The organism is Priestia sp. TRM10 (assembly GCF_057808375.1).
This window is the reverse complement of record NZ_JBJZOT010000011.1, coordinates 288,358-346,028: the sequence shown is the minus strand read 5'-3', so window position 1 is coordinate 346,028 and position 57,671 is coordinate 288,358. Positions and strand designations below refer to the sequence as shown.

General features: G+C 37.8%; 58 protein-coding genes, 1 tRNA gene and 1 other RNA gene (2 of these 60 only partly in view). 8 read left to right on the top strand and 52 right to left on the bottom strand.

Annotation, left to right across the window (positions count from 1 at the left end):
• Together ACK3CR_RS10065 and ACK3CR_RS10060 are read left to right on the top strand one after the other, a co-directional pair.
• On the top strand, positions 1 to 118 hold the 3' portion of the coding sequence (locus ACK3CR_RS10065) for an ABC transporter permease (protein WP_488975321.1). Its footprint begins 617 nt before the window's first position; the window shows 118 of its 735 coding nt (coding positions 618-735); its start codon lies off the left edge, out of view; it ends in the stop codon at positions 116 to 118.
• A 73-nt stretch (positions 119 to 191) separates the two neighbouring features.
• Positions 192 to 665: a hypothetical protein gene (locus ACK3CR_RS10060; RefSeq protein WP_243516654.1), complete on the top strand. Its 474-nt coding sequence runs from the start codon at positions 192 to 194 to the stop codon at positions 663 to 665.
• Between the two features lie 34 nt (positions 666 to 699).
• Here the strand turns inward: ACK3CR_RS10060 and ACK3CR_RS10055 are convergent, their stop codons facing one another.
• The 3 genes from ACK3CR_RS10055 to desA all read right to left on the bottom strand — a co-directional run bounded on the left by ACK3CR_RS10055 (position 700) and on the right by desA (position 3,576).
• Positions 700 to 1,299, bottom strand: a complete 600-nt coding sequence (locus ACK3CR_RS10055; protein WP_243516652.1) for a response regulator transcription factor — start codon at positions 1,297 to 1,299, stop codon at positions 700 to 702.
• Positions 1,296 to 2,444, bottom strand: a complete 1,149-nt coding sequence (locus tag ACK3CR_RS10050; protein WP_243516651.1) for a sensor histidine kinase — start codon at positions 2,442 to 2,444, stop codon at positions 1,296 to 1,298. Before ACK3CR_RS10050 ends, ACK3CR_RS10055 begins: the two co-directional genes overlap by 4 nt.
• A 94-nt stretch (positions 2,445 to 2,538) precedes the next feature.
• A complete protein-coding gene (gene desA / locus ACK3CR_RS10045) occupies positions 2,539 to 3,576 on the bottom strand; it encodes a Delta(5) desaturase DesA (RefSeq protein ID WP_328122148.1) in 1,038 nt (345 codons plus the stop codon).
• A gap of 177 nt (positions 3,577 to 3,753) precedes the next feature.
• Between desA and ACK3CR_RS10040 the strand changes: the two genes are divergently transcribed.
• The 3 genes from ACK3CR_RS10040 (at position 3,754) to ACK3CR_RS10030 (ending at position 7,111) form a co-directional block, all read left to right on the top strand.
• Positions 3,754 to 5,262 (top strand): UDP-N-acetylmuramoyl-L-alanyl-D-glutamate--2,6-diaminopimelate ligase, encoded by a 1,509-nt coding sequence (locus ACK3CR_RS10040; RefSeq protein WP_488975320.1) that lies wholly within the window; start codon positions 3,754 to 3,756, stop codon positions 5,260 to 5,262.
• 85 nt (positions 5,263 to 5,347) lie between these two features.
• The gene (locus tag ACK3CR_RS10035; RefSeq protein WP_488975319.1) at positions 5,348 to 6,142 is read left to right on the top strand and encodes an SDR family oxidoreductase; all 795 of its coding nucleotides are present in this window, start codon (positions 5,348 to 5,350) and stop codon (positions 6,140 to 6,142) included.
• A gap of 36 nt (positions 6,143 to 6,178) precedes the next feature.
• Positions 6,179 to 7,111 carry an aldo/keto reductase gene (locus ACK3CR_RS10030; RefSeq protein WP_488975318.1) on the top strand — a complete coding sequence of 311 codons (933 nt, stop codon included), beginning with the start codon at positions 6,179 to 6,181 and terminating at the stop codon, positions 7,109 to 7,111.
• Between the two features lie 42 nt (positions 7,112 to 7,153).
• On the opposite strand, the gene ACK3CR_RS10025 is transcribed toward ACK3CR_RS10030, so the two are convergent.
• The 11 genes from ACK3CR_RS10025 to ACK3CR_RS09975 all read right to left on the bottom strand — a co-directional run bounded on the left by ACK3CR_RS10025 (position 7,154) and on the right by ACK3CR_RS09975 (position 18,376).
• On the bottom strand, positions 7,154 to 7,858 hold the full coding sequence (locus ACK3CR_RS10025; RefSeq protein ID WP_243516641.1) for an ABC transporter permease: 705 nt from the start codon (positions 7,856 to 7,858) through the stop codon (positions 7,154 to 7,156).
• Positions 7,858 to 8,703 (bottom strand): ABC transporter ATP-binding protein, encoded by an 846-nt coding sequence (locus tag ACK3CR_RS10020; protein ID WP_410914032.1) that lies wholly within the window; start codon positions 8,701 to 8,703, stop codon positions 7,858 to 7,860. Before ACK3CR_RS10020 ends, ACK3CR_RS10025 begins: the two co-directional genes overlap by 1 nt.
• Positions 8,704 to 8,893: 190 nt before the next feature.
• On the bottom strand, positions 8,894 to 9,946 hold the full coding sequence (locus ACK3CR_RS10015) for a LytTR family transcriptional regulator DNA-binding domain-containing protein (RefSeq protein WP_243516630.1): 1,053 nt from the start codon (positions 9,944 to 9,946) through the stop codon (positions 8,894 to 8,896).
• Positions 9,947 to 10,062: 116 nt separating this feature from the next.
• Complete coding sequence (locus ACK3CR_RS10010) at positions 10,063 to 10,677, bottom strand: PH domain-containing protein (protein WP_061804660.1); 615 nt, start codon at positions 10,675 to 10,677, stop codon at positions 10,063 to 10,065.
• 131 nt (positions 10,678 to 10,808) lie between these two features.
• Positions 10,809 to 11,228 carry an arsenate reductase (thioredoxin) gene (arsC, locus tag ACK3CR_RS10005; RefSeq protein WP_488975317.1) on the bottom strand — a complete coding sequence of 140 codons (420 nt, stop codon included), beginning with the start codon at positions 11,226 to 11,228 and terminating at the stop codon, positions 10,809 to 10,811.
• A gap of 15 nt (positions 11,229 to 11,243) precedes the next feature.
• Entirely contained in the window at positions 11,244 to 12,542 is a 1,299-nt protein-coding gene (locus tag ACK3CR_RS10000) for an arsenic transporter (protein ID WP_488975316.1), read from the bottom strand.
• Between the two features lie 15 nt (positions 12,543 to 12,557).
• Positions 12,558 to 12,902: an ArsR/SmtB family transcription factor gene (locus tag ACK3CR_RS09995; protein ID WP_113750049.1), complete on the bottom strand. Its 345-nt coding sequence runs from the start codon at positions 12,900 to 12,902 to the stop codon at positions 12,558 to 12,560.
• 127 nt (positions 12,903 to 13,029) lie between these two features.
• Entirely contained in the window at positions 13,030 to 14,355 is a 1,326-nt protein-coding gene (locus tag ACK3CR_RS09990) for an NAD-dependent malic enzyme (RefSeq protein ID WP_488975315.1), read from the bottom strand.
• On the bottom strand, positions 14,345 to 15,778 hold the full coding sequence (nhaC, locus tag ACK3CR_RS09985) for a Na+/H+ antiporter NhaC (protein WP_243516622.1): 1,434 nt from the start codon (positions 15,776 to 15,778) through the stop codon (positions 14,345 to 14,347). The genes ACK3CR_RS09990 and nhaC overlap by 11 nt, the downstream gene beginning before the upstream one ends.
• A 141-nt stretch (positions 15,779 to 15,919) precedes the next feature.
• Entirely contained in the window at positions 15,920 to 17,350 is a 1,431-nt protein-coding gene (gene aspA / locus ACK3CR_RS09980; protein ID WP_328122139.1) for an aspartate ammonia-lyase, read from the bottom strand.
• Between the two features lie 39 nt (positions 17,351 to 17,389).
• A complete protein-coding gene (locus ACK3CR_RS09975; protein WP_488975314.1) occupies positions 17,390 to 18,376 on the bottom strand; it encodes a type I asparaginase in 987 nt (328 codons plus the stop codon).
• Between the two features lie 190 nt (positions 18,377 to 18,566).
• Here ACK3CR_RS09975 and ACK3CR_RS09970 point away from each other — a divergent pair, with 190 nt between their 5' ends.
• Positions 18,567 to 18,896 (top strand): helix-turn-helix domain-containing protein, encoded by a 330-nt coding sequence (locus tag ACK3CR_RS09970; RefSeq protein WP_243516618.1) that lies wholly within the window; start codon positions 18,567 to 18,569, stop codon positions 18,894 to 18,896.
• Between the two features lie 262 nt (positions 18,897 to 19,158).
• Positions 19,159 to 20,727, top strand: a complete 1,569-nt coding sequence (locus ACK3CR_RS09965) for a catalase (protein ID WP_243520687.1) — start codon at positions 19,159 to 19,161, stop codon at positions 20,725 to 20,727.
• A gap of 75 nt (positions 20,728 to 20,802) precedes the next feature.
• Here the strand turns inward: ACK3CR_RS09965 and ACK3CR_RS09960 are convergent, their stop codons facing one another.
• From ACK3CR_RS09960 to ACK3CR_RS09885, 16 genes are all read right to left on the bottom strand, one after another.
• Positions 20,803 to 21,801: an inorganic phosphate transporter gene (locus ACK3CR_RS09960; protein ID WP_268583342.1), complete on the bottom strand. Its 999-nt coding sequence runs from the start codon at positions 21,799 to 21,801 to the stop codon at positions 20,803 to 20,805.
• Positions 21,802 to 22,548: 747 nt separating this feature from the next.
• Positions 22,549 to 22,905: a transfer-messenger RNA gene (gene ssrA, locus ACK3CR_RS09955) on the bottom strand.
• Between the two features lie 124 nt (positions 22,906 to 23,029).
• On the bottom strand, positions 23,030 to 23,497 hold the full coding sequence (gene smpB / locus ACK3CR_RS09950) for an SsrA-binding protein SmpB (protein WP_019394950.1): 468 nt from the start codon (positions 23,495 to 23,497) through the stop codon (positions 23,030 to 23,032).
• Positions 23,498 to 23,604: 107 nt separating this feature from the next.
• Entirely contained in the window at positions 23,605 to 25,941 is a 2,337-nt protein-coding gene (rnr, locus tag ACK3CR_RS09945; RefSeq protein WP_488975313.1) for a ribonuclease R, read from the bottom strand.
• Between the two features lie 29 nt (positions 25,942 to 25,970).
• Positions 25,971 to 26,711 carry an alpha/beta hydrolase gene (locus ACK3CR_RS09940; protein ID WP_019394948.1) on the bottom strand — a complete coding sequence of 247 codons (741 nt, stop codon included), beginning with the start codon at positions 26,709 to 26,711 and terminating at the stop codon, positions 25,971 to 25,973.
• Between the two features lie 142 nt (positions 26,712 to 26,853).
• Positions 26,854 to 27,090 (bottom strand): preprotein translocase subunit SecG, encoded by a 237-nt coding sequence (secG, locus tag ACK3CR_RS09935; RefSeq protein WP_019394947.1) that lies wholly within the window; start codon positions 27,088 to 27,090, stop codon positions 26,854 to 26,856.
• Positions 27,091 to 27,259: 169 nt separating this feature from the next.
• Entirely contained in the window at positions 27,260 to 28,552 is a 1,293-nt protein-coding gene (gene eno, locus ACK3CR_RS09930; protein WP_019394946.1) for a phosphopyruvate hydratase, read from the bottom strand.
• Positions 28,553 to 28,568: 16 nt separating this feature from the next.
• A complete protein-coding gene (gpmI, locus tag ACK3CR_RS09925) occupies positions 28,569 to 30,101 on the bottom strand; it encodes a 2,3-bisphosphoglycerate-independent phosphoglycerate mutase (protein WP_488975312.1) in 1,533 nt (510 codons plus the stop codon).
• 2 nt (positions 30,102 to 30,103) lie between these two features.
• Positions 30,104 to 30,856, bottom strand: coding sequence for a triose-phosphate isomerase (gene tpiA, locus ACK3CR_RS09920; RefSeq protein WP_019394944.1), 753 nt, complete (start codon positions 30,854 to 30,856; stop codon positions 30,104 to 30,106).
• 73 nt (positions 30,857 to 30,929) lie between these two features.
• Entirely contained in the window at positions 30,930 to 32,114 is a 1,185-nt protein-coding gene (locus ACK3CR_RS09915) for a phosphoglycerate kinase (protein ID WP_243516614.1), read from the bottom strand.
• Positions 32,115 to 32,302: 188 nt separating this feature from the next.
• Entirely contained in the window at positions 32,303 to 33,310 is a 1,008-nt protein-coding gene (gap, locus tag ACK3CR_RS09910) for a type I glyceraldehyde-3-phosphate dehydrogenase (RefSeq protein WP_019394942.1), read from the bottom strand.
• A 50-nt stretch (positions 33,311 to 33,360) separates the two neighbouring features.
• Positions 33,361 to 34,392, bottom strand: coding sequence for a sugar-binding transcriptional regulator (locus ACK3CR_RS09905; protein WP_488975310.1), 1,032 nt, complete (start codon positions 34,390 to 34,392; stop codon positions 33,361 to 33,363).
• A gap of 208 nt (positions 34,393 to 34,600) precedes the next feature.
• The gene (locus ACK3CR_RS09900) at positions 34,601 to 34,834 is read right to left on the bottom strand and encodes a glutaredoxin family protein (protein WP_243516612.1); all 234 of its coding nucleotides are present in this window, start codon (positions 34,832 to 34,834) and stop codon (positions 34,601 to 34,603) included.
• 10 nt (positions 34,835 to 34,844) lie between these two features.
• On the bottom strand, positions 34,845 to 36,134 hold the full coding sequence (gene rpoN / locus ACK3CR_RS09895) for an RNA polymerase factor sigma-54 (protein WP_243516610.1): 1,290 nt from the start codon (positions 36,132 to 36,134) through the stop codon (positions 34,845 to 34,847).
• Between the two features lie 144 nt (positions 36,135 to 36,278).
• Positions 36,279 to 37,163 carry a hypothetical protein gene (locus tag ACK3CR_RS09890; RefSeq protein ID WP_328122134.1) on the bottom strand — a complete coding sequence of 295 codons (885 nt, stop codon included), beginning with the start codon at positions 37,161 to 37,163 and terminating at the stop codon, positions 36,279 to 36,281.
• Positions 37,164 to 37,310: 147 nt separating this feature from the next.
• Positions 37,311 to 37,382, bottom strand: a tRNA-Arg gene (locus ACK3CR_RS09885).
• 383 nt (positions 37,383 to 37,765) lie between these two features.
• Between ACK3CR_RS09885 and clpP the strand changes: the two genes are divergently transcribed.
• A complete protein-coding gene (gene clpP, locus ACK3CR_RS09880; RefSeq protein WP_019394937.1) occupies positions 37,766 to 38,359 on the top strand; it encodes an ATP-dependent Clp endopeptidase proteolytic subunit ClpP in 594 nt (197 codons plus the stop codon).
• A 52-nt stretch (positions 38,360 to 38,411) separates the two neighbouring features.
• Here clpP and ACK3CR_RS09875 read toward each other — a convergent pair whose 3' ends face one another.
• From ACK3CR_RS09875 to ACK3CR_RS09770, 22 genes are all read right to left on the bottom strand, one after another.
• Entirely contained in the window at positions 38,412 to 38,669 is a 258-nt protein-coding gene (locus tag ACK3CR_RS09875; RefSeq protein WP_019394936.1) for an HPr family phosphocarrier protein, read from the bottom strand.
• Between the two features lie 18 nt (positions 38,670 to 38,687).
• Positions 38,688 to 39,644, bottom strand: coding sequence for a DNA-binding protein WhiA (whiA, locus tag ACK3CR_RS09870; protein ID WP_040060227.1), 957 nt, complete (start codon positions 39,642 to 39,644; stop codon positions 38,688 to 38,690).
• A gap of 44 nt (positions 39,645 to 39,688) precedes the next feature.
• Positions 39,689 to 40,648 carry a gluconeogenesis factor YvcK family protein gene (locus ACK3CR_RS09865; protein WP_019394934.1) on the bottom strand — a complete coding sequence of 320 codons (960 nt, stop codon included), beginning with the start codon at positions 40,646 to 40,648 and terminating at the stop codon, positions 39,689 to 39,691.
• Entirely contained in the window at positions 40,649 to 41,536 is an 888-nt protein-coding gene (gene rapZ, locus ACK3CR_RS09860; protein WP_019394933.1) for an RNase adapter RapZ, read from the bottom strand. It lies immediately after the preceding gene.
• A 46-nt stretch (positions 41,537 to 41,582) separates the two neighbouring features.
• On the bottom strand, positions 41,583 to 42,041 hold the full coding sequence (locus tag ACK3CR_RS09855) for an NUDIX domain-containing protein (protein ID WP_019394932.1): 459 nt from the start codon (positions 42,039 to 42,041) through the stop codon (positions 41,583 to 41,585).
• 287 nt (positions 42,042 to 42,328) lie between these two features.
• Complete coding sequence (trxB, locus tag ACK3CR_RS09850) at positions 42,329 to 43,342, bottom strand: thioredoxin-disulfide reductase (RefSeq protein WP_328122133.1); 1,014 nt, start codon at positions 43,340 to 43,342, stop codon at positions 42,329 to 42,331.
• Between the two features lie 47 nt (positions 43,343 to 43,389).
• Positions 43,390 to 44,862 carry a tetratricopeptide repeat protein gene (locus ACK3CR_RS09845; RefSeq protein WP_328122132.1) on the bottom strand — a complete coding sequence of 491 codons (1,473 nt, stop codon included), beginning with the start codon at positions 44,860 to 44,862 and terminating at the stop codon, positions 43,390 to 43,392.
• A 269-nt stretch (positions 44,863 to 45,131) separates the two neighbouring features.
• Positions 45,132 to 45,758: a bifunctional phosphoribosyl-AMP cyclohydrolase/phosphoribosyl-ATP diphosphatase HisIE gene (gene hisIE / locus ACK3CR_RS09840; protein ID WP_243516601.1), complete on the bottom strand. Its 627-nt coding sequence runs from the start codon at positions 45,756 to 45,758 to the stop codon at positions 45,132 to 45,134.
• The gene (gene hisF / locus ACK3CR_RS09835) at positions 45,755 to 46,513 is read right to left on the bottom strand and encodes an imidazole glycerol phosphate synthase subunit HisF (RefSeq protein ID WP_243516600.1); all 759 of its coding nucleotides are present in this window, start codon (positions 46,511 to 46,513) and stop codon (positions 45,755 to 45,757) included. The genes hisIE and hisF overlap by 4 nt, the downstream gene beginning before the upstream one ends.
• Complete coding sequence (gene hisA / locus ACK3CR_RS09830; protein WP_243516597.1) at positions 46,510 to 47,244, bottom strand: 1-(5-phosphoribosyl)-5-[(5-phosphoribosylamino)methylideneamino]imidazole-4-carboxamide isomerase; 735 nt, start codon at positions 47,242 to 47,244, stop codon at positions 46,510 to 46,512. The genes hisF and hisA overlap by 4 nt, the downstream gene beginning before the upstream one ends.
• Positions 47,237 to 47,878, bottom strand: a complete 642-nt coding sequence (gene hisH, locus ACK3CR_RS09825; RefSeq protein ID WP_243516595.1) for an imidazole glycerol phosphate synthase subunit HisH — start codon at positions 47,876 to 47,878, stop codon at positions 47,237 to 47,239. The genes hisA and hisH overlap by 8 nt, the downstream gene beginning before the upstream one ends.
• Position 47,879: 1 nt before the next feature.
• Positions 47,880 to 48,512: an imidazoleglycerol-phosphate dehydratase HisB gene (hisB, locus tag ACK3CR_RS09820; RefSeq protein ID WP_243516593.1), complete on the bottom strand. Its 633-nt coding sequence runs from the start codon at positions 48,510 to 48,512 to the stop codon at positions 47,880 to 47,882.
• Entirely contained in the window at positions 48,466 to 49,746 is a 1,281-nt protein-coding gene (gene hisD, locus ACK3CR_RS09815) for a histidinol dehydrogenase (protein WP_243516591.1), read from the bottom strand. The genes hisB and hisD overlap by 47 nt, the downstream gene beginning before the upstream one ends.
• A gap of 6 nt (positions 49,747 to 49,752) precedes the next feature.
• Positions 49,753 to 50,382, bottom strand: a complete 630-nt coding sequence (gene hisG / locus ACK3CR_RS09810; RefSeq protein ID WP_488975309.1) for an ATP phosphoribosyltransferase — start codon at positions 50,380 to 50,382, stop codon at positions 49,753 to 49,755.
• Entirely contained in the window at positions 50,379 to 51,557 is a 1,179-nt protein-coding gene (locus ACK3CR_RS09805; protein ID WP_488975308.1) for an ATP phosphoribosyltransferase regulatory subunit, read from the bottom strand. Before ACK3CR_RS09805 ends, hisG begins: the two co-directional genes overlap by 4 nt.
• Positions 51,558 to 51,786: 229 nt before the next feature.
• On the bottom strand, positions 51,787 to 53,136 hold the full coding sequence (locus tag ACK3CR_RS09800; RefSeq protein ID WP_488975338.1) for an L-cystine transporter: 1,350 nt from the start codon (positions 53,134 to 53,136) through the stop codon (positions 51,787 to 51,789).
• A 150-nt stretch (positions 53,137 to 53,286) separates the two neighbouring features.
• On the bottom strand, positions 53,287 to 53,808 hold the full coding sequence (locus ACK3CR_RS09795) for an acyltransferase (protein WP_243516584.1): 522 nt from the start codon (positions 53,806 to 53,808) through the stop codon (positions 53,287 to 53,289).
• 2 nt (positions 53,809 to 53,810) lie between these two features.
• Positions 53,811 to 54,452 carry a pyrophosphatase PpaX gene (ppaX, locus tag ACK3CR_RS09790; protein WP_234961906.1) on the bottom strand — a complete coding sequence of 214 codons (642 nt, stop codon included), beginning with the start codon at positions 54,450 to 54,452 and terminating at the stop codon, positions 53,811 to 53,813.
• Positions 54,442 to 55,389 carry a nucleoside recognition domain-containing protein gene (locus ACK3CR_RS09785; RefSeq protein WP_488975307.1) on the bottom strand — a complete coding sequence of 316 codons (948 nt, stop codon included), beginning with the start codon at positions 55,387 to 55,389 and terminating at the stop codon, positions 54,442 to 54,444. The genes ppaX and ACK3CR_RS09785 overlap by 11 nt, the downstream gene beginning before the upstream one ends.
• A gap of 34 nt (positions 55,390 to 55,423) precedes the next feature.
• Positions 55,424 to 56,233 carry a prolipoprotein diacylglyceryl transferase gene (lgt, locus tag ACK3CR_RS09780; protein WP_243516579.1) on the bottom strand — a complete coding sequence of 270 codons (810 nt, stop codon included), beginning with the start codon at positions 56,231 to 56,233 and terminating at the stop codon, positions 55,424 to 55,426.
• A gap of 32 nt (positions 56,234 to 56,265) precedes the next feature.
• The gene (gene hprK / locus ACK3CR_RS09775) at positions 56,266 to 57,213 is read right to left on the bottom strand and encodes an HPr(Ser) kinase/phosphatase (protein WP_019394916.1); all 948 of its coding nucleotides are present in this window, start codon (positions 57,211 to 57,213) and stop codon (positions 56,266 to 56,268) included.
• Between the two features lie 156 nt (positions 57,214 to 57,369).
• A protein-coding gene (locus ACK3CR_RS09770; RefSeq protein ID WP_019394915.1) for a phage holin family protein crosses the window boundary here: on the bottom strand, positions 57,370 to 57,671 show its 3' portion. 58 nt of this gene lie beyond the right edge of the window; the window shows 302 of its 360 coding nt (coding positions 59-360); its start codon lies beyond the right edge, outside the window — the gene reads right to left on this strand; its stop codon occupies positions 57,370 to 57,372.

Here is a 57,671-nt window from a genome sequence, read left to right as displayed (position 1 = left end):
TGCTAATAATATATATTCACTTTCTATTTCAACTGAAACGCTCATTTTCGTTATCGGCGGAAGCTTTCTCGTCTTCTTTATTTGCGGCTTCTTCTCTTTCAAACGTAAAGCCTACTAACAACGCTTGTTGGTCTCTGCTGTTCTTAGTGATATAATGAACCGAACGAAAAATTTCTTTTCTTGGAGGCCACATGCTAACTTTTGAACAAAAACTAGCTATTATTGAATCTTTTCCGCAGCTTCAGCGTAAAAATGTCTCGCTTAAGCGCGTTAATTTCCACTATGAAGAAAGTGTGACAGATAAAAAGAACGTTGTATATCATCTTCACCCGAATGGAAATGGATTTGTTTACGGTGAATATCTTGATGAATACGAGATTGATGAAAGAGGTATGGTCAATATTCGCGATTTTACAGAAGAAGAGCTTCGTACAATCGTTGAGAAAGCCATTGCATCTCTCGCTCCACCATCACATGAGGAACAAGCTATTGCTGGAGATGAAGAAGTAGAACATTGGATTGATGATGACGGTCATTCTCTTATTCTTATGTATGAGCACGATATGTGGAACACATACGCAGGATTAAACCTTGACGGTTCATTTCTAACATATGATGAAGCATTGGAATATTTAGATGAAGAAGGATTTAAACCAAAAGCATAACAAAAAAGCGAGATGAGCACTCATCTCGCTTTTTTTATTTAAACCAGCCTTTTTCTTTAAAACGTGTAATGGCTTCAATTCTATTTTTTACTTCAAGTTTGTCTAGGATTGTTGAAATATAGTTTCGAACCGTTCCATTTTTAATAGAAAGAGCGTCTGCGATTTCTCTTGTGTTCTTTCCATCTGCAATAAGACTTAACACTTCTTTTTCACGTTCTGTAAGCGGATTTTCTTCTGCATATGCATCATCAATAAGCTCTGGAGCATAAATGCGTCGCCCACTCATAATACTTCGAATAGAGCTTGCGAGCTCTTCACTTGGACTATCTTTTAATAAATAGCCGCTTACCCCTGCTTTTAATGCCCGTTGAAAATAGCCAGAACGTGCAAAGGTAGTTAAAATAATCACTTTACAGTTTGACTCTTTTAATTCTTCAGCTGCTTCAAGACCTGTTTTTATAGGCATTTCAATATCCATAATACAAACATCTGGCTGCTGCTCGTAGGCTAAGGAAACGGCTTCTTCTCCGTTTGAGGCTTTCCCGACTATTTCCATATCATCTTCTAAACTAAGAAGTGAACCTAATGCTCCTAAAAGCATACGTTGATCTTCGGCAATGACTATACGAATCATTTCACTCGTCCCTTCTCTTCTTGTTTTACAATATTCGGCACTTTAATTCTAATGGTTGCTCCACTCTCCACATCCATTTCAAGCTGACCATTCACAAACTCTAACCGCTCTTCCATCCCAATAAGCCCGTGTCCTTTTACATCCCTTTTATGTGTATCAAAGCCTTTTCCATTATCTCTTATTGTAATGCCGCTCTCATCAATAGTTTTCCATGTCTCAATAATACAAAGCGATGCACCGCTATGTTTTACAACGTTCGTTACCGCTTCTTTCAAACACATACTTAAGATATTTTCAAGAAGCGGGGAAATCGTAGTCACATCAAGGCGCTCCTCTACAACAAGATCAATGTCTGCTGCCGTTAAAATCTGTTCAACACGAACAAGCTCTTCTTTCAGCTTAATCCCTCTCATTTGGGACACCATCTTCCGGACTTCATTAAGAGCTGTTCTTGCCGTCTGCTGAACATCTTTTATTTCTGTTTTAGCTTGCTCTGGGTCTTTTTGAATTAATTTTCGTGCTAAATCACTTTTCAGTCCAATAAGCGAAAGCTTTTGGCCAAGCGTATCATGAAGATCTCTTGCAATCCGCTGCCTTTCTTCTTGTTTGCTTAGTTCTGCAATTCGTTTGTTAGCATCTTCAAGTTTTTCTTCAAGGCGATCACGCTGTCTTCTGTTATAAATGCTAAATGGAAGCACCACAACGCTTAATGTAATGATAAAGATAAAAGGAAGCTGTCTTAAGTACACTTCTTCGGTCATGATTGTGTTGTAATTAACAGATATAAATGTACTGATGAGATGAACACCATAAAGAGTAAAAAAGATTAGCCTATTTTGAACATGACCAATAAAATAAGCAAGGAAAAAGGCAAAGTAAAAAGCAAAATAAATATAGGTGAAAATACTCGTTAGTGCAATCGAAATGCTAATAAGTAAAAATGTCCACAAGTAAACAGGCCATCCTTTTGAAACAAAAGCAAAACGATAAAATAAAAAAAACAAAATATTGAGCACTACCCCCGCTATCACTTCATTAGTAGAGGAAGATTGAAATACAAAGTAAAAAGGTAAAATAGCAAAAACACTCCAAATATACGGAGATAAACCCGTGACCTTTTGGAATATTCTATATCGTCTTTTCATTAATACCCCTCTTTAAACGTAATATTCTTTTATTATACCCCATAAAAAAGGGGCTCGTTTAACACAGTGGAAAACCTGTATTAAACGAGCCTTCTTATAGCTCTACTTTAGATTGAGCCACAATCTTTCTTTTTTTCTCTTTTACTGAACGTCTTTTCAGCTCATGAAAACTAATAAATGTTTTCTGTTCCTCGTCCCACAGTCGAAACTTAAGGGACTGTAAACTTGTTTTTAACGTAATTGTTGGGACGTTTTGAAGAGGAACTGTGTTGTTATGCACTTCTTCTAATTTATAGTTCGGCACTCGTGGACTTAAGTGATGAACATGGTGAAAGCCAATATTTCCTGTTAACCACTGCAAAGGCTTTGGAAGTTTATAGAACGAGCTTCCTTCAACAGCAGCTTGAACATAGTTCCAATGCTCATCTTCTTCAAAATAAGAATCTTCAAACTGATGCTGCACATAAAAGAGCCAAACTCCAATTGTTCCTGAAATCAAGAAGATTGGACCTTGCACTAGCAAGAAGTTCTGCCATCCGAGTGTAACACAACAAAGTGTCACAATAAGGGCAATCGCAACGTTTGTGATATACGTGTTCCATCTTTCTTTCTTCTTTGCTCCTTTTTTATTGAAGCGGTTTGTTAAAAGGAACACGTATGTTGGTCCAAGTCCAAACATGATAAGTGGATTTCGATATAAACGATACGCTACTTTTGTCCAAAAAGAAGCTTCCTTATATTCATTCACTGTAAGCACCCACATATCCCCAACGCCGCGTTTATCTAAATTTCCGCTTGTAGCATGGTGAATAGCGTGGCTATGTGCCCACTGATTATAAGGGAAAAGCGTCATAATTCCAGTTATAGTTCCTACGATTTTATTGTAACGTCGATTTTTAAAGAACGAATGGTGACAACAGTCATGAAAAATAATAAAAATTCGTGTAAGAAACCCCGCCGCAATAACAGTGAAAGCAAGCGTAAGTAGATAAGAAATGCCTAAAGATTGATAAGCAAGAAACCATAAAGCAAAAAACGGAACGAGTGTATTTACTAATTGTCTAACACTTGCCTTTGTGTCCGCTTTCTCATAAGGAGATACATCTTTTCTTAATTGCTTTTGTTTATTCATATTTTTAATTCCTTCCCTCATCGTTGTCTTTCATTATAGAGAAGAAAAAAATTAGCTTGTAGTAGCACATGTCATATACGGAGTATGACAAATGTCATATTCCCTATATTTCTTGTATACAGAACGCCCTTTCTTCACAAAATAACGTTACTACTTAGATAGCAAGGAGGCACAAACATGAACATAAGGGACGTTTTACAAGACATAGAGTTTTTACATCAACCTCAGATCCCTCATTTAGAGATTCGCTCTATTTCTTTTAATTCAAAGAAGGTACAAAACGACTCTCTTTTCGTAGCCATCTCAGGCGGACAGTTTGATGGTCATCATTACATTGAGGATGCAATCAATAGAGGAGCAGTGGCTATTGTTGGGGAAAAAGAGATGAAGTCCCCCCTTCCCGTTCCTTATTTTCGTGTTAGAAATAGCCGTGAATCACTTGCTAAACTTTCTTCAAATTTTTATCATAACCCTTCTAAAAAACATATGATGATTGGTGTAACAGGTACAAATGGAAAGACGACAACAACATTTATATTAAAGCACCTTTTTGAAGAACAAGGGTTAAGCTGTACAATGATTGGCTCTGTTATGAACATCATTAATGGAGAAAATCGCCCTTCAATAGCAACAACACCGGATAGTTTAGAACTAAACCGTATTCTTTCTGAAAGTAATGATGATGTCGTGATTATGGAAGTTTCATCACACGCCCTAGCACAAGCCCGCGTAGAAGGACTTGCATTTGATGCTTGCTTGTTTACGAACTTAAGTCATGATCATCTTGATTATCATGGTAGTCTTGAAGAATACTTTTTAACAAAAGCACGCCTTTTTCAACAGCTTAAAGAAAGTGGAAAAGCCATTATAAATATCGATACTAAATGGGGCGAAAGGCTTTTTTCAACGTTACAGCAAAAAAAAGCAAACTCTCTCTCTCTCAGTCATCTTCATGATGCAGATTATAAGATTCTTCATGTTCTTTCTAATCAATGCTCTTCAGCGTTGCTTGTTCATCAACACCATGAAGAATTGTATATTCATCTTAATATGCCTGGTGAACATAACATTTACAATGCTGCAATAGCTTATATTACAGGGGTTGAACTTGGTTTGGATAATCAGAAACTGCTCTCTAGCTTAAAAACATTTAAAGGAGTGCCAGGACGTTTCGAGATGTTTGATTATCGTGAAGCAACAATTGTTGTAGACTATGCCCATACAGCAGACTCTTTTTCTTATTGTCTAAATGCAGCGAAAACATGTGGAGCAAAAACTATTCGTCACGTCTTTGGATTTCGAGATGGACGTGATCAATCAAAACGTGCAGAAATGGTTCAAGTATCAAGCTCACTATCAGACGAATATACCCTAACGCTTGACGATTTAATAGCAGTCTCTCCTACAGATATGCTCCTTGAGCTAACAAAACTGCAAAAAGAGGCTGGCAATAGGAAAGGAAGCGTAACAAAAGATCGTACAATCGCCATTAAAGATGCTATTGAAAAAAGCACTAAAGGTGACTGGGTGTTTGTAACAGGCAAAGGAAATGAACAATACAAAAACACCTATGCGCTTCCGTGTTCTTCAGATATTGAAACTGTTCAATACGTAATAAAGAAAAATACTCGTTGTGAAGAAACACCCCAATCTTTTCATGAAGATGATCAACAGTCATTTCTATAAAAACTCCTTTGACGTTTTATAAACTAATCATCCGGGTACACCTGTTGATAGAAGGAAATGAAACGTTCAGGGAGGTTTTTGGTTTATGAGTCGATTACAATCTAAAACAGCCCTTATTACTGGAGCAAGCTCTGGTATTGGAAAGGCAACAGCAGAACGATTCTCCAAAGAAGGAGCAGTCGTTATTTGTGCTGATATTAAAAAAGATGCGGTAAAAGATGTTACAGATCACATTAATGAGCAAGGCAGACAAGCATATGCTTACCATCTAGATATTTCAAATCAAGATGAAGTAATGAAGTTTGCTGATGAGATAAAAGAAAAGTTTGGAACAATCGATATTTTATTCAATAATGCTGGAACAGATACAGAAGGTGGAAGACTTCATGAGTATCCTGTTGAATTGTGGGATAAATTAATGTCTGTTGACTTACGAGGTACGTTCCTTGTTAGTAAATATCTTATTCCACTTATGCTTGAAGAAGGCGGTTCAATTATTAATAACTCCTCTGTCTCAGGCCTTGCAGCAGACCTTGATCGCTCAGGTTATAATGCAGCGAAAGGCGGTATTATGAATTTAACAAGAGCGATGGCCATTGACTATGCAAGAGATGGAATTCGCGTTAACGCCATTGCACCAGGAACAATTGAAACCCCTCTTCTTGATGATTTAATGGGATCAAAAGCAGGAAAGAAATTTCGCGAAGCATATAAATGGGTGGATCCAATGGGAAGACTCGGCACCCCTGAAGAAGTTGCAGGCGTTGTTCTTTTCCTAGCTTCTGATGATAGCTCATATGTGACAGGTGAATATGTTACAGTAGACGGCGGTCATATGGCATACACTTGGCCAGGCAAAATGCTAAACGAAAAGCTCTAAAAGCGTTATAATAAAATTGAAAAGGAGATGAATATAATGACTAAAAAAGTACAAATTGGAAAAACAGATTTATATGCAAACCCAATTGGATTTGGTGCTAATGCTGTTGGAGGACATAACCTTTATCCAAATCTTGATGAAGAAGTTGGCAAAGACCTTGTTCGTACAGCATTAGACAAAGGAATTACACTGCTAGATACAGCTTTCATTTACGGTCCAAAACGTTCAGAAGAATTGATTGGCGAAGTATTACAAGAAAGAGGAAATCGTAGTGACGTTATCATCGCAACAAAAGGCGCTCATAAACTTGTTGGTGATGACACTGTTTTAGATAATTCACCAAGCTTTTTAAAACAATGTGTAGAAGATAGCTTACAACGCTTGCAAACAGACTACATTGACTTATTTTATATTCATTTTCCAGACGAAGATACGCCAAAAGATGAAGCTGTTGGCGCACTAAAAGAACTAAAAGACCAAGGTAAAATCCGCTCTATTGGTGTTTCAAACTTCTCTCTAGAACAGTTAAAAGAAGCAAACAAAGATGGCTATGTTGATGTTTACCAAGGTGAATACAACCTTTTCCAACGCGATGCAGAAAAAGAACTGCTTCCATATGCAGCAGAGAACGGCATTTCTTTCGTTCCATACTTCCCGCTTGCAGCAGGACTTTTAGCTGGTAAGTATGACAAAAACACAAAGTTTAATGACTTACGTGCAGATATGCCTTTATTCCAAGGAGAGAAGTTCCAAGAAAGCCTTGCAAAAGTAGAAAAACTTCGTGAAATCGTCGATAAAAAGCCGCAGGACATGGCAAATGTTGTGCTTGCATGGTACTTAACACGCGATGCGATTGACTTAGTTATTCCTGGTGCGAAAAAGCCAGCACAAATTGAATCAAACCTACAAACATTAGATGTTGAACTATCTCCACAAGAAATTAAAGCAATTGATGAGATTTTCAGCTAATAAACAAAACCTGCTTAGAGGACAAGCTCTAAGCAGGTTTTTTTAGTCAAAGCGGCGTTTTTTGTATGTGATAATAGTCGCCACAACGGCAACAATAGCCCATACTCCTAATACAGCTATATTTTTGATAATATCACCTAGTTCGGCCCCTTTGCTAAGTTCAATCAACGCCGCTGAAAATTGCTCACTTGGCAAGTATTCTATAATGTTTAAGATCGTTTCATTTTCTATCATTGCCTTTATTGTTGAGGCCATTCCAAAAACAATTAATATAGGCATACCAATGATAGAAGTTTCCATAACGGTTTTTGACACCAAACCAAGCATTGTCCCTATTCCAATAAACGTAACAATGTTAATAAGAGAAAGAAGAATAAAAAGGCCTAGAGAAGGAATCTCATAGTTTGATAAAAGAATACAACCGACAATAATTAATATGGTAGCAAATGCTGACAAAAGACTTTTTCCGATAAATACCTCAATTATACTCGCAGGAGAAAGCAGTAGTCCTCTTAACGTATTTTTCTCTTTTTCTTCCGCAACCATTGCCGACTGAATAAAGGCTCCAGCAATAACAAAAGCAAAGTTGATGGCAAACAAAGCCCCAACTTCCCCAGCTCCCATTCTGTCATACATGACAGCAAAAACAAGTGGAAGAGCCAATGTAACAAGAACATAGCTGTTTCGCATTAAGTCTTTCCAATCTTTCATAAAAATAGCTTGAATGCGTTTATACGATAAAATCATTACAGTTCCCTCCCCGTTAGTTTCACAAATAGGTCTCCTAGTGTTGGTTCATTTGAATGAATTGTTAATAGCTCGCCTTGTTTCATATAGTTATAAATTTCTTTTGCTCCTTCTTCATTTGTTTCCACAACAACCTTTCTCTGTCCTTTTAAAAGCAGAGAAACGGTTGAGTCACTATGTTGACTGCGCAGTTTTTCAGGAGCATCAAAAAGTCTAACTTCTCCATTATGAAGAAAAGCAACTCTGTCACAAAGCTCTTCCGCTTCAAGCATATCGTGAGTCGTTAAAAAAATTGTCGTTCCTTCTGCATTTAATCTTTTCAATCCTTTATGAATATGCTTAGTATTTACAGGGTCTAGAGCTGACGTTGGTTCGTCGAGAAACAATAATTGGGGCTTGTGCAAAATAGCCCTCGCCAATGTAACGCGCTGTTTCATCCCTTTTGACAGTTTTTGAATACGCGTTTTCTTTTCTTCCACTAAATTAACATCAACAAGAACTTCATGAATACGACGTTTATCTATTTCATATAAGTCACAATAAAGAGCTAGGTTATCATAGACAGTGAGACGATCATATAAACCACTGTTATCTGTTAACACACCAATTTTTCTCATATACTGAGGATCTTTTAATTTTTTAAGAGATGCACCAAACACTTTTACATCTCCACCTGTTGGTTGAAGCTGTGCTGTAAGGATTTTAATTGTCGTTGTTTTCCCCGATCCACTTGGCCCTAAAAATCCGATTGTTTCTCCTTTTTTCACACTAAATGATACGTCTTTTAAAGCTGTCTTATTTCCAAAAGACTTTACTAGGTTTTTCACTTCGATTACGTTTTCCACCCATTTCGCTCCCTTTCACCAAACCGACTTAAAATGTGGTTTGTTGCATTTGTTACTTTAAGTTTAGAGAGATATTATCTTACCCGCATTAAAATAAGGGTGAAAAGAGTATAGAACATCTTAAAAGGAGTCATTTTGAAGATGAATCAACACCTTTTCAAGGTAAAAGTTACATGTTGAGGAGTGAAAATTAGATTCTGAGAATTTGTTTTAGCTCTGTTAAATTTCCTTTTGAAAGAGGAATCGAGCTTTTTTTGGTATCTTCTAATACAAGGCTATAGCTATTTCTTGTCCATGTAATAACTTCTCGTACTTTTTGTAAATTGACAATATACGAACGATGACATCTAAAAAAACCAAATGGTTGAAGACGATTGAACAGTTCATTTAAAGTATATGTACAAGGAAACACTTCTTCTTTCACATGAAGATATGTTGTCCCTTCATTGCTTTCAACATAAGAAATTTCCGTAGGATCAAAAAGAATAATTTTATCATCCACTTTTGCTGGAATCTTCTCAAAGTTAATCGGGTGGAGCTCTTCTACTATTTTCTCTTCTTCCTTTACTTCAGAATCAGAAGCTGCACTTATTTCTTCTATTTCCTCCACAACTTTAATTTTCTTCATTCCATCTTCATTTAGCTTGTATACATGATTTGTAAGAAGCACAGCACTTTCAAAATTGCTTGTTGTAATAAGAAAAGAGGTACCTTGTGCTGCAAGCTCTTTAATCACCTGTTGGATAATAAACTTGCTCTCAATATCTAAATTTTGGTCAGGTTCCTCCATTAAGATGAGCTGCGGATGATGTAAAATTGTTTTAGCAAGCTGAAGTCTTTTTTTCTCTGAATAAGAAAGTTTACCAATCTTACTTTGCCTAAGCTCTGTTAAGCCTGCTTTATGTATATATTCTTCAACGTCTATTGCCACATCATACAGTCTTTTAAATAACTGCAAGTATTCTTTGACTGTTAAGCGTTCGTACATTCCTTCATTTAATGAAAAGATTCCAATCTTGTTAGCTACCTTATGAAATGGGCAAGGGTATTTTTCATCTAAAAGGGTTATTTCTCCGTTCAATACTGCTATTTCTCCACTAAGCATGCCTAATAGGTTCTTTCCCACTTCACTATTGCATTGAATAGCAACAATTTCCCCTTTATCAATATGCAGATTCATTTTTGGAATCGTAATGGCATTTCCCTTTCGTTCTTCAACATTTTTCATACTTAAGATAGCCATATTTCATATACACCTTCTTCTCTTCTGTTTAGAAATGTGTTTTCTTTACATAACAAGGTCCACTTTAAAATAAAGTGAACCTTGTTATGATCTATTCCTCTTTTCGACGAAAGAAATTAGTTATTAATATATTTCTCATAAATCTCGCCATAATCTTTTAAATGATATTGTTCGCGAGCGGATGTTAACCATTTGAATCCAAAGTCTGTTAAATCATGGTATGTTTTAGAAAGGTCATTATCATCTGTTCTCGAATTTTGCAGTACTTGAACTGCTTTATCTAAACTTTGCGAAGCCATGTTTATATAAAGATCATTCTCATACGTAATCTCAGAAATGCGAAGAAGTGCTTTATATAAATCTTTTAATTGATCAATCTGACTCTTTTGGACATCAATATCAAATCTTTCATTTCCAAGCGTGAATTTAATTTCAACGTCCATATCAATTTTACCTGCGGTTTCTAACACCACATTGCCAATTTTATGTTGGGTATATGGATAGCGCTTCAATGTTCTCTTTGACGAAACAGCATTTGCTCCATCAACATGGATGATTGCTAAATTTGTGAAGCAATATTCATCAGCTTTTGTTTTAATTAAAAAATAGATTTTCTCATCATCTTCATGCATTACATAGTCGTCTGCATCTGTTTTATCATAGTCAACAGGACTGATAATCTTCCCAACATCTGATAATCCTAATGCATCTGAAGCCATCTTTTTAAACATATTTTCGCATCCTTTCTCGTGAAGAGATTGTTATTCCCTCCCTAATTTTAACAAGTCTTCCCTTCAATGAAAACTTATTTCTGATAAGTTTTGTATTAAAAAAGCCGCAAATCAAGTTTGCGGCTTTTTCGCTATTTTCCTTCTTTGGAGAACTTCTCGATTCTCTCTTCAATTTCATCACGAACACGTTGAAAGAAAGCCCATTTCTCTTCATCTGTTCCTTCTGCTTTCGCTGGATCATCAAACCCCCAATGTTCACGCTTTACATGTGGTGGAGTCATTGGGCATTTATCAGCTGCATCTCCGCAAAGCGTTACAACTAGATCCGCACTATTTAAGATACTTTTATCGATAATGTCAGATGTTTGGTTTGAAATATCTACATCAACTTCTTTCATCGCTTTCACAGCATTCTGGTTCAGACCATGTGCTTCGATTCCCGCACTATAAATATTCCAACTTTCTCCCAAATACTTCTTTCCCCATCCTTCAGCCATTTGGCTTCGGCAAGAATTTCCTGTACATAAAAAATAGATTGTTTTTTTCGACATGTTTTGTTTCTCCTTTTATGAAATAATGTGTAACCAAAGATATAACCCTAATAGGGTAAAGAACAAGGTAGGAATGGTAAGGACAATTCCTGTCTTAAAGTACGTCCCCCATGAAATCTTTACACCCTTTAAGCTTAGAACATGAAGCCATAATAGCGTTGCTAGGGATCCAATAGGGGTGATTTTTGGTCCTAAGTCAGAACCAATCACATTGGCATAAATAAGAGCTTCTTTCATAACTCCTGTAGCACTTGTATCATGGATAGCAATGGCATCAATCATGACGGTTGGCAAGTTATTCATAACAGACGAAAGAATAGCTGCAATAAAGCCCATTCCGATTGTTGCTCCAAATAGGCCTCCGTCCATTGTCCACTCAATAGCATTAGCAAGAATAGAAGTTAACCCTGCATTCCGAAGCCCATAGACAACAACATACATCCCGACTGAGAAAAAAACGATTGCCCACGGTGCACCTTTTACAACCTTTTTCGTTGATATAAATGGACTTTTCCTTGCAAGCATTAAAAATACAAGAGCCACAATTCCGGCAATAATGGAGACAGGAATATGGATGAATTCACTTGTAAAGTATCCAACTAGAAGGACTGCTAAAACAGACCATGAAATTTGAAACATTCTTTTGTCTTTAATTGCTTCTTCAGGGCGTTTTAATACAGAGAGATCGTATGACTTTGGAATGCTTTTACGAAAGTATAAATATAAAACAGTAATACTAGCTACTAGTGAAAAAAGGTTTGGAATGATCATTCGAGAAGCATATTCACTAAAGCCAATGTTAAAGTAATCTGCAGAAACAATATTAACAAGATTGCTTACAACAAACGGAAGAGATGTTGTGTCTGCAATAAAACCACTTGCGATAATAAACGGAAAAACAATCTTTTCACTAAAATTCAAGTTCCGAACCATTGCCAAAACGATCGGCGTGAGAATAAGAGCTCCCCCATCATTCGCAAAAAGAGCTGAAACTATCGCTCCTAACACTGCTACATAAATAAACATGCGCACGCCTTTCCCTTTTGCGGCTTTTGCCATATGAAGAGCAGCCCATTCAAAAAAGCCAATGTCATCTAAGATAAGAGAGATGAGAATAATAGCGACAAATGTTAACGTGGCATTCCAAACAATAGACGTTACATCGATAACATCACCAAAGTCTACGACGCCTGCAAGAAGAGCAACAACAGCGCCCCCACATGCAGACCATCCGATTGAAAGATTTCGTGGCTGCCATATTACAAAAATTAAAGTAAGTAAAAAAATAACAGATGCTAAAATTGCGGATATCATTGTTGTTTCCTCCTGCTATTCACAGCAAATATTTAATCCTTTATTCTGAAGCTTATCTAAGCGTTCTTCTTCATGTGGAAGATGTTTGAGAATAGTAGAAATCCACTCATAGTCAGCACTTTCACTATTAAGACTATAAAACATCCACTGTCCTCTTCTTTTTTCTTTCACAAGTCCAATGTCACGCATTTTTTTTAAATGTTGACTTATAGCAGGCTGACTTATGTCATATAATTCAACGAGCTCACATACGCACCGTTCCCCTCCTTCGAGAACTTTCATTATAGACAAGCGCGTTTTATCGCCCAAAATTTTAAGAACTGCTGCCGCACCTTCAATGCTCAGCTCTTGATTTACCATCCTTCTCCCTCCCTTATATAAGCATTTTCTTATATAACACATCATATAACCATATACTTATATAATCAACCCGATTTTTTCATAAAAAAACGACACAGAAAAGACTCTGCGTCGTTTTTTCGCTTATTTATACGCCTACATAAACGCGGCGTGCTATACGTTCTACTTCTTCTGCCACTTTCTCATGTACTTCCGGTTGAAGCGGATCTGGTACAAGATCTCCATGTTTTGTACAAGAAGCAATTGCTTCTGCTGCAGCAACAAGCATCTCGTGGTTCACTACTTTACTTTTAGCATTAAGAGCTCCTCTAAAAATTCCTGGGAAACCAAGAACATTATTAACAGAGCGCCCGTCTGCAGCATATGCAGCGCCAGCTTCTAATGCTACTTCAGGCTCAATTTCTGGTCTTGGGTTTGATAAAGCTAGAATAACTTGTCCACTTCTAACAAATTCTTTTTTAATAAGACCAGGAACACCTGTTGTTGCAATAACGATATCACACGTTTCCATTAACTCTTCAATGTTTGATGAAGTTTGTCCACCATATTCTTTTAAACGATTCATTGCCATTTCTGATTTGTCTGTTCCATAAACAGCTTGAACCCCATATGCCATAAACATACGACAAATCGCAACGCCTGCAGCACCAAGGCCAATTTGTCCTACTTTTGCTTCTTTCAGGTCAATGCCTGCGCTCTTACAAGCAGAAATAGCTGCTGCAAGTGTAACAACTGCTGTTCCATGTTGATCATCATGCATAACAGGGATGTTTAATTCTTCTTTTAAACGATCTTCCACTTCAAAGCAATGTGGTGAACCAATATCTTCAAGAAGAATTCCACCAAAACCAGGTGCGATATTTTTTACTGTACGAATAATTTCTTCCGGATCTGTTGTATCAAGTAAAATAGGCACTCCACTAATTCCTGCTAGCTGATCAAAAAGAGCAGCCTTCCCTTCCATAACAGGCATTCCTGCAACAGGACCAATATTTCCAAGCCCAAGAATTGCTGTTCCATCGGTTACAATTGCTACAGAATTATTAATTGTTGTGTAGATTTCAGCTTTATCTGGTTCTCTTTCAATAAGGCTACAAACATCAGCAACGCCCGGTGTGTACACACGGCGCAGTTCTGCTAGAGACTTGATTGGCATCTTACTCTTCATCGCAATCTTCCCGCCTTCATGTGCTGAAAGAACTTCGTCTGAAACAGTATGAAGCTTAATGCCTTCTTCTAATCCTTCGATTGCTGTAATAATTTCATTTAACTGTTCTTCTGTTTCTACTTGTACAGTAATATTACGCATCGTATAAGTTGGACCAACTTTTACGGTTTCAACTTCACCGATGTCTGCTCCTACAAGGCCAATTGCCGTTGCTACTTTGCCTAGATTCCCAGGAACAGTAGGTGTTTCAATCATAAGCGTACGAATCATATGTTTAGTAATCATTTACTGCTTTCTCCCCTTTATACTCTGTCTCATCTGAAGGTGAATTTTCATCAACATACCAAATGAATTTTCCTGTATATCCATAAATAAGTGCAAGTCCTAACGCTACAAAGCTAAGCCACATAAATGGTAAATATGCAAATGTCGAAACTCCAAGGATACCTGCCATATATATACCATTATCAGACCATGGAACCATACCAGACGTCAATGTTCCCCCAACTTCTGTATTACGTGACAGGATTCGGCGATCTAGCTTCAGCTTATCGTAACTTTTCTCCATAATTTTTGGAGTCAAGATTAACGATACATACATTGCACAACCTAATACATTTCCTAGAAATGCTACAATTAAAGTTGACAAAGTCACGTTTCCTGCAGATGTCAGTTTCTTTTCGAAAGTTGCTACAATAACTTTTAATACTCCTAGCTTTTCTAAGAGTCCACCAAATCCTAGACCAAATATAATAACAACAAGTGTATCAAGCATACCAACAATACCACCGCGATTTAGGATACCGTCCATAAACTCTACACCAGTATCAATTGAAAAACCTTTATAAGCTGTATTGATTGCATCCGCAAAATCCATACCTTGAAATACAGATGCCCAAATAGCCCCTAATAGAGCACCAATAACAATAACAGGCATTGATGGTTTCTTTAACGCTAATAGTACAACAACAATAATAGCAGGAATAAGCATCCAAATCCCAATATCAAAATGTTTTTGTAATGAAGACTTTAAAAACTCTACTTTCTCTGTATCAATGTTTCTTCCAGCATATACAAATCCAGTAATTGTAAATAAAATAGCTGTAATAATATATGCGGGAATTGACAAGACCATCATTGCTCGCACATGGCGTAAAATATCTACCTTTGAAAGAGATGAGGCAAGCACTGTACTATCAGATAGTGGTGATAGCTTGTCCCCAAAATATGCACCAGATAAAACTGCGCCTGCTACAAGCGGTAACGGCATACCAAGTCCTTCTCCAATAGCAATCATTGCGATACCTGCGGTTCCAACTGTTCCCCATGATGTTCCTGTTGCAACAGACATAATAGAACAAATGATAAGAGTTGCTAATAAGAAGATACTTGGATGAATGAATTCTAATCCGTAATAAATAAGAGTTGGTACAACCCCGCCTGCAATCCATGTACCAATTAAAGCTCCTACAGATACAAGAATTAAGACAGCTTCTAAACCATTTGAGATTCCATCCATAATTGATTTTTGTAAATCTTGATACTTATGACCGAGTCGAACACCTAGAATAATAACGAGAAACCACGATATGAATAATGCCATTTGAATCGGTAAATCAAGAAACACCGTAAATGACAACACAAGTGCAAGAAATGCTCCTAATATAATCACAATTTCAGGTATTGTTGGTAATCTTACTTCCTTCATGCATAATCCCCCTAGTTGAAAATAGTAGTAAAACGCTTACATTTAATACTGTTGTAACGTATATTACTATACTTCCTCATCCCCAAGCTTGCAACATTTAGTCCATACGTCCTGTATAGACTAAATATCACAAATTTCCTTTTATTGTTTATCAAAAAGCTCTTCCCCAGCAATTCCTGGTTTCGTCATTTCAAAAGGATTTAAAATAACATCAAGCTCTTCTTCTGTTAATACATCATTTTGCAAGCAAAGTTCTCGAACAGACTTACCTGTTAAAATGGCTTCTCTCGCAATACGTGCTGCTGGTTCATAGCCAAGATGTGGGTTTACTGCTGTAATAATACCAACGCTTTTTTCCACATACTCTATCATACGAGCTTCGTTTGCTTGGATTCCTTTCAAGCAATGATCTGTAAATGAACGGAAGCCATTGTTCATAATGCTAATAGATTGAAGTAAATTAAAGACAAGCACTGGCTCCATAACATTTAATTCAAGCTGACCTGCTTCAGAAGCTAAGCAAATGGTATTGTCATTTCCAATCACTTGGAACGCAATTTGGTTGATAAGTTCTGGCATAACAGGATTTACTTTGCCTGGCATGATTGATGAACCAGGTTGGCGGGCAGGAAGGTTAATCTCATTTAAACCTGCTCTTGGACCTGAAGCCATTAGACGAAGGTCATTCGCAATTTTAGACATGTTCATCATACATACTTTAAGAGCTGCTGATACTTCTGTATAAGCATCAGTATTCTGTGTTGCATCAACAAGATGATCTGCCGTCACAAGAGGTAAATCACTAATACGCGCTAAATGTTTCACAACAGATTTAATGTATTTCGGATTTGCGTTTAATCCTGTTCCAACAGCTGTTGCTCCCATATTTACTTCGTAAAGGTGCTGACGAGATTGCTTAATTCGCTTCATATCGCGCTCTAAAACGCGGCTATATGCTTCAAACTCTTGACCAAGTCGAATTGGCACAGCATCTTGAAGGTGTGTTCGACCCATTTTAATCACAGAATCAAACTCTACCGCTTTTTTCTTAAATTCCCCTTGCATATATTCCATCGTTTCAAGGAGTTTTTGGAGCATTTTTAATGTAGAAATATGAATAGCTGTTGGAAAAACATCATTTGTTGACTGTGACATATTCACGTGAGAGTTCGGGCTTAAATGATTGTACTCTCCTTTATTGTGACCTAAAATTTCGAGTGCTCTATTTCCAATTACTTCATTGGCATTCATATTCATAGATGTTCCTGCTCCACCTTGAATAGGATCAACAATAAACTGATCATGCCACTTGCCTTCTAGAATTTCATCTGCAGCTTGAACAATAGCATTGCCAAGCCCTTCATAAAGACGTTTCACATCCATGTTCGCAAGTGCTGCTGATTTTTTCACAACGGCTAACGCTTTAATCATTTCTTCATGAATGCGGTATCCTGTAATTGGAAAGTTTTCTGATGCCCGAAGCGTTTGAATGCCGTAATATGCATCTTTTTCAATTCTCTTTTCACCAAGAAAGTCTTTTTCTATACGATGTTTTTCTTGAATTTCTACCATGTGTATAACCCTCTTTCTCCCCTATTAGCTTAAAAATTTTTATAAAACAACATCATCAGCAACAGGTGTTTCCATAATACGCTTAACTTCATGTAAATCCGGAGATTGTCCTAATGCCCACATAAGTTTTGGTACAATAGCTTCTGTATTCATATTACGAGAACGGATGATAAGATCTTGATTAACGCGTCTACCAACTTCATAGATGCTCATATCTTCGCCTTCTTCTAAACATTGAGTTGTAATAACAACAACTACACCACTCTCAACAAGCTCATTAATTTTTCCTAAAATATTGCGTTCTTCAAACGGAATGCCACCGCTTCCATAACTTTCAATCACAATACCTTTGTAAAGGCCTTTTAAAGCATCAAACATTTCAGGTTTTAGTCCTGGATGTAGTCTTAACAGAAGAACATCTGTACAAAGAGACGTATCAACTGTAAATTTATGCTGTTCTTCCTTTATTTTTTTGTTGTATTCAATCCCATCTTCATTTATAAACGCTATATAAGGATAATTAATACTTTCAAAAGCATCATAGCTTTTTGTTCTTAACTTAATCGCTCTTGTTCCTTGAATAACGCGGCCATCAAATACAACATAAACTCCTCCAACGCCTTCACAAGCAAAACGAATAGCATCTGTGATGTTCTTCTTGGCATCCGTTTTCTTAAATGTAATAGGAATTTGTGAACCTGTAATAACAATTGGCTTTCTTGCATGCTGAAGCATATAAGAAAGAGCTGCAGATGTATAAGCCATTGTGTCTGTTCCGTGCGTAATGACAAATCCATCATATTCATCGTAATCTTCCTTCACAGCGTTCGCCATCTTCACCCAATCTTCAGGCTGCATGTTTGTACTATCAAGATTCATGAGTGATTTTGTTTCCATTGTGTAATCATTATCAAGCTCTGATACATAACTCAACAGCTCATCTGCTTTTACAGCTGGCGAAAGCCCATTTTCTCCTTCAACTGAAGCAATGGTTCCCCCTGTTGTTAATAATAATAGCTTTTTCATTCCCCACACCTCTTCACCTATAAATGACTTAATCTTAAGATGATTCACAAAAATCATTCGCTTTCTGCATACTTTTAACTCAATTATAGACAAGGATTTCAGAATTAGCAAGGTAATATTATTCAATTCGCGTACACCTTAAATATCCTTTATGATATAATACTTTATAAGCAAAAGGAGCGGAAAAGAGATGAACTTAGATCGTTTAACAGAATTACGAAAAAAGAAGAAATGGTCTCTTCAATACACAGCAGACCGCCTTGGCATCGCAAAAAGTACATATGCTGGCTATGAATCTGGCTATAGACGCCCTTCATTTGAAGCGCTTGCTTTATTAGCTGACCTTTTTGAAACAACGTGTGATGATCTACTTGGGCGTACACCCCATCATGAACAACTCTCTCTTGAAGTCACAGAACCAAATAAATTAGCTGTTGATGGTAAAACGCTGACAGAAGAAGAAGCCATAGGGATTGTGGCTTTTGTTCGGGCTAGGAGGGCCATTGAGGAGAAAAGATAATCTATCCTTTACTATGATTGATTTAGTATCACTCTAATAAAGAAAGGGATGTTCCTTTTGTGGAGCATCCCTTTCTTTTTTTTATAGATACTTCCTTCTCTAAAATAAATAATATTTTATGCATAAATCCCCACCTCTTTGGGGAATACCTTATATGTATGATTGATTATTTTTCCAAGGAGGGATTAAGGTGGAAGATAAGAAGAAACCAACAGAGAATGGAACTTCTGTAAATGGTGAAGGTGATGCACTAGATAAGCGCATGACAGAAGGTGAACATGAAGATACACTCACAACTCGTCAAGGTCATCCTGTTCAAGACAATCAAAACATCCGAACAGTCGGAAATAGAGGACCTGCAACGCTAGAGAACTATCATTTCATCGAGAAAATTTCACATTTTGATCGCGAACGGATTCCAGAGCGCGTGGTGCATGCGCGTGGTGCAGGTGCACACGGATATTTTGAAACATACGGGAAAGTAGGAGATGAACCTGTTTCTAAATATACGCGTGCTAAAGTCTTTGAAGGAGCTGGTAAACAAACGCCTGTCTTTGTGCGCTTCTCGTCTGTTATTCATGGCGGTCACTCTCCAGAAACGCTTCGGGATCCACGAGGTTTTGCGGTTAAGTTTTATACGGAAGACGGAAACTGGGATCTAGTTGGAAACAACTTGAAAATTTTCTTTATTCGGGATGCCATCAAATTCCCAGATATGATTCATGCTTTTAAACCAGATCCTGTCACAAATAGACAAGACAGTGAACGCTTTTTCGATTTCTGCAGCAATTCACCTGAAGCAACGCATATGGTAACGTTTGTTTATTCTCCATGGGGAATTCCAGCAAACTACCGCCAAATGCAAGGCTCTGGCGTTAATACATACAAATGGGTAAACAAAGAAGGAAAAGCTGTTCTTGTTAAATATCATTGGGAACCAAAGCAAGGGATCAAAAATCTAACACAGCAAGAAGCAGAAGAAATTCAAGCAAAGAACTTTAATCATGCAACACAAGATTTATATGAAGCAATTGAAAATGGCGACTATCCAGAATGGGAGCTTTTCGTTCAAATTTTAAGTGATGATGACCATCCTGAGCTTGATTTTGATCCGCTTGATGATACGAAAATCTGGCCAAAAGATCAAATTCCTTGGCTTCCTGTTGGAAAAATGGTTTTAAATAAGAACCCAGAAAACTATTTTGCAGAAGTAGAGCAAGCAGCATTTGGGACAGGCGTGTTAGTTGATGGTCTTGATTTCTCTGATGATAAAATGCTTCAAGGAAGAACATTCTCTTATTCAGATACGCAGCGCTATCGCGTTGGACCAAACTATTTGCAGCTGCCAATCAATGCACCGAAAAAGCATGTTGCAACAAACCAGCGTGATGGACAAATGGCTTACTACGTTGATAAAGCACCTGGACAAAATCCACATATCAATTATGAACCATCTTCACTAGGAGGATTAAAAGAAGCTCCTCCTTCTGGAAAAGAGTATACGCCACACATTGAAGGAAACCTTGTTCATGAAAAGATTGATAGAACAAATGACTTCAAACAAGCTGGTGAAACATACCGTGCATTTGATGATGTTGAACGAGATGATTTAATTCGTAACCTTGTCGATGGTTTAGCTCCTTGTAAGCCTATCATTCAAGAAAAAATGATTGAGTATTTTACAAAAGCAGATGAAGATTACGGCCGCCGCGTTGCAGAAGGATTGAAAAAGCATGGAAATACAGATCATCATGGTCCACTAGGTGCAACGGAAACAAAAGAAACAGTAGAAAAAGCAAAAAACATGGGACATGATACAGACTCTTATTAAAAAAACGTGAGCTTTTACAGCTCACGTTTTTTACTCTCTTATTAATTATCTATCTTTATATGTACGCAGATAGTATTACATCATGATAGATAACACTTTAAAGACAAGCGCCCCTAATAATGCTGTCAATGGCAATGTAATTACCCACGTCAGCACAATACGTTTTGCTGTACCCCACTTTACAGATTTAAACTGCTGAGCAGACCCAACTCCCATGATAGAAGAGGAAATAACATGGGTTGTACTTACAGGAAGTTTTAATGCTGTAAATCCGAAAATAATAAGTGCTGATGATATATCAGCTGCTGCTCCACTTGCTGGTGTCAGCTTTGTAATTTTCCCACCAACGGTCTTAATAATCTTCCATCCTCCAACAGACGTTCCAAGAGCCATTGCAGCTGCAACTAAAATTTTAATCCAAAAAGGCACCGCTGTTGAGCTTTGATAGCCTGATGTAATCAATGCCATTGTCATAATGCCCATTGTCTTTTGTGCATCATTTGTTCCATGTGAAAACGACTGCAGCCCTGCCGTTACCATTTGCAGTGAGCGCATTCTTCTATTCGTTTTATACAGAGGCAAGTTTTTAAGTGTACGTTGAAAAACTTTCATAATCAGGAATCCAATAATAATTGCAATAATCGGCGAAATAATCAACCCTTGTACAATTCCAAAAAAACCTTTGTAGTTCAAAATATGAACACCACCAGCTGCAATAGCTGCACCTGAAATAGAACCAACAAGAGCATGTGAGGAACTACTTGGGATGCCAAAATACCATGTGATTAGATTCCAAAAGATAGCAGAAATTAGCGCTCCTAAAATAACGGCTGATCCGTTTTCCAATGAAAATGGATTAACAATGTCTTTGGTAATCGTTTCAGCAACGCCTGAAAATAATAAGGCTCCACCAAAGTTGGCACAGGCAGCAATTAGGATTGCTGTCCGAGGTGATAAAGCTCTTGTTGTCACAGACGTAGCAATGGTATTAGCCGTATCATGAAATCCATTAATAAAATCAAATACTAATCCTAATATAATAATAAGAATTAGGAATAAAGGTAGATGTTCGATAGCAAATCTACCTCCTTACTTTTTTATTGTTGTTTGTTGAGGTTGATATCTATATCTTTCCTCTTCTACCGTCAGCAATTCAATCTGGAACGTTTTCTTTTTTCAATACGGAAAGAACAACTAACACTCATGTCTATAACTTTATAGAACACTCATCGTGTGCCACTCTAATGATGTTCCAACCTTAAAATTAGTTCAGCAGACATATAAAACCCTTAAATACCTTTTACGAAAAGATATTAACAAAGTTAAGTATAATCTCAACAAACCCTACTTCTTATTCTAACATTATTAAACCTACTATCGTATTTTACTTTTGCAATTTTTTGCTTACTATATTTACTTATTTATTTTTATCTCGAATCATAAAAAAGAAGAGCTTTCTTACAAAAGCTCTTCCCTTTCTTGACCATATTTTGTTTTTTCAAAAATTAATTCAAAATTGTGAGCACTTCCTACAGTTCCTGTTCCAGGGGCAAAGATTTGAACGAAACGTCATCCTTCTTCCGCATGCTGGTGAATAATCTCTCGGTAATCCTCTTTTGATGTACTTTTTAATAATCCATCTTTAACTCTATTTGTACAAACTTATATTCATACATTAAATTTTCCTACTCTCTCTATTTTTACAAAAAACTTTATTATTTACAGATATATTTTACATTTTATAAGCATTAAAAAAGCATATGCTCTGATCAGAGCATATGCTTTACTTTTATATAATAAAAAACCACCAAAATATGTATTTGGTGGAGACGGTGGGAGTCGAACCCACGTCCAAAGATATTGATACTTAAGCATCTACGAGCATAGTCGGCATATTCGCAATTCGCTCTCTCTTATGCCTACCGACAGGCGTCCGAGGAGCTAGTCTGATTAGTCTCTTCTTAAGACCTCAGACGGTGGCCTTAAGCGTAGCCCACTTCATAGTGAACCCTCTACACTTCCACATGGGCGATGGAAGGAAAGGGCCTCTAGCATTATGCTGCTAAAGCGAAATTGTTTTGTTTGCCAGTTATAATTAACTCGACGTTAGTAACGAGGACGATCCCCCCGGCTCGCAACTCAAGCTCAAACCATCCCTGTCGAATCCGTAACGTCCCCATATAAAAGGTTATCGAAACGGGACAACTATAAGTTTAAGCTTAGCTGTCGCTAGTTACTGGCTGTGTTACATTTCTTATTATAGCACATACGTTCTTGAAGTCAAATGTAAACTTTTAGGAAGCTACATTTTCTGACGTTCGCGGAACGCACGTTCAACATCGCGTTTTGCTTCTTTACGCTTCAAGTCTTCACGCTTGTCATATTTCTTTTTACCCCTTGCAAGCCCAATTAAAACTTTTGCGTATCCATTTTTCAAATACAGTTTTAATGGAACAAGAGAATAACCTTCTTGCTTCGTATCACCAATTAATTTATTAATTTGTTTACGATGTAAAAGAAGCTTTCGTGTGCGCAATGGTTCATGGTTGTGGCGATTTCCTTGCTCATACGGACTGATGTGCATGTTATGAAGAAACACTTCTCCATTTTGCACGCGTGCGAACGAGTCTTTTAAGTTAACGCGCCCACCACGAATAGCCTTAATTTCTGTTCCTTTTAATACTAAGCCTGCTTCATATGTTTCTTCAACAGCAAAATCATGACGAGCTTTTTTATTCTGGGCAATGAGTTTCCCTTCTCCTTTTGGCATAAAACACGTTCTCCCTTCAAACAACGAACATCTAGCGTATTATCTATTGTAACAGATTTTATAATCTGCTCTCAACTTATGAGAGGCTGCCAAAGGCAGCCACTCTGTTATTTACGCTTACGTCTCTTTTTCTTTAATCCTGGTGCTCCTTCATAGAAAGCTTTACGCTTTCTCTTCTTTTTGTCAGAAGGCGGATTTGTTGACCATTCTTCTTTTTTCTTACCTTTTGTAGTTGGTCTTGTGCGCTTATTATCATTTTTAATGACTTTCGGACGATCCATGCGGGCACGTTTTTTGCTGCCTTTCATGCCAACAATTACGAAGTCAATTGAACGCTCGTCTTTGTTTACACTAGCAACTTGAACCTTCACTTCATCGCCAATGCGAAGCACATTTCCTGTTCGCTCTCCGATCATAGCAAAGTTACGCTCATCATAATGATAGTAATCATCAGACAAGTCACTTACATGAACAAGCCCTTCAATTGTGTTAGAAAGCTCAACAAAGATACCAAATTTGGTTACCGAGCTAATAATTCCCTCGAATTCTTCTCCAACCTTGTCTGCCATGAATTCTGCTTTTTTGAGGTCATCTGTTTCACGCTCTGCATCAACTGCACGACGCTCACGATCTGATGTATGTTTCGCAATCTCTGGCAGACGCTCTTGCCACTTCTCTTGTGTTGCACTATCTACTTGATTCTGAACTAAATACGTTCGAATAAGACGATGAACAATCAAATCTGGATAACGACGGATTGGTGACGTAAAGTGTGTATAAAACTCTGTTGAAAGTCCGAAATGGCCTAGGCTCTCATGAGAATAGCGTGCTTGTTGCATAGAACGAAGCATTACAGTTGAAATAACCATTTCTTCTGGGCTTCCTTGTACAGCCTCTAACACTTCTTGAAGTGCGCGTGGATGGATTGAGTTTCCCGTTCCTTTAACGGCATACCCAAAGTTTGTAATAAACTCTAAGAAACGGTTAAGCTTATCTTCTTTCGGATCTTCATGAACTCGGTACATGAACGGGATATTCATCCAATGAAAGTGCTCTGCTACTGTCTCGTTTGCTAGAAGCATAAACTCTTCAATCAGTTTTTCTCCTACTGAACGCTCATACAATCGAACATCGCTTGGATGCCCTTCTTCATCTACAAGAACTTTTGCTTCTTTAAAGTCAAAATCAATTGCCCCACGGTCCATTCGTTTTTGTCGTAAGATAGCAGCCAGCTTTTCCATATCTTCAAACATCGGAACCAGTGGCTCATATTTAGCACGAAGTTCTTCATCTTTATCTACAAGAATCTTGTTTACATCTGAATAAGTCATTCGTTCCGTTGTCTTGATCACACTTTGGAAGATTTCATGCTTTACAACTTCTCCCTTTGCGTTTACTTCCATTTCACATGAAAGCGTAAGACGATCAACTTTCGGATTCAATGAACAAATTCCGTTTGAAAGGCGATGTGGAATCATTGGAATTACGCGATCTACTAAATAAACGCTTGTTCCACGGTCAGCTGCTTCCACATCAATTGGCGATCCTTCTGTAACATAGTGACTAACGTCCGCGATATGAACCCCTAACTTATAGTTCCCATTCTCAAGTTCTGTAACGGTAACTGCATCATCTAAGTCCTTAGCATCGGCGCCGTCAATTGTTACAATTGTTTCGTTACGAAGATCACGACGGTCTTTTAAATCACTTTCAGCAATTGTATCTGGAACATCGTTCGCTTGGTCAATAACCTCATCAGGGAATTCAACAACAATGCCGTATTTATGAATAATTGAAAGAATATCAACTCCAGGGTCGTTTTTATGACCAAGAATCTCTTTGACTTCTCCTTCTGCATTCATGCGGTTATCAGGATAGCTTGTTAGCTTTACGATAACTTTATGGCCGTCAATTGCTCCATTTTGAGCATTTTTTGGAATGAAAATATCACTCTTAAACTTTTTGTCATCTGGTACTACAAAACCGAATCCTTTGCTCTGTTCATATGTACCAACGATTTCTTGGACCCCTCGCTCAAGAACCTTCATAACGGCTCCTTCACGTCTTGCTCCTGATTTTTCCACAGTAATACGAACAAGAACCGTATCGCCATGTAGAGCATTCCCTGAATCACCTGGTGGAATAAACACATCTTGTTCAATTGTGGAATCTTCAGGACGGACAAATGCAAATCCTTTTGCATGACCGATTAATTTACCTCTTACTAAATTCATTCGCTCAGGTAAACCGTAGCGGTTTGTTCTTGAACGAACGATAAGTCCCTTCTCTTCCATTTCTACAAGAGCACGGACAAATGTTTTGAATTCAGATGAATCTTCAATGCCGAATACTTCTTCAAGCTCTTTCGTTGTTAATGGTTTATAGCTTTCTTCTCGCATATAGGCGAGAAGACGATCAATATGGTTTTGAATGTTTTGATCCATTGTCAACCTCCTTGTTTTCAATATTTGGTCTACCAGTCTAATGACTCCAAGAAGTTATATACATCTTCATGAAGTACATCACGTTCTTTATCTAATGTGATAACATGGCCTGACTCTTCATACCATTTAATATCTTTCTTTGTTGATTCTACTTCGTTATAAATAATATTGGCACTGTCCGTATTAATCATATGATCATGACGTGCTTGTGCAACAAACGTTGGAGCATATACCATATCCACATTATGACGAACATCTGAAATCAATTCTTGTAATGCTTTTAGGGTTTCCATTGGTGCCTTCTTAAATTCCTGCATTTCATTCTCAATTTCTTCTTCTGTTTTTCCTTGGCGTTTCTTAAATTCACGAGCATATTCTAGAACCCCATTGTACATTACTTCTTCACTTTTAATATACATTGGAGCACACATGGGCACTATACCCTTTACAGGTACAGTGTAACCTAATTTCAGCGAAAATACGCCGCCAAGTGAAAGACCTGCTACTGCAATATCATCAAAGCCTTTTTCCTTTAGGAAGTTATATCCTTCCATCACGTCTTTCCACCAATCATCAGGACCTGTGTGAACTAGTTCTTCAGGAGGCACACCGTGTCCTTTATATTGAGGAGCATGGCATGTATAACCACGCTTTTCTAAGTAACGACCAAGCATCCGAACATCTGCTGAATTGCCTGTAAATCCATGCAGTAAGAGAACTGCTTTATCTCCACCTTCAAATGTAAATGGTTTTGGTAACGTAATCTTCATTATGTATCTGCTCTCCTTTTTCTTGCGATAGTGATTTTCTGCCTGTCTATTTAAAAATTCCCTTATATGGTCTTTCTTAATCATAATCTAAACAAGCGTTTATTTAAACAAAAAAGGGCCAGCTTATAATAAGCTCGCCCATTTAAAACTTACCGTACGACACTAAAAGTGTAAGAACAAAGAATAAAACAGAAAGAACAACGGTAATGCGGTGTAGAACAGCATCAATACCACGGGCTTTCTGTTTCCCAAAAAGTTGCTCTGCTCCTCCTGAAATTGCACCTGAAAGTCCAGTACTTTTACTTGACTGAAGAAGTACAACAATAATTAGCGCGATAGCTACGATAATGAGTAATGTCATAAGAACTGTATGAAGCATTTATAAAACACCTCCCGGTTAAACACACGTTTCCAATATTTTAAATTTATCATAAAAACAATAGGGTTACAAGGATAGAGAAAACATGTTAACAATACGTTAACAAAAGTGCTTATAACTATAAAAAAGCTCCGCTCAAGCACTGAGCGGAGCTTCCTATTCATTCACCTTATTTTTTAAGGTTGTAGAATGATTTAATTCCATCGTATTTCGCAACTTCACCAAGTTGGTCTTCGATACGAAGTAACTGGTTGTATTTTGCAACACGGTCTGTACGAGATGGTGCACCAGTTTTGATTTGACCTGCGTTTAATGCAACAGCAATGTCAGCGATTGTGCTATCTTCGGTTTCACCACTACGGTGAGAGATAACAGCTGTGTAACCAGCGCGTTTAGCCATTTCGATTGCGTCGAAAGTTTCTGTTAAAGTACCGATTTGGTTAACTTTGATAAGGATTGAGTTTCCAACACCTTGTTCAATACCTTGAGCAAGTTTGTTTGTATTTGTTACGAATAGGTCGTCCCCTACTAATTGAACTTTGTTACCGATACGCTCAGTTAGTAATTTATGACCTTCCCAGTCGTTTTCGTCAAGACCATCTTCGATTGAGATGATTGGGTATTTAGAAGCTAATTCTTCATACCAGCTTACCATTTCTTCAGAAGACTTCACAACGCCTTCGCCAGAAAGATGGTATTTGCCGTCTTCTTTGTTGTAAAGCTCAGAAGATGCTACGTCCATTGCTAACATAACTTGTTCGCCTGGTTTGTAGCCAGCTTTTTCGATTGCTTCAATGATTGTTTGTAGTGCTTCTTCGTTAGAGCTTAAGTTTGGTGCGAAACCACCTTCGTCACCTACAGCTGTGTTGTAACCTTTTCCTTTAAGAACTGATTTTAAGTTATGGAAAATTTCAGCGCCCATGCGAAGAGCTTCTTTGAAGTTTTCAGCACCTACAGGCATAACCATGAATTCTTGGATATCAACGTTGTTATCGGCATGCTCTCCACCATTTACGATGTTCATCATTGGAACTGGAAGAGTTTTTCCGTTTACTCCACCAAGGTATTGGTAAAGTGGCATATCGTAGAAGTCTGCAGCTGCACGAGCAACAGCCATAGATACACCAAGAATTGCGTTTGCACCTAGTTTACCTTTGTTATCTGTACCATCAAGCTCAATCATAGATTTATCGATTGCAACTTGGTCAAATACATCATAACCAATGATTGCTGGAGCGATGATTTCATTTACGTTTTCCACTGCTTTAAGAACACCTTTACCAAGGTAACGTTCTTTGTCACCGTCACGTAATTCTACTGCTTCATATTCACCAGTAGATGCACCACTTGGAACTAGAGCGCGTCCCATAGCACCTGTTTCTGTGTAAACTTCTACTTCAACTGTTGGATTCCCACGAGAATCTAGTACTTCACGAGCATAAACATCAACAATAATAGACATATAAATGTCTCCTCTCTTATTTGATTAAAGTTTTTCCTGTCATTTCTTTTGGTTGTTCTACATCTAACAATGTAAGCATTGTTGGAGCTAAGTCAGCTAAAATTCCGTCTTCGCGTAACTCTACACCATCGCGTGTTACGATAACCGGTACCGGGTTAGTCGTATGTGCCGTATGCGGAGTTCCTTCTTCAGTGATAATAATGTCAGAATTACCGTGATCAGCAGTAATAATGGCATCTCCACCTTTTGCAAGAATAGCATCAACAACTTTGCCTAAGCACTCATCAACAGCTTCGATTGCCTTGATTGTTGGCTCAAGTTTCCCAGAGTGACCTACCATATCTGGGTTAGCAAAGTTTAAGATAATAGCGTCTTGCTTGTCCCCTTCAATTTCTGCCAGTAACGCGTCCGTTACTTCATAAACAGACATTTCAGGTTTTAAGTCATACGTAGCTACCTTTGGTGAATCAATTAGAATACGTGTTTCACCTGGGAATTCCGCTTCACGTCCACCACTCATAAAGAACGTCACGTGCGGATATTTTTCAGTTTCGGCAATGCGAAGCTGTTTTAAGTTGTTTTGTGAAAGAACTTCACCAATTGTGTTGTCTAAGTTTACAGGCTTAAACGCCACAAATCCGTTAACTGTTTCACTAAAACGTGTTAAGCAAACAAAGTGTAAGTTTTTCGGATAATTTTCGCCACGCTCAAACGAACGGAAATCTTCGTTTGCGAACGTATTTGAAATCTGGATTGCACGGTCAGGACGGAAGTTATAGAAGATGATTGCATCTTCGTCTTCAACTTTCCCAACAGGTGATCCATCTTCATTAACGATAACAGATGGTAAAATGAACTCATCATAGATACCGTTTTTGTAAGAGTCTTCAATCACTTCAAGCGGATCTGTGTATGTTGGGCCTTCACCGTAAGCCATAGCACGGTAAGCTTTTTCAACACGATCCCAACGCTTGTCGCGGTCCATTGAATAGTATCGACCAGAAAGAGTAGCAATCTTACCGATACCAACCTCTTTAATTTGTTCTTGAAGAGCTTCAATATACTTACGAGCTGTTTGTGGTCCTACATCACGGCCATCAAGGAATCCGTGAATGTAAACTTCCTCAAGGCCTTGTTTCTTCGCTAAACGTAAAATAGCGTATAAGTGCTCAATATGACTATGAACACCGCCATCAGAAAGCAAACCAAAAGCGTGAAGCTTTTTGTTGTTTTCTTTTGCATGCGCGATTGCGCCTACAATCGTTGCGTTTTCTTCAAACTCACCTTCACGAATTGCCAAGTTTACACGTGTTAAACTCTGGTAAACAATTCGTCCAGCTCCGATATTTAAGTGCCCTACTTCAGAGTTCCCCATTTGGCCCTCTGGTAGTCCTACTGCTTCACCACTCGCTGTGAGCGTTGCGTGAGCATGCTTATTCCAATAACGATCGAAGTTAGGTTTTTTCGCTTGAGCAACGGCATTTCCGTACTCTTCATTACGCAAAGCAAACCCGTCTAGGATGATTAATGCTACTGGTTTTTTAGCCATTGTTACTTCGCCTCCACTAGCTGTAAGAAAGACTGAGCTTCAAGGCTAGCTCCACCAACTAAAGCACCGTCGATGTCAGATTGTGCCATGTATTCTTTAATGTTAGCTGGTTTTACACTGCCGCCATATTGAATGCGAACAGCTTCTGCAACATCTGTTGAGAAAACATTTTCTACAACTTTACGGATTGCTGCACAAACTTCATTAGCATCTTCTGCTGTTGAAGATTTGCCAGTTCCGATTGCCCAGATTGGTTCATAAGCAATAACAACTTGTTTTGCTTGCTCTTCTGATAAACCTTTAAGAGCTGCTTTTACTTGTGTTTCTACAACTTCTTTTGTTTTATCACTTTCGCGCTCTTCAAGTGTTTCACCACAACAAACGATTGGTGTTAAGTTATGTTTGAATGCTGCAAGCGTCTTTTTGTTTACTGTTTCGTCTGTTTCAGCAAACATTTCACGACGCTCAGAGTGACCTAGGATTACGTAATCAACGCCAAGATCTGCAAGAGCTACTGGACTTACTTCACCTGTGTATGCTCCGTTTTCTTCAAAGTGCATATTTTGAGCGCCAACTTTAAGGTCTGTTCCTTTTGTTGCTTCAACAAGCTTGTCTAGGAATAGTGCAGGTGAACAAACTACTGCATCTACCTCGCTTGCTGCGGGAACGCTATTTTTTACTTCTTCCACGAAGCTTACTGCTTCTGAAAGAGTTTTATTCATTTTCCAGTTACCAGCGATAATCGGTTTTCTCATCGTTACACCGTCCTCTTTTATTGTTTCACTAAACGTGAAGTGTTTCTTTATAAGTGCTGTGTAAACGTTGATTTTACTTGTCGTTAAGTGCTACAACGCCTGGAAGTTCTTTACCTTCCATAAATTCAAGCGAAGCTCCGCCACCTGTTGAAATATGGCTCATTTTATCTGCTAAACCAAATTTCTCAGCAGCTGCTGCAGAGTCTCCACCACCGATTACAGAGTATGTATCAGTCGCTTCTGCTAACGCTTCTGCTACAGCTTTTGTTCCGTTTGCAAATGTATCAAGCTCAAATACGCCTAGTGGACCGTTCCAAATGACAAGCTTAGAGTTTTTAATAACATCTGCATAGATTTCACGCGTTTTTGGACCAGCATCTAAGCCTTCCCAATCACTTGGAATGCTATCGATGTCAACAACTTGTGTGTTAGCGTCATTTGAGAAATCATCTGCTACAACAACATCAACAGGCACGTAGAAGTTTACACCTTTTTCTTTTGCTTTGTCCATGAATGTTTTTGCTAGATCAATTTTATCTTCTTCTAGAAGAGACTTACCAACATCATGGCCTAATGCTTTGATGAATGTGTAAGAAAGACCTCCACCAATGATTAAGTTATCTACTTTATCAAGAAGATGGTCAATTACACCGATTTTGTCTTTAACTTTTGCTCCGCCAATGATAGCAGTGAACGGACGCTCTGGATTTGAAAGAGCTTTACCAAGTACTTCAAGTTCTTTCTCCATTAAGAAACCTGCAACCGCTGGAATATGCTCAGCAATTCCTGCTGTTGATGCATGTGCACGGTGGGCAGCGCCAAATGCATCGTTTACATATACGTCTGCAAGCTCAGAGAATGCTTTTGCAAGCTCTGAATCATTCTTCTCTTCTCCAGCATAGAAACGAACGTTCTCAAGAACAAGAACATCTCCTTCGTTCATGTTGCTGATCATTTGCTTTACGTTTTCTCCATAAGCTTCGTCTGCTTTTGCAACAGGCTTGCCTAGTAGATCTTGAAGGCGTTCAACAACTGGCGTTAAACGAAGTTCTTCAACAACTTCTCCTTTTGGACGACCAAGGTGGCTTGCAAGAATAACTTTAGCACCTTGTTCAATTAAGTAGTTAATTGTTGGTAAAGCTGCTTTGATACGTGTTTCGTCTGTAACTTTTCCGTCTTTCATTGGGACGTTGAAATCTACACGACAAAAAACGCGTTTTCCTTTAAGATCGATATCTTTAACAGTTTTTTTGTTCACCGTAAAGACCTCCTTTGCATGATGAGTTTTTGGGTGCTCTCATTGTAAAACGAACGAAGAAAACAAAAACAGGGAAAACGGGGGACAAATCCCCGCTCCCCCTGTTTCACATTTACATTATAGTTGTTATAAAGCATGTAAGCCAACTACAAATTGTTCGAAATTTATAGTTTGAGGTAATTTATAACTTATAGACCTTGTTTTGCGATGTAAGCAGCAAGATCTACTACACGGTTTGAGTAACCACTTTCGTTATCATACCAAGAGATAACTTTAACCATGCTGTCTTCCATAACCATTGTAGAAAGAGCATCGATTGTAGAAGAGTTTGCGTTACCGTTGTAGTCACCAGATACTAGTGGCTCTTCGCTGTAACCAAGGATACCTTTAAGATCTCCTTCAGCTGCTTCTTTGAATGCTGCGTTTACTTCTTCAACTGTTACGTCTTTGTCAAGCTCAGCTACAAGGTCAACTAAAGAAACGTTTGGAGTTGGAACACGCATTGCTCCACCGTTTAATTTACCTTTTAATTCAGGTAATACTAATGATACAGCTTTTGCAGCACCAGTAGTTGTTGGGATGATGTTTTCAGCAGCTGCACGAGCACGACGGTAATCTTTATGTGGTAAGTCTAAGATTTGTTGGTCGTTAGTGTAAGAGTGAACTGTTGTCATCATACCGCGTTTGATACCGAACTTTTCGTTAAGTACTTTAGCGAATGGTGCTAAGCAGTTAGTAGTACAAGAAGCGTTAGAAATTACATGGTGGCTTCCTGCATCATATTTATCTTCGTTAACACCCATAACGATTGTGATGTCTTCTTCAGAAGCTGGAGCAGAGATGATAACTTTTTTAGCGCCTGCTTCTAAGTGTTTAGCAGCATCTGCACGTTTTGTGAAGAATCCAGTAGATTCAACAACGATATCAACACCAAGGTCACCCCAAGTTAATTTCGCTGGGTCACGCTCAGATAATACTTTGATTTCTTGGTCACCAACAACTAGGTTGCTGCCATTTACTTTTACTTCTTGATCTAATTTACCATGTACAGAGTCATATTGAAGAAGATGAGCTAACATGTTAGCGTCTGTTAAATCGTTAACAGCAACAACTTCAACCTCTGGATTATTTAGAGCTGCACGGAATACGTTACGGCCGATACGACCAAAACCATTAATACCAACTTTTACTGCCATGAGTAAAATCCTCCTTAAGAATGGTGAAATTTAAATTTATATGAAGAAATCTAAAATATTAGATCTCTCGCTAACTCCTTTGCTGCGCCTTCATCTGTTATAAGGATGGAATTGCGCGCTTGATTAAGAAAAGCCTTAATCGCTTTTGCCTTCGTTGAACCTCCTGCGACTGCAATAACATATTTATTGTGGTTCAAATCGTCAAGCTGTATGCCTATTGTTTTTACTTTGTGTACAATTTTTCCGTTTTGGTCAAAATAGTACCCGAAAGCTTCTCCAACAGCATGTCCATTTTTGATCTTATTTAAATCACTTTCTGTTGTTTGGCGTCTTTTTGCCATTGTCATTGCTTCTCCAATACCATGGAGAATAATGTTGGATGATCGAATAAGATGAAGCATGTCTTGAATTAAAGGCTCTTCAATCATCGAGCGATACGTATCATCACTAAGCTGATCTGGAACATGCAAGAGACGGTAATCTTGAGAAGAACGCTCCGCCATCTTGGCACAAATTGTATTTGCTTGGTTTTTCACATTTTCACCAAGCCCACCTCGTGCAGGAACGAAAGTGATTTTATGGTTTTTTACATGAGGCGTCATCATCTCTGCTACGGAAGCAAGAGTGGTCCCCCCTGTAACAGCGACAATGTTTTCTTCGGGTGCAAGGTATTTTTTCAAACAAGCAACGCTTGCTCTTCCCATTTCTTTTTTCACCCATGGGGAGAGATCACTATCGCCAGAAACGACAATTACTTCTGATAAAGAAAAGGCTTCTTTAATTGTTCTTTCCAATAAGGAAGCACCTGAAACTTCTTTCATACTATCTTCTAATTGCGTGAGTAACGTTTCCCCTTCATGCGTAAGCGTCATGCCTGTTGCTTGAACATGAATCAAATTTTGTTCTTTTAAAAAGGTCACTTCTCCCCGTAATACTCGCTCTGTAATGTTAAGGCTTACAGCTAAGTTACGGCGACCAATTGGTTGCATTAACCGTATGTACAACAAAATTTGGTAACGTCTTTCAAGCAAAGGTAGAAGATCTGGTATTAATTTTTTCTGTAATTGAATAATCGAATACATGAACCTTCCCCTTACAGCCAATTACATGGTCACTTTATGTCCCACGTAGACATATTATGTCCCGCATTGGCTAAAAAAAATCACCCCTGCTACAAAATTCATTTTATCAGGAGTATTGAGCTTATTCAACAAAAGAAAATCGCATATTTTATAGTAAGCGGTTCCATCGTTGAATATTCTACTTAAAAAAATTTCAAAACTCTTCTCTCTATCTAGAGAAAAAGGGCATGAGGTCGTCTTTTGTTACTTTACCATATGCCACAACATCTCCATTAATTTCTACTACTGGAATCATTAGTCCATATTTTTCAACTAAAAAGTCTTCTTCATATATGTCTTTTTCTTCAAATTCATACTTGATTTTTTTCTGAAAAACCGTCAAAAGATCTTTTGCCATATCACATAAGTGACATCCTTTTTTCGAATATAGAATAATTTTCATTTTTTCACCTCTAATACGTTTTCCGTAATGAGGAAGCCAAAATATTAAGCTGTTCACGATATTTTGCAACTGTACGGCGTGAAATGGAAACATCATATTGTTCTTTTAATTGTGAAACAATCTTCTTATCTGACAAAGGTTTACTTTTATCTTCATTCTGTACAATATGCTTAATAGCAGTCTTTACAGAGGTCGAAGATGTTTCTTCAAGCCCCTTTGCGATGCTTGTAGTGAAAAAATATTGCATTGGATAGGTTCCAAAAGGTGTTTGCACATATTTATTTTTTACCGCTCTACTTACTGTTGATTCATGCACATCAATAAAATCTGCAAGTTCTCTTAATGTTAGCGGTTTCATATTTGTTGGTCCATCTAAGAAAAATGATTTTTGTAATACTAATAAACTCTCCATGATTTTACCTAATGTTTCTCTTCTTGTTTCAATTCCTTTGCTAAGCCAGCTAAATTCTTTGTAGTGCTCTTTTAAATAAGCTTGAACTTCTTTATTGGCAGACGAAGCTGCGCCTCTTTTATACATTTTATCCATTTGGATATCGTAGTTATAATCATTGTTTCGCAGTACTATAAGTTTCCCACTCGCCTTCTGCTTAACAATAAAATCTGGTGTAACATATGCATCACTCACTCGTTCATACGCAGCACCTGGTCTCGGGTTTAGCTTCAACACTTTTTTTTGCAATTCCTGAATGGCAAAAAGGTTAATACTAGTCTCTTTTTCAATAGCTTTCCATTTCTTAAAAGCAAATTGATCAAAATACTCGGTAAGGATGATATAATCCTCTTCTGTTCCTTCTCCAACATAGTCAAGCTGAATCCATAAACATTGCGCTAAACTTTGTGCACCTACCCCTATTGGTTCGAACTGCTGTAGTACGCTTACCATTTCCTCTACTTTTTCAACGTCAATAGCAAGCAAACTAGCTAGCTCATCAGTAGTTTCCTGCAGGTACCCATTGCTATTTAAGCTATAAATAAGGTGTTGTAGAATCCTAGCTTCTTCTCCTGTGATTTTCATGTCACGCATTTGAGCTATCAAATAATCTTCTAACGTGCCTTTGCGTTCTTTAACAGGCAATTGCTCAGAGCTTGCAGAGTAGTGTTTTCTCTTAGAAAAAGCTCCATGAAAATCATTAATTTGAATAAGGGGATTCTGCAACGCTTTCTCCTGCAGAAACTCAAAAAGATCAGCTGTTGAAAACTGAAGAAGTGAAATTGCCTGTGATAATTCTGTTGACATATGAAGTTTTAGCGTTTGTTGTTGCCATAAAGAAGGCTCCATTGTTTTCCCCTCCCTTTTTCTATACTACTATAAAGTCTGAAAAATCAAAATCCTTTTCAGAAATTTTTCTTTATGTTTTCAACAAAATACTCCTATTTTTAAAAAAGAATCCCCCGCTTAACATCGCGAAGGATTCTTACTTACTTATTTCGCCAATGCAATTGTTTTAGCCATTGCTAAATATGGCGCTATTGCAGGGTTTCCATCCTTTTTTGTAAAGATTGATAGCTTCATTGGTGTGTTTCCTTTAACAAGAATAAATCTTGTTTCATCTTCCCCAAGTACAGCTGTATATGAAACGGCATTTGCTAATCCGATATTTTCGTCTTTTTTGAAATTATCAGGGTTAACAGCTTGAGCTAATGCCTTCACATTTTCCTCTTCTGCTGCCATATCAGCATTCTCATCTAACATTTCAATACGCATAAATGAATCTGAATTTTGCTTACTTGTAATAACATCTTTTTTAGGTTCTTCTGCTGAGAAAGTAAATCCATCTAAAAGATAAACATTATATCCTTGATTATCGCTAGATGTTAATGTTGCTTTCTCGCTTACAGATTGGCCATTATTTTCATAAGTAAGAGTCTTTTGTGTTCCATTACTCTCTTCTTCAGCCTGTTTTTCATTCTGAACTTCCTGAGCTTGTTTTTCATCTTGCGTTTGTTTTGCTGTTTCTTCTGTATTCTCTTCCTCTACAGAACCTTTGCTTTCTTCTTCTACATTTTCCTCTTCTGTTGAAGCTTCTTCTTTATCCGAAACCGTTGACTCTGCCTGCGAATCATCGTTTACTTCTTGCTTAGCACTTTCTTCATTATTTGTGCTCTCTTCATCGCTTGTTTGTTGCTTATTCTCTTCTTTTGTTGCGTCACCTTGAGCACTTTCATCATTTTGTTTTGCTGTTTCTGTGCTTTGATTTTCGTCTGTTGTGTTTTCATCTGAGCTTGATGAGTTGCTTGATGTTCCGCAGCCTGCTAACACGAGCATTAAGGCAAATACAACCGGAAGCAACTTATGTAGCTTTTTCAATTTTATTCCTCCTTTGTTTTTCCTTTCATATATAGTTTTAAAGCAAATTCGCTCAATTGACAAGCTTGGTCCATCTAAAAAAAAGACAATTTTCTACATTTTAGCCAATAAAAAAAGACAAGTTGGCAACCAACTTGTCTTTTTCGACACCCTCGATAGGATTCGAACCTACCCTAAGAGAACCGGAATCTCTCGTGCTATCCACTACACTACGAGGGCATGTGCATTCTTTATTATATGAAAATATGAAGGTGATTTCAAGTAATTCTGAATTGAACCTCTTTCTATCATTTATTTTTTGTATAAAATGTTTGTTTAGATTTAAGAGGATAAAATAAGACTTGCAAAAAAATTATAAAAAGGTGTCAGTATTTTTTTGTAGAAATAAACGTAGAGGGGTATAAAATCAGTCTTTTAAAAACAGAATGACTAAATCCTTTGAGGTTTAGACGTAGAAGTTTCGGGTAAAAATATAAGTGTTAGTTTTACTTTATAAGCAAGGTCGAAATAACTCGATTGTTTTTGTTTGACCTTTATTGACCTTAGCTGTATGATATTAAGTAAGATACATATTAAAATTTAGATTAAGAGGAGGAATTTTCATGAATCTAATTCCTACAGTTATTGAACAAACGAACCGTGGTGAGCGCGCATACGATATCTACTCTCGTCTTTTAAAAGACCGTATCATTATGCTTGGTAGTGCTATCGATGATAATGTAGCAAACTCTATCGTATCACAGCTGCTTTTCTTAACAGCAGAAGATCCTGAAAAAGATATCTCTCTTTATATTAACAGTCCTGGTGGATCAATTACAGCAGGTATGGCTATTTACGATACAATGCAGTTTATTCAACCAAAAGTATCAACAATCTGCATTGGTATGGCTGCTTCTATGGGAGCATTCTTACTTGCTGCAGGTGAAAAGGGTAAACGTTTTGCTCTTCCAAACAGTGAAGTTATGATTCACCAACCATTAGGTGGAGCTCAAGGACAAGCAACAGAAATTGAAATTGCTGCTAAACGTATTCTTTTCTTGCGTGACAAACTAAACCACATTTTAGCTGATCGCACTGGTCAACCACTTGAAGTTATCGAGCGTGACACAGACCGTGATAACTTTATGACTGCTGATCGTGCAATGGAATATGGATTAATTGATAAGGTATTAACAAAAGATCCATCAGCTAAGTAATATAAAAAACCTGTTTTCCTTTTTAGGAAAACAGGTTTTTGTATATAGAAGGCTAATCTTTTTTTTGAACAAAGTTTGCTAGAGCTTCAACTGCTTCTTCTTCATCATCTCCAGAAGCAATAAGATTAACAACAGCCCCTGAATTTAGGGCCAAACTCATTAATCCCATAATACTTTTAGCATTAATCTTTCTTCCCTCTTTCTCAAGAAAGACATCCGACTTGAATCGATTTGCTTCCTGAACAAAAAGTGCTGCAGGTCTTGCTTGTAAGCCCGTTTTTAAACGTATATCAATTTCTCTTTCCACCATATCTTCATCTCTCCCCTTTTAAGTTTGCACCTCTTCTAATGACTCTCCTAATCGTAACCTGTTGGCAATTTCATCAATTTTACGCAATCGATGGTTAATGCCGGATTTACTGATTTTTGAACCTGAAACCATTTCCCCTAACTCTTTTAGCGTTACATCTTGGTAAGCCACTCGTAGCTGGGCAATTTCTTTCAGTTTTTCCGGCAAAACATCAAGCCCAACTGTCTCTTCAATGTAACGAATGTTCTCTACTTGTCGAAGAGCTGCTCCAATTGTTTTATTCAAATTGGCTGTTTCACAATTTACAAGCCTATTAACAGAGTTACGCATGTCTCGGACAATTCGAACATCCTCAAATCGAAGCAGTGCATTATGAGCTCCAATTATATTCAAGAACTCAGTAATCTTCTCAGCTTCTTTCAAGTACGTAATAAATCCTTTTTTTCGCTCTAATGTTTTACTATTTAAGTCAAAAACGTTCATAAGCTCACAAAGAGAATCATTGTGTTCTTTATAAAGAGATGAAATCTCTAAATGATAGGAAGAAGTTTCTGGATTGTTAACAGAACCTCCTGCTAAAAATGCGCCTCTTAAATACGCTCGTTTGCAGCACTTTTTCTTTACTAACTCTTGTGAGATGGTCCGGACAAATGTAAATCCTTCTTCAATAATATGCAAATCTTGAAGAATGAAGCGGGCTTTCTCTTTCATTCGTACAATATAAACATTGTTCTTTTTTAATCGCATTTTTTTCCGAACAAGCAGTTCTACTGCAATGTCATAACTTTGTTTCAACAAAACATAAATTCTTCTTGCGATGGCTGCATTTTCAGTTTGAATATCTACAACAACTTTGCGATTTGCAAATGACATAGAGCCATTCATTCGAATCAGTGCAGATAACTGTGCTTTCGCACAACATTCTTTTACTTCAATATTTGTTAGCTCTTTTTTAGTAACTGAAGCAAATGACATGCTCTCACCCCCTCTTTTCTATTTTCAAAGAGCATATTTCCCCGTTATTCTTGATGAAGTAGCGAGAAAATGGTTTGTGCTACTTTTCTTGTATTATGTCGAATAACGTCTCCATCATATTGAATAAAATCGTCTGCAATAACATGTAGACCTAGTTTTTCCAACGTTCTTCGATCATAGTCAACGGGAATAGCTTTTTCTTCTTTATATTTAGTCTGAATTTCTTTAGGAATTTCTCCATTATGAACAATAATTGTATTTAAAAAAGGACTTGGAACATGTTTATACATAGCTAATACATGATCACTAGCTTTATAATCATGCGTTTCTCCAAGTTGTGTCATTACATTACAAACATAGATTTTTTTAGCGGCTGATTTACAAAGCTCTTCAGCAATCTGTGGAACAAGTAAATTAGGAATAATGCTTGTAAATAAACTACCTGGACCTAATACAACAATATCTGCTTCTCGAATAGCTTCGATAGTTTCTTCAACAGGCTCTATTGTTTCTGGAGTTAAGAAAACACGATCAATCGTTTTCTCTGCTTGGGGAATCATAGATTCTCCTGAGACAACAGTACCATCTTCCATCTTTGCATGTAGCATAACGCTCTTATTAGCTGAAGGAAGCACATTTCCACTCACATTAAGCACTTTACTCATTTCTTGGATTGCGTGCACAAAATTTCCAGTTATAGATGTCATCGCTGCTAGAATCAGGTTACCTAGCGCATGACCTGTTAACTGGTCCCCACTTGAAAATCGATGTTGAAAAAGGTCTTCTACAAGAGGTTCCACGCGTGAAAGCGCTACAAGAACATTGCGAATATCACCAGGTGCGGGAATACCTAGCTCTTCCCGCAACCTGCCTGAACTTCCTCCATCATCTGCGACAGTAACGATTGCTGTAATATCAATTGGATAATATTTCAATCCTCTTAGTAAAACAGGTAGCCCTGTTCCCCCTCCAATTACAACAACCTTTGGATGTGCTGTAGTCATTTACTTCTGTTTTCTCCTCTCAATATCTCGATGCAGTGGATTTGTTTTGAAATCTCCTTCAAAAACTTTGGCAAGATACTCAGCTAAAGTAACAGAACGATGCTGACCTCCTGTACATCCGATTGCAACAATAAGCTGACTTTTTCCTTCGCGTTTATACTGTGGAAGCATAAGCTTTAAAAGATCGATAAGCTTTTCAAGAAACTTTTGAGTATCATTCCATTTTAGTACGTAAGAAGACACTTCTTCTTGAAGTCCTGTTTTAGGACGAAGCGAATCAATATAATGCGGGTTTGGTAAAAAACGAACATCAAAAACTAAGTCAGCATCAATAGGAAGACCATATTTGAAACCAAATGAAACAAAATTCACGCTAAATACTTGAGAATTATTTGTTGAGAACTGCGTTATTACTTTTTCTCGAAGCTCGCGTGGTTTTAAATCCGATGTATCTAAAATGATCTGAGCTCTTCCCTTTAGGTCATCCAATAGCTCTCGTTCAAGCTGAATACCATCAAGCGGCATGCCTGTTTTGGCAAGAGGGTGAGAACGTCTTGTCTCCTTATAGCGTTGAACAAGAACATTATCTTTTGCATCTAAGAATAAAATTTGAGGCGTAATCCAAGATGTTTCATCAAGGTGATCAAGTGCCTGAAATAAACTATCAAAAAACTCGCGTCCTCTTAAGTCCATGACAACCGCTACTTTATTCATTTTTCCGTTAGACTCCTTCATAAGCTCCAAGAACTTAGGAATAAGCGTTGGCGGAAGGTTGTCAACACAAAAGAACCCTAAATCTTCAAAGCTTTGCACAACAACTGTCTTCCCCGCACCAGACATTCCTGTAATAATTACTAACTGAACTTCTTGTGAAGAATTAATGCTCATGTTTCTCCCCCTACCTAGTAAGATTATCCCTACTATTTATTGCAGACTATGAAGGATCGATTCTATAAGAAAGAAGCTCAAAGTCTTTTGTATATGTGAAATTTCCGTAGATCATGCCAGATCCTTTTGCAACATAGTCAATAATATGATGGTCTCCAGGAGCCATTGGAAGCTCATTAACTACATCAAGCTTATGCCAAGACAGCTTGCCTTCCTCAGATTCAAGGACATTTGTTCCATCAAATTCAGTTGCTAAAAAGGTAAACATCATCCATTCTGATACAACTTCATTTCCCTCTTTAATAACAAACGTAAAAATCCCTTTTACTGTTGGATTTTTTAAATAAACACCTGTTTCTTCTCTAAATTCACGAACAACAGAATCCTTTACAGATTCCCCCTGTTCCATCTTCCCTCCAGGAGCAACCCACCAGTTGCGGCGTGGTTTTTGGAGAAGAAGAATTTTATCATCTTTTAATAAGACACAGTTTGTTACACGCTGCATTTTTTCACCTCTGTTGTTTACGACTATTGTTTTTCTTATTATACAATGAAGGAGCAATAGACAACAATATATCGGCATCATTCACAAATGTTTAACAACTTCAATTTGACCTCTAAATTTACAAAAAAAGAGCACAGCTTGAACTCGCTGTGCTCAACGTAACGTATTTATAAAAGGGGGTCAATTACTTATCTATACTATAACGAACCAATGTAACATAGGTGTTACAGCACAGTTAAAAGGCAATTACGGTTCTGTTAAACTCCCCTTTTTGTCTTTTTCGCCTATTATTTAGCAGATTGTAGCTCTTCTTGTAACTCTTCTACATAATGTTGGATGCTTTGAGCAGCAATACTTCCATCACCTGTTGCTGTTACAATTTGGCGAAGTGACTTTTCACGTACGTCTCCGGCAGCAAAAATTCCCGGTACTTTCGTTTCCATACGTTCGTTTGTTTCGATATAGCCTTCTTCATTTGTAATACCTAAGTTCTCAAATGGTTTAGATAAAGGAACCATGCCGATGTAGATGAAGACACCATCAGTGTCTTTTTCAGATTCCTCACCTGTTACGGTATTAATAAGCGTAACTTTGCCTACTTTACCTTCACCTTCATGAATTTCTTTTACAGTATGGTTCCAAATAAAGTTTACTTTTTCGTTGTCAAACGCACGTTTTTGAAGAATTTTTTGAGCACGTAACTCATCACGGCGGTGAATGATTGTCACTTTAGAAGCAAAGCGTGTTAAGTATACGCCTTCCTCAACAGCAGAGTCTCCTCCACCAACAACAATAAGCTCTTTATTTTTAAAGAATGCTCCATCACAAACTGCGCAATACGAAACGCCGCGTCCGCTAAGCTCTTTTTCACCAGGAACGCCAATTTTCTTATACTCTGCCCCTGTACCAATAATGATTGCACGAGCTTTGTATTCTTTGCTTCCAGCTACAACAGTTTTGTACTCTTTTCCATCAATAACTTCTTTGATGTCACCATAAGCATATTCTGCTCCAAACTTTTTAGCATGTTCGAACATTTTATTTGAAAGGTCTGGACCTAAAATATTTTCATATCCTGGGTAGTTTTCAACATCTTCTGTGTTTGCCATTTGACCACCAGGTACCCCACGTTCAATCATTAAAGTTGAAAGATTAGCACGAGATGTATATACAGCAGCAGTCATACCTGCAGGACCTGCTCCAATAATAATGACATCATAAATTTTTTCTTCTGACATTTCTTCCACTCCTTCTTCACTTATGCATTTACTTATTCTTATCGTATAAGGTATTAGAAACATCGTCTATCTTTTTGCTCAAAAATTACAGTTTATTTCACAATCTTTCTCTAGACAGAAACAATGCTTACCGAACGGATTTTCTTTATATATTTTGACATTGTTGTAAGAGATATTCCATACTCTTGTGCAATTTTTTTCTGAGGTACTGGCCTTTTTAAATTTTGATAAAACATATATACAACACTTGCAGCAAAAGCAGAGATATTTTTCATTTCAATCTCAGTAAATCGCGCTTTGTTGTAAAGAGTATACCAATATACAATTCCTTTTTCCTCTTCTTCGCTTTGCAAGCTTTTTCTCATTGTTAAAGCAATTTGCAAACAGCGGGGAAGTTCCTCACTCTTTAGCATATCCTGAGAAAGAGTTTTCAAAAACGGGGAATACAGAAAGTGTTCTGTTTCTTTTGTTAGAAGTGTTTTTCTTTCTTCATTCTCCATTTGAGCTAAGAGATAAAGACCAAAGAACTGCTCTTCTTCACCTTGTTTTATATAATGAAGCACCTCTTGTATACCATCCGTTGAGGCTGCAATGTTCCATGGTTCTTCTCCCTTTTTTTCAGGAGAAGATACAAGCAGCTTTTCCCATGCCTGTTTTGCTAGGTTTTCATGTCCAATATAATAAGCGGAATAAGACAACCAATATAAAAATGTTGTATCTCGGGCAGCTCCCTTTTTATAAAGGCTATAGAGCCAACGATATGCTCCGCTATATTCCCCAATGACAGCAAATGTTACGCCTAATTTATATCGATGATCAAATGAGATAGGATAAACAACACGTAGTTTTGTAAGCTGTCTCTCTAGTAAGTCTTGCTTTCCTGTCTTAAAGTAGAAAACTGCTTCATTACAAAGAGCATGCAGATTTCCTGGATTACTTTCAAGGACTTTGCGTACATAAATCATCGCTTGTTCATATTCGTCTGTATAAAAATGAGCAAGAGCTAAGTTATTATAGGCAGCCCAAAACTCTGGATGTTCCTCAATGATCTCATGGAGAAGCTCTTTTGCTTCTTCAAATTGAGCCATTTCAAGCAATAGTTTTGCTTTCTCTTGCTGCATAATAAGACGATCTTCATTTTCATTCTCTTCTTCGTCTATATCATCCATTTCAATTGATAAAATTTCTAATAAATCTTCAACAGCTTGAGAAAACCGACCATTTTTTTCATTATTTATATATTGAAGTGCATGTTTCTTTGCTTCTTGAAAAAAACCAAGATAAGCATAATTATTTGCCATAAAATAATGGCATTCATACACTGATTCTTGATTTGCATTCTGCAAAGCAGATTGTAGCAATTCGTTTGACTGCTGATAATCCCCTAAGTCTGTTAAAATTACAGCTAGCTGACAGAGCACAACCGTATTTTCCGGTTCAAGTTGCAATACTCTTTCTATATATCGTTTTGCTTTCTTTACGTTTCCTCTTTTGTAGGCTTTAATGCCTCTATCGAAAAAGTACTCGCTTGTTTGAACCAACGGAATAACTTTAGCCGCTTCTGAGCGTGTGTTTTTCTCCATTCCGTCCTCCATGTCCACTATTTATTTCACCTGAACTTTTTGTGTAGTATAGTTATTTCTTCAGCATGCTGAAAAATGCTGCTCATCAAAAGCTTATAAAAAAAGCGCTTTGACAGGCAACAAAAGAAACCATATTTTCATGCCGAATGACTTTATTTATATCGTTCGTAGTATATCACACTTAATAGCTTCGAGAGTAGAGGAGACCGTTAACTTTTTACTGGGAGCGACAAAAAAGACGCTCACTATACGTGAACGTCTTTTCTTTGTTATGATCCGTGTCTTTCTTCTAAAACGCTAAGCACTTCATCAAGTGGGAGCTTCTGTTCACGAAGAAGAACGAGCAAGTGATAAAGTAGGTCAGCTGCTTCCCATTTTAACTCTTCAGGATCACGGTTCTTTGCAGCGATGATCACTTCTGAAGCTTCTTCTCCGACTTTTTTCAGAATTTTATCTACACCTTTTTCGAATAAGTACGTTGTATAAGCTCCTTCTGGACGTTCCTGTTCACGAGCTGCAATAACTTGTTCAAGTTGATTAATAATAGCAAAGCGGTTATCAGATGAGGCAAATTTCTTCTCTACAAGCTCCTTATTAAAACAAGAATATTTTCCAGTATGACAAGCAGGTCCATTAATTTCAACTTCTACAACAAGAGCATCTCCGTCACAATCATAACGCATCCCTACAATTTTTTGATTATTACCAGATGTTTCTCCTTTATGCCAAAGCTCTTGTCTTGAGCGACTATAGAACCAAGTTTCTTTAGTCTCTAAAGATTTTTCCAATGATTCCTTGTTCATATAAGCTAATGTAAGGACTTCTTTACTTATCGCATCTTGGACAATAGCTGGAACAAGTCCTTTTTCATCAAATACAACATCTTCTAGGTTCATCGTACGTTCACTCCTCGTTGTCTTAGCGCTGCTTTAATTTCCCTTACTGACGTTTCTTTATAGTGAAAAATAGAAGCTGCTAAACCAGCGTCTGCTTTTCCTTCTTCAAATCCTGCATAGAAGTGCTCTGCATTTCCAGCTCCACCTGAAGCAATCACAGGTACAGACACAGCTTCACTCACAGCCTTTGTTAGTTTTAAATTAAATCCTTGTTTCTCGCCATCACAATCCATACTTGTTAAAAGAATTTCACCTGCTCCTGCTAACACAGCCTCTTTCGCCCATGAAACTACATCCCACTTAGTCTCGTTACGTCCTCCGTGTGTGTATACACGCCACGACCCTAGCCCTTCATCCCATTTGGCATCAATTGCAACGACAATGCATTGAGAACCAAAGAAGTTGGCTCCTTCTGTAATAAGCGAGGGATTTAATAAAGCAGCTGTATTTAACGATACTTTGTCAGCACCTGCTCTAAGCATTCTTTTCATATCCTCAAGCGAATTAATCCCTCCCCCAACAGTAAAGGGAATCGCTAATTGTGAGGCAACTTCTCTTACCACATCAACCATTGTTTTACGACCTTCATGAGAAGCAGAGATATCTAAAAAAACTAGTTCATCTGCACCTTCCTCATCATAAAACTTTGCAAGCTCAACAGGGTCTCCCGCATCGCGAAGTTCTACAAATTGAACGCCTTTTACAACACGCCCCTCTTTTACATCAAGGCAAGGAATAATTCGTTTTGTAATCATTTCTCCACCTCTTTAAGTGCTTCTTTCACGGTAAACTGCTCTGTATAAAGAGCCTTGCCGACAATAGCTCCTTCAATCCCGCTTTCTCCATACGCGGAAAGATTCTTAAGATCAGCAAGAGAACTGACACCACCTGAAGCAATCACATTTGCTTTTGTAACTTCAGCAAGTTCTCTGACTGCCTCCACATTTGGACCAGACAGCATACCGTCTGTAGCGATATCTGTAAAAATAAAAGTTTTAGCTCCTTCAGCTGCGAGCTTCTGACCAAGCTCTGTCGCTTTAATTGTTGAAGTTTCAATCCATCCTTCTGTTGCAACATATCCGTCTCTTGCATCAATTCCAATGGCAATTTTCTCTCCGTATTTGTGAAGCATATCCTTTACAAACTGAGGGTTTGAGATAGCAGCACTTCCTAAAATAACGCGGTCAATTCCATTCTCTAGATAAAACGCTACATCTTCCTCTGTTCGAATCCCACCGCCGATCTGAACAGACACATTCAATTCCTTTTTAACACGTAAAACATGGCTATCGTTCACTCGAGCTCCTTTTTTAGCTCCATCAAGGTCTACCATATGAATCCACTCGGCTCCATCGTTCGCAAATACTTTTGCCATATCAAGCGGTGAATCTCCATAGACCGTTTCTTTACTGTAGTCCCCTTGGATAAGGCGGACACATTTTCCCCCGCGCATATCAATAGCTGGATAAATCGTAAAATTACTCACTTCTTTCTCCTCGCTTCTCCACATAGTTTGCAAAGTTTCTTAGCATCTTTACCCCGATATCGCTGCTTTTTTCTGGATGAAACTGAGTTCCAAACACGTTGTCCCTGCCAACAACAGCGGGTACTTTAACATCATAATCAGCTGTTGCAATAATTGCTTCTTTATCGTCTGTATCTACATAATAAGAATGAACAAAATAAACATGCTCTTCTTCCACATTTGTTAATAGCTCTGAGTCTCGGTTAAATGTTAGCTTATTCCATCCCATATGAGGAACTTTATATGACTCACCCTCTGCTGTAGTGCCTTTGAATTTAATAACGCGCCCTTTTAAAAGACCAAGACCATCAGATATTCCATTTTCTTCGCTTTGTTCAAATAGAAGCTGCATCCCTAGACAAATACCAAGAAGAGGTTTTCCTCTATCTGCTTCCTCTTTTATAAAAGAAGCAAGTTTTTGACGGTTAAGCTCCTCCATAGCATCTCCAAATGCTCCTACGCCTGGTAGAATGTAACCTTTTGTTTTCTTAAGCTCTTTGGGATCATTTGAAACAATATAGTCATAATCCAAACGCTCAAGTGCTTTACTGACGCTATAAAGATTTCCCATTCCATAATCAATAATGCCAATCATACTACAACATTCCTTTCGTTGAGGGAACGCCTTTAACACGAGGATCAACCATTGTTGCTTCATCTAATGCACGGCCGAGCGCTTTAAACACAGCTTCAATAATGTGGTGTGTATTGCGACCATAGTGAATAATAACGTGTAAATTCATACGAGCCTCTAGCGCAAACTTCCACAGAAACTCATCAACAAGTTCTGTATCAAATGTTCCAACTTGGCTTGCTGGAATATCTCCTTTTAATTCAAAATGAGGACGATTGCTCAGATCTACAACAACTTGAGCAAGTGCATCATCCATCGGCACCATAGCTTGGCCATAACGCTTAATTCCTTTTTTATCTCCTAACGCATCTTTAAAAACTGAACCAAGACAAATTCCGATGTCTTCTGTTGTGTGGTGGTCATCAATTTCTGTATCTCCATTTGCTTTAATATCAAGGTCAAACTGCCCGTGTTTTGTAAACAAATCAAGCATATGTTCCAGAAACGGCACGCCTGTTTTGATCGAAGACTTTCCTTCTCCATCAATGTTCATACTTAAAGCAATATCTGTTTCGTTTGTTTTACGTTCAATTGAAGCTTCTCTCACTTTAATTTTCTCCCTTCGATTTAAACCTTGATTCAACAGCACGTGCATGTGCTTCTAACCCTTCTAAGCGGGCAAATGCAGCAATTTTGCTAGCATTTTCGATTAATGCCTTCTCACTATAAGAAATAATGCTTGATTTCTTAACAAAAGACTCCACAGAAAGCGGACTAGAAAATGCCGCTGTTCCATTTGTCGGCAAAACATGGTTTGGCCCTGCAAAATAATCTCCAACAGGTTCTGAACTATATCTTCCCAAAAAGATTGCTCCTGCATGTCGAATTTGACCAAGTAGATTATGAGGATCTTTTGTGACAACTTCTAAGTGCTCTGGAGCCAATTTATTCACAACAGTAACAGACTCTTCTAATGACTCTGTTACATAAATAGCTCCATGATCTTCTATGGAAGCTAAAGCAATGTCTCTTCTAGGCAGTGTTTTTAATTGTTGCTCTACTTCCTTCTGTACACGATAGGCAAGTTCTTCTGAATGGGTAACGAGAATACTTGAAGCAAGCCGATCATGCTCTGCTTGAGAAAGAAGATCTGCTGCAACTTCATCCGGATGTGCTGACTCATCTGCTAAGATGACAATTTCACTTGGACCTGCAATAGCGTCAATATCAACAAGGCCAAAGACTTCACGTTTTGCAAGTGCAACAAAAATATTCCCAGGACCTACGATTTTATCAACAGGTGCAATTGTCTCTGTTCCATAAGCAAGAGCACCGACAGCTTGTGCTCCTCCTACTTTGTAAATTTCATCAACTCCAAGCTCGTTCGCCGCAACGAGAACACCAGCTGGAAGTTCGCCTTTTTCGTTTGGAGGAGACGTCATGACAATTCGTCCTACTCCAGCAACTTGAGCTGGAATAACGTTCATTAATACTGAGGAAGGATATGCTGCTGTCCCACCTGGCACATATACACCAACAGCATCAAGCGGTGTAACCTGCTGACCGAGCATTGTCCCATCTGGTTTTGTTACAATCCAAGATTGGCTTTTCATTCGCTCGTGGTAATCACGGATATTTTCCGCGGCTTCTGTGATGATATTCACTATGCTATCGTCAATTTGTTCATATGCGCTTTTAATCTCTTCTTCTGAGACGCGGAAATCTTTCAGCAATGCTCCATCAAACTTCTTTGTATAATCTTGAAGAGCTTGATCTCCTCGCTTCTCAACGTCTGCTAATATACTAATAACAGTTTCACGCTGTTCCCCTGTCCCATTATCAATTTTCCGTTTTAAACTTAGCTCACTCGTTACTTTCCGAATGTCCATCTTTTCTCACCCTTCTAAAACTGAAGCTAATTTTGTTACGATTTCATCAATTCGCTCGTCTTTTAAACGGTAGCTTACAGGATTTACAATTAACCGAGATGTAATATCTTCAATATGTTCGAGCTCTATGAGTCCGTTCTCTTTTAATGTTTGCCCTGTTGAAACAATATCAACAATTCGATCGGCTAATCCCACAATAGGAGCAAGTTCAATAGATCCATTTAAGCGAATAATCTCCACTTGTTCTCCTTGTTCTCTAAAATATGAGGAAGCAACGTTTGGATATTTTGTTGCTACCTTTGGGGCAACTTCATCGCGAATGGCATTAGGTAAACCAGCTACAGCAAGATGACATTTGCTAATCTTTAAGTCTAGAAGTTCATAAACGTCTCGTTCTTCTTCAAGCATGACATCTTTCCCAGCAATTCCAAGGTCTGCAACTCCATATTCTACATATGTTGTGACATCCATTGGCTTAGCCAAAATAAAGCGCATGTTCTCAGCTTCTACGTCCACAATAAGCTTTCTTGAATCATCAAATTCTGCTGGAAGAGAAAATCCAGCTGTTCGTAGCAAGTCTGCTGCTTCTTCAAAGATACGACCTTTCGGCATAGCAATTGTTAAAGGGCTGCTCATTTATTTTCACCTCGTGCTTTTCCAATTAAATATGTGACGTCGTCAAACTTTTGTGTGAAAGAGTCAACGTCTTGGACTCCTGCAATGTTCTGAATAACTACTTTTTCCTGAACCTTTCTTTTCTCTTCCGCAAGAGCAAAAGCTTCAGCAAGTCTTTCGGTACTATATAGGATACAATCTATTTTTTCCTCTTCTTCAGGAGCATTCAATGCTTCTAATAGACGATTAAGCTGAATGCCAAATCCTGTTGCAGGTGTGTTTTGATTAAACTTTTCCAAAAGTTCATTATATCTTCCACCATTTCCAATTTGAGATCCGACGTTTTCAGCATAAACTTCAAACAAAATGCTGCTGTAATAACTCATATGACTTACAAGATTAAAATCAATCTTAATTTCATTTGTAACACCATATACTTCAAGAAGCTTCCAAAGGTCGCGAAGCTGTCTTCCTGCCTTCTTCCCTTCTTCACTTTCAGCAAGGTCAATTGCATCCACAATTTTCGTTTCATCTCCGCGTAGTTCAAGAAGCTTCAATAAGCGATCTCGATCAATGGAAGAAAGACCTAAGTTTTGGACATGGTTACGATAGCCAACATAATTTTTTTCATAAAGATAACGACGCAGGACATTCGCTCGTTCTTCATTTCCGACAATTTCTAAGAAAAGCGAATTAATGTAGCCAACGTGCCCAATTGCAACCTTAAATGATTGTAATCCTGCTTTTTTAAGGGCACTAATCATGAGAGAAATGACTTCTGCATCACTTGTAATTGTTCCGTCCCCAATAAGTTCAATCCCTACCTGTTCAAATTCTGACGGTCTTCCTCCCTCATCCTGCTGTGTTCGATATACGTTTGCTTCATAGGCAAGACGAAGTGGAATATCATTAGCTAATTTGGATGAAGCAACCCGTGCAATTGGCGTTGTCATATCTGGTCTTAAGACAAGTGTCCGTCCTTGTCGATCAAGAAGTTTAAAAAGTTGCTGATCTAGAATAGCTGAAGCATTTCCGACCGTTTCGTAATATTCTAAAGTTGGAGTTTCCATATATTGATATCCCCAATTTTTAATCTCCCCAGCAAGCTGATCACGAACTGCTTTTTTTCGATTATAAAGCTGTGGCAATGTATCTCGCATTCCAAGTGGCTTTTCAAACATAAATAACTTCGACATCGTAACCATCCTTTGATTTAAAATAAAAACACTTTATCGCACTAACGAATTAGAGAAATAATGAATTAAAGTTATTAGTAGTTTACATCTTTCATTTCGCCTCGTCAACAGTTCACGCTCAAATAATATATGAAATAATCAAATTTTCTGTTTATTGGTCCTATCTTTATAATACCTATTATTTCCATGATTAGCGAACAAAAAAACCTTGGCCGAAGCCAAGGTTTTTTTAATGTTCAAGTTCAATACTTCTATTGTTATATATTGCTGTATCAATTTCTTTTGTTGCTTTACTTGTGACAACTCCTGCTGTCATACTTCCGCTTACGTTCAATGCTGTACGCCCCATATCAATAAGAGGTTCAACTGAAATAAGCAGACCTGCAAGTGCTACAGGAAGGTTCATTGTAGAAAGAACGATTAAAGCGGCAAACGTTGCTCCACCGCCGACACCAGCTACTCCAAATGAGCTAATAGCAACAACAATAATTAATGTTGCAATAAATGAAGGCGAAAATGGATTAATGCCAACTGTTGGTGCAATCATTACAGCAAGCATTGTAGGATAAATACCTGCACATCCGTTTTGCCCAATAGACAAGCCAAATGACCCAGCAAAGTTTGCAATTGCATCAGGGACACCAAGCTTCTTCGTTTGTGTATCAATGTTGATTGGCAATGTTCCAGCGCTTGAACGTGATGTGAAAGCAAAAAGCAACACTGGAATGATTTTCTTCACATACGTAATTGGGTTCAAGCCGAACACAGATAAAAGAATAAGATGAACTAAGAACATTACAATTAACGCAACGTATGATGCAATTACAAAGACACCAAGATTTGCAATTGATTTTAAGTCACTTGTTGCTGCTGTTCTCGTCATGATTGCTAACACTCCAAATGGAGTAAGACGAATAACAAGCGTTACAATACGCATTACAATTGTACGGATAGATTCAATAATCTTTTCAAACATTTCTGCTTGTTCAGGCTGCTTTCGTTTTACACCTAAGAAAGCTATCCCAATGAACGCAGCAAAAATAACAACCGCAATTGTTGAAGTCGGACGAGCTCCTGTGAAATCAAGGAATGGGTTAGCTGGTAGTAGTTCAACAATTTGTTGTGGTAACGTTAAATCTTTGACACCTGTAAGCTTATCTTCAAGCTCAAGACCTCTACTTTGTTCAGCAGAACCCCCATCAATCTGATTTGCATCTAGATTAAACAAAGCTGTTGTTCCAATACCGATTGCTGATGAAATAGCCGTTGTTCCAAGTAAGATACCGATAATAAGGACACTAATTTTCCCGATATTCTTCGTCATTTTCAAACGTGTAAAAGCTGAAACGATTGAAATGAATACAAGTGGGACAACAAGCATTTGTAGAAACTTAACATAGCCGTTTCCGACAATATTAAACCAATCTGATGACGTTACAACAACGTCTGATGTTGCTCCATAAATAAACTGTAAAATAAGACCGTATACAATCCCTAAACCTAAACCTGTGAAAACACGTTTTGAAAATGAAACATGTTTTCTCTGCATATAGACAAGCAGTCCGATGAACACTGCCATAATTAAAATATTAATAATGATATACAAAGTATCCACAGCTGTTAAACCTCCTAATGTAGTAAATATGTTATTCCTTCTAGCATTATAATACAACAATCCCAATAAGGAAAGTAAGAATTACTAACAACTAAAAAGACCTTTCTTATAGAATTAAGAAAGGCCTTTACTTTTATCCCTATTTTTCATTTCTTCTTTTGAATAAATCACGTTCATAGGGTTTCCACCAACAAATGTTCCTGGGGCTACGTTACGATGTACAACAGTTCCTGCTGCTACAATGGCTCCATCACCAATTGTTACCCCAGGCAAAATCGTTGTATTTGCTCCAATCATTACTTCGCTACCAATTTCTACATCTCCAAGACGGTACTCTTTAATTAAATATTCATGAGTCAAAATCGTTGTGTTGTAGCCAATAATAGAGTTACGACCAACGGAAATTCGTTCAGGAAACATGACATCAACCATTGCCATTAATGCAAAAGATGTTTTTTCTCCAATGTTCATGTGAAGAAAAGTCCGATAGAGCCAATTTTTCACTTTTAAAAATGGGATATAGCGCGCAAGTTGAATTACGATAAAGTTTTTGACAACTTTCCAAAATGAGACTGTTTTGTACATGTTCCACAATGCATTCTCATCATTTACTTCATAACGCTCTAATTTTCGCACTTTTACTTTCCTCCAAGTATGGCTTTTAAATCTCCCATCTCATCGAGAATGTAGTCTGGTTCATATGAAGCAACATGTGCTTTTCCTTTGGCACTCCAAGCTACCCCAACCGTCTTTGTGCCAGCATTTTTACCAGCCAGAATATCGTGCGAATTATCGCCAATCATCATTGCTTCCTCTGGTTTAGCATTCAGCTTAGCTAATGCTTTATCAATTGGTTCACGATGTGGTTTAGCATACTGAACATCATCAAGCGTAATGACAACATCGAAAAAAGGATCTAATCCTGTTAGCTTCAGTCCCATTTCAACTGTCTGACGAATTTTGGTCGTTACAATACCAAGCTTGTAGCCTTGCTCTTTTAACCATTTTACCGTTTCAAAAACAGTTGGAAATTCTGTCACTAAGCGGTCATGATGCTCATGGTTGTATGCTCTATAACAGTCCACCATTTCCTCTATATTTTCTGGATTTAATTGAGCAAATGAATCATAAAGAGGCGGTCCCATAAATGAAAGCACATCTTCCCTTTTATATTTGCTTGGATAATAGGTTTCAAGCGTATGTAAAAAAGAAGAAATGATTAACTCATTTGTATCAATTAATGTTCCATCTAAGTCAAAAAGAAGAGTATTAACGTTCATAAGTAACTTCCTTTCTTTGAGATAATCCCTTTTGGCGACTCCAAATTTTAGCGATAACAATCGTCAAAAGAAGGGCCGTAATAACGCGAATAAGCAGCAATGGAAGAACAGGAATACCGAGTGGAATAAAAACAAGAGTGTCTTCTACAACTGCATGACAAGCAACTAAGAAAATAAAGGCAAGCGTTGCATCTTTTTTAGATACCCCTTCTTCTTGAACCGCTTGAATCATTACCCCTGCTCCATACGCCAAACCAATTAATAGTCCTGTTACAAGCGTTGTAGAGGTATTTCCATTCATACCTAATAATTTTGTAAAAGGAACCATCTTATTTGAAAACTTACTTAACCATCCTAAATCTTTTAAAATTTGAAGTGCGATCATGACAGGGATAACAATAATTGCCAGCTGTAAAATCCCCATAGCAGCTGTTTCAATCCCTTTTAGTATAATGGCTCCCCATCCTGATACAACTTCATCCTTTTGAGAAATAAAGCCGTACTGAGCTTGCTCTTCTCCACCTTTCCAAACAAGATTGATAATAAAAGCAGACAAGAGAGCAAGCCCAATACGAACAGATAAAATAACGGAAAGTCTAACTCCCACTTTCAATGCTACTGTTGATTCAATAAGCAAGTTATGGCTAAATGACAGCATAACAGCTAGAATAAAAACTTCTTTTACAGACAAGTCGAGCGTTAAGATTCCTGCAATCCCAGCATACAAATTAAGCAAGTTTCCTAAAACAAGTGGAACAGCTGCATCCCCTGGAAGTCCAATGACTTTCATTACAGGTGTTAGCCACGAAGCAATAAGATCAATGAATGGCGTATACTGAAGAAGGTAAACAATAAGTGTAACAGGAAAAATGATTTTCCCGAGTGTCCAGGTTGTTTTTAACCCTGAGATTATTCCCCTTTGAAGCGACTTTTTCATGAAGTATATCCCCCTATCCCTAGATTATTGAACATTACTGATCAAGATAGTGCTTCTTGCTCCATCCTTTCCAGCGACGAACTATAATAAAAACAAGAGAAAGGAGAATCAATACAATAGAAATAACTTGAGCAATACGAAGTGAACTTGTTAGCATCAGACTATCTGTTCTCATTCCTTCAATAAAGAAGCGCCCAATCGAATACCAAATAACGTATGTAAGGAAAAGCTCTCCTCGACGTAAGTTTGCTCTTCTTAACAAGATTAAAACAACAACGCCAACTATGCTCCACAGTGACTCATATAAAAATGTTGGGTGATAATAGGTCCCATTAATATACATTTGATCTATAATGAACTTTGGCAAATGTAAGTTTTCTAAGAAGGCTCTTGAAACAGGCCCGCCATGTGCTTCTTGGTTCATGAAATTTCCCCATCGACCAATCGCCTGACCTAGTAAAATACTTGGGGCCGCAATATCCGCAAGTTTCCAAAATGAGTATCCTCTCACTTTAGAATAGATAACGGCTGTTAATACAGCTCCAATAAGTCCGCCATGAATTGCAATTCCTCCATGCCAAATCTGCGGGATTTGAACTAAGTTCTCAGAATAATAGTCCCATTTAAATGCTACATAATAAACGCGAGCAAAGATAATAGCAATCGGTACTGCAAATAGAACTAGATCAACAAAGACTTCTTTCGGAATACCTCGACGCTCACATTCTTTTGTCGCTAAATAAAGACCAAGAATTACGCCAATCCCGATAATCACCCCATACCAATAAACCGTTAGTGGACCAATTTCAAGGAACACACGATCAAGTGGCTGAATGTCTTCCATCTCTCTCACTTCCTTTATGGTTTAGTCTTTTCTCAATATGTTTCGTCATGGTCTTCAAGCGTTGTATCTTCAATTGCCCCTGTTAGGCGATTCGAAAATTGTTCAGCTGCGTTAATACCCATTTTCTTAAGACGATAGTTCATTGCAGCTACCTCAATGATAACGGCTAAGTTTCGACCTGGACGTACAGGAACTGTTAGTTTTGTAATCTGTGTATCAATAATTTTCATTTTTTCTTCTTCAAGACCAAGACGATCATAATGCTTTGTTTGATCCCATGTCTCCAAGTTAATAACGAGAGTGATGCGCTTAAAGTTTCTCACAGCACCTGCTCCAAAGAGTGTCATAACATTAATAATACCTAGTCCGCGAATCTCTAGAAGATGTTCAATTAATCCAGGAGCGTTTCCAATTAAAGTATCCTGGTCTTCCTGGCGAATTTCAACACAGTCATCAGCAACTAAACGATGGCCTCGTTTTACAAGCTCAAGTGCTGTTTCACTTTTCCCAACTCCACTTTTTCCAATGATTAAAACACCAACACCGTAAATATCAACTAATACACCGTGTACCGCTGTCGTAGGAGCAAGTTTACTTTCTAAGTAGTTTGTCAATCGACTTGATAACCGTGTTGTTTTCATGTCAGAGCGCAAAACAGGCACAGACTCGCGCTCAGATGCTTCAATAAGCTCTTGTGGGACTTCCATCTCTCTTGATACAACAATAGCTGGAGTAATATCTGTACAAAGCTTTTCCATTCTAATTTGCTTTTGTTCAACATCAAGTTGATTAAAAAAAGAAATCTCTGTTTTTCCAAGAAGCTGAAGACGCTCTGCAGGATAATATGTAAAATAGCCTGCCATCTCAATGCCAGGTCGTGAAATATCACTCACTGTAATCGGGCGGTTCACCCCTTCTTCTCCACTGATTAGTTCTAGATTAAATTTCTCTATTATGTCTTTTGTTCTCACTTTTGCCAAGGGTGGTTCCTCCCTGTTTTCTCGTATTTGATGTAAAGATATTTTCTCATTCTAATTACAAATGCTGTTATCCTGTTTATTGTATCATTAAATGATTTTAGAAGAAAAATTTCTTAAAAAAACTAAAAAAAAGAGCAGGTTCCTTCACCTGCTCTTCTAACGTTGCATTGGCTCAATAAATGCTTTTTGAGCGATTAAATTTAATAGTGCCATAATAATTGCTGCAAACAAAGCTGTACTAAACCCATCAATAATAAAGGCATCTCCAATGATTCCTTGTGTAATCATCAATGTAATTGCATTGATGACAAATAGGAACAATCCTAATGTTAAGATTGTTGCTGGTAACGTAAATAAAATAAGGATTGGCTTAATGATGATGTTAATAATAGAGAGCACAATAGCAGCAATTACAGCTGCACTGACTGAACTCAAATAAAAATCGTCAAAAATGGTTG

Bases quoted from the DNA above. Each gene is read 5' to 3' on its own strand.
- ACK3CR_RS10060 (WP_243516654.1), top strand. From the start codon at position 192: ATGCTAACTTTTGAACAAAAACTAGCTATTATTGAATCTTTTCCGCAG.
- ACK3CR_RS10055 (WP_243516652.1), bottom strand. From the start codon at position 1,299: ATGATTCGTATAGTCATTGCCGAAGATCAACGTATGCTTTTAGGAGCA.
- ACK3CR_RS10050 (WP_243516651.1), bottom strand. From the start codon at position 2,444: ATGAAAAGACGATATAGAATATTCCAAAAGGTCACGGGTTTATCTCCG.
- desA (WP_328122148.1), bottom strand. From the start codon at position 3,576: ATGAATAAACAAAAGCAATTAAGAAAAGATGTATCTCCTTATGAGAAA.
- ACK3CR_RS10040 (WP_488975320.1), top strand. From the start codon at position 3,754: ATGAACATAAGGGACGTTTTACAAGACATAGAGTTTTTACATCAACCT.
- ACK3CR_RS10035 (WP_488975319.1), top strand. From the start codon at position 5,348: ATGAGTCGATTACAATCTAAAACAGCCCTTATTACTGGAGCAAGCTCT.
- ACK3CR_RS10030 (WP_488975318.1), top strand. From the start codon at position 6,179: ATGACTAAAAAAGTACAAATTGGAAAAACAGATTTATATGCAAACCCA.
- ACK3CR_RS10025 (WP_243516641.1), bottom strand. From the start codon at position 7,858: ATGATTTTATCGTATAAACGCATTCAAGCTATTTTTATGAAAGATTGG.
- ACK3CR_RS10015 (WP_243516630.1), bottom strand. From the start codon at position 9,946: ATGGCTATCTTAAGTATGAAAAATGTTGAAGAACGAAAGGGAAATGCC.
- ACK3CR_RS10010 (WP_061804660.1), bottom strand. From the start codon at position 10,677: ATGTTTAAAAAGATGGCTTCAGATGCATTAGGATTATCAGATGTTGGG.
- arsC (WP_488975317.1), bottom strand. From the start codon at position 11,228: ATGTCGAAAAAAACAATCTATTTTTTATGTACAGGAAATTCTTGCCGA.
- ACK3CR_RS10000 (WP_488975316.1), bottom strand. From the start codon at position 12,542: ATGATATCCGCAATTTTAGCATCTGTTATTTTTTTACTTACTTTAATT.
- ACK3CR_RS09995 (WP_113750049.1), bottom strand. From the start codon at position 12,902: ATGGTAAATCAAGAGCTGAGCATTGAAGGTGCGGCAGCAGTTCTTAAA.
- ACK3CR_RS09990 (WP_488975315.1), bottom strand. From the start codon at position 14,355: ATGATTACTAAACATATGATTCGTACGCTTATGATTGAAACACCTACT.
- nhaC (WP_243516622.1), bottom strand. From the start codon at position 15,778: ATGAAGGAAGTAAGATTACCAACAATACCTGAAATTGTGATTATATTA.
- aspA (WP_328122139.1), bottom strand. From the start codon at position 17,350: ATGGTAGAAATTCAAGAAAAACATCGTATAGAAAAAGACTTTCTTGGT.
- ACK3CR_RS09975 (WP_488975314.1), bottom strand. From the start codon at position 18,376: ATGAAAAAGCTATTATTATTAACAACAGGGGGAACCATTGCTTCAGTT.
- ACK3CR_RS09970 (WP_243516618.1), top strand. From the start codon at position 18,567: ATGAACTTAGATCGTTTAACAGAATTACGAAAAAAGAAGAAATGGTCT.
- ACK3CR_RS09965 (WP_243520687.1), top strand. From the start codon at position 19,159: ATGACAGAAGGTGAACATGAAGATACACTCACAACTCGTCAAGGTCAT.
- smpB (WP_019394950.1), bottom strand. From the start codon at position 23,497: ATGCCAAAAGGAGAAGGGAAACTCATTGCCCAGAATAAAAAAGCTCGT.
- rnr (WP_488975313.1), bottom strand. From the start codon at position 25,941: ATGGATCAAAACATTCAAAACCATATTGATCGTCTTCTCGCCTATATG.
- ACK3CR_RS09940 (WP_019394948.1), bottom strand. From the start codon at position 26,711: ATGAAGATTACGTTACCAAAACCATTTACATTTGAAGGTGGAGATAAA.
- secG (WP_019394947.1), bottom strand. From the start codon at position 27,090: ATGCTTCATACAGTTCTTATGACATTACTCATTATCGTAGCTATCGCG.
- eno (WP_019394946.1), bottom strand. From the start codon at position 28,552: ATGTCTATTATTGTTGATGTTTATGCTCGTGAAGTACTAGATTCTCGT.
- gpmI (WP_488975312.1), bottom strand. From the start codon at position 30,101: ATGGCTAAAAAACCAGTAGCATTAATCATCCTAGACGGGTTTGCTTTG.
- tpiA (WP_019394944.1), bottom strand. From the start codon at position 30,856: ATGAGAAAACCGATTATCGCTGGTAACTGGAAAATGAATAAAACTCTT.
- gap (WP_019394942.1), bottom strand. From the start codon at position 33,310: ATGGCAGTAAAAGTTGGTATTAATGGTTTTGGTCGTATCGGCCGTAAC.
- ACK3CR_RS09905 (WP_488975310.1), bottom strand. From the start codon at position 34,392: ATGTATTCGATTATTCAATTACAGAAAAAATTAATACCAGATCTTCTA.
- ACK3CR_RS09900 (WP_243516612.1), bottom strand. From the start codon at position 34,834: ATGAAAATTATTCTATATTCGAAAAAAGGATGTCACTTATGTGATATG.
- rpoN (WP_243516610.1), bottom strand. From the start codon at position 36,134: ATGGAGCCTTCTTTATGGCAACAACAAACGCTAAAACTTCATATGTCA.
- clpP (WP_019394937.1), top strand. From the start codon at position 37,766: ATGAATCTAATTCCTACAGTTATTGAACAAACGAACCGTGGTGAGCGC.
- ACK3CR_RS09875 (WP_019394936.1), bottom strand. From the start codon at position 38,669: ATGGTGGAAAGAGAAATTGATATACGTTTAAAAACGGGCTTACAAGCA.
- whiA (WP_040060227.1), bottom strand. From the start codon at position 39,644: ATGTCATTTGCTTCAGTTACTAAAAAAGAGCTAACAAATATTGAAGTA.
- ACK3CR_RS09865 (WP_019394934.1), bottom strand. From the start codon at position 40,648: ATGACTACAGCACATCCAAAGGTTGTTGTAATTGGAGGGGGAACAGGG.
- rapZ (WP_019394933.1), bottom strand. From the start codon at position 41,536: ATGAGCATTAATTCTTCACAAGAAGTTCAGTTAGTAATTATTACAGGA.
- ACK3CR_RS09855 (WP_019394932.1), bottom strand. From the start codon at position 42,041: ATGCAGCGTGTAACAAACTGTGTCTTATTAAAAGATGATAAAATTCTT.
- trxB (WP_328122133.1), bottom strand. From the start codon at position 43,342: ATGTTTCTAATACCTTATACGATAAGAATAAGTAAATGCATAAGTGAA.
- ACK3CR_RS09845 (WP_328122132.1), bottom strand. From the start codon at position 44,862: ATGGAGAAAAACACACGCTCAGAAGCGGCTAAAGTTATTCCGTTGGTT.
- hisIE (WP_243516601.1), bottom strand. From the start codon at position 45,758: ATGAACCTAGAAGATGTTGTATTTGATGAAAAAGGACTTGTTCCAGCT.
- hisF (WP_243516600.1), bottom strand. From the start codon at position 46,513: ATGATTACAAAACGAATTATTCCTTGCCTTGATGTAAAAGAGGGGCGT.
- hisH (WP_243516595.1), bottom strand. From the start codon at position 47,878: ATGATTGGCATTATTGATTATGGAATGGGAAATCTTTATAGCGTCAGT.
- hisB (WP_243516593.1), bottom strand. From the start codon at position 48,512: ATGCACGTGCTGTTGAATCAAGGTTTAAATCGAAGGGAGAAAATTAAA.
- hisD (WP_243516591.1), bottom strand. From the start codon at position 49,746: ATGGACATTCGGAAAGTAACGAGTGAGCTAAGTTTAAAACGGAAAATT.
- hisG (WP_488975309.1), bottom strand. From the start codon at position 50,382: ATGAGCAGCCCTTTAACAATTGCTATGCCGAAAGGTCGTATCTTTGAA.
- ACK3CR_RS09805 (WP_488975308.1), bottom strand. From the start codon at position 51,557: ATGTCGAAGTTATTTATGTTTGAAAAGCCACTTGGAATGCGAGATACA.
- ACK3CR_RS09800 (WP_488975338.1), bottom strand. From the start codon at position 53,136: ATGGCAGTGTTCATCGGACTGCTTGTCTATATGCAGAGAAAACATGTT.
- ppaX (WP_234961906.1), bottom strand. From the start codon at position 54,452: ATGAACGTTAATACTCTTCTTTTTGACTTAGATGGAACATTAATTGAT.
- ACK3CR_RS09785 (WP_488975307.1), bottom strand. From the start codon at position 55,389: ATGAAAAAGTCGCTTCAAAGGGGAATAATCTCAGGGTTAAAAACAACC.
- lgt (WP_243516579.1), bottom strand. From the start codon at position 56,233: ATGGAAGACATTCAGCCACTTGATCGTGTGTTCCTTGAAATTGGTCCA.